30 protein-coding genes are annotated in these 40,636 nt (G+C 58.7%); 20 read left to right on the top strand and 10 right to left on the bottom strand.

The features are described 5' to 3' along the window. Window positions 1-74 precede the first annotated feature (74 nt). From HNR46_RS18675 to topB, 6 genes are all read left to right on the top strand, one after another. Window positions 75-980 carry an MBL fold metallo-hydrolase gene (locus tag HNR46_RS18675; RefSeq protein ID WP_343076066.1) on the top strand — a complete coding sequence of 302 codons (906 nt, stop codon included), beginning with the start codon at window positions 75-77 and terminating at the stop codon, window positions 978-980. A gap of 2 nt (window positions 981-982) precedes the next feature. Next, complete coding sequence (locus HNR46_RS18670; RefSeq protein WP_184021763.1) at window positions 983-2,536, top strand: TIGR03790 family protein; 1,554 nt, start codon at window positions 983-985, stop codon at window positions 2,534-2,536. A gap of 59 nt (window positions 2,537-2,595) precedes the next feature. Next, window positions 2,596-3,957 carry a DUF2851 family protein gene (locus HNR46_RS18665; protein WP_184021761.1) on the top strand — a complete coding sequence of 454 codons (1,362 nt, stop codon included), beginning with the start codon at window positions 2,596-2,598 and terminating at the stop codon, window positions 3,955-3,957. A gap of 28 nt (window positions 3,958-3,985) precedes the next feature. Further along, a complete protein-coding gene (dprA, locus tag HNR46_RS18660; RefSeq protein ID WP_184021759.1) occupies window positions 3,986-5,098 on the top strand; it encodes a DNA-processing protein DprA in 1,113 nt (370 codons plus the stop codon). A gap of 121 nt (window positions 5,099-5,219) precedes the next feature. Then, the gene (locus HNR46_RS18655) at window positions 5,220-7,949 is read left to right on the top strand and encodes a glycoside hydrolase family 127 protein (protein ID WP_221285282.1); all 2,730 of its coding nucleotides are present in this window, start codon (window positions 5,220-5,222) and stop codon (window positions 7,947-7,949) included. Between the two features lie 403 nt (window positions 7,950-8,352). Next, complete coding sequence (gene topB / locus HNR46_RS18650; RefSeq protein WP_184021753.1) at window positions 8,353-10,884, top strand: DNA topoisomerase III; 2,532 nt, start codon at window positions 8,353-8,355, stop codon at window positions 10,882-10,884. A gap of 428 nt (window positions 10,885-11,312) precedes the next feature. Here topB and lpxB read toward each other — a convergent pair whose 3' ends face one another. Further along, the gene (lpxB, locus tag HNR46_RS18645; RefSeq protein ID WP_184021750.1) at window positions 11,313-12,455 is read right to left on the bottom strand and encodes a lipid-A-disaccharide synthase; all 1,143 of its coding nucleotides are present in this window, start codon (window positions 12,453-12,455) and stop codon (window positions 11,313-11,315) included. Window positions 12,456-12,568: 113 nt separating this feature from the next. On the opposite strand from lpxB, the gene HNR46_RS18640 reads away from it, so the two are divergent. From HNR46_RS18640 to HNR46_RS18600, 9 genes are all read left to right on the top strand, one after another. Then, entirely contained in the window at window positions 12,569-13,414 is an 846-nt protein-coding gene (locus tag HNR46_RS18640; protein WP_184021747.1) for a hypothetical protein, read from the top strand. Window positions 13,415-13,451: 37 nt separating this feature from the next. Then, window positions 13,452-14,006, top strand: coding sequence for a bactofilin family protein (locus HNR46_RS18635; protein ID WP_343076065.1), 555 nt, complete (start codon window positions 13,452-13,454; stop codon window positions 14,004-14,006). A 125-nt stretch (window positions 14,007-14,131) separates the two neighbouring features. Next, on the top strand, window positions 14,132-15,070 hold the full coding sequence (gene nadA, locus HNR46_RS18630; RefSeq protein WP_184021768.1) for a quinolinate synthase NadA: 939 nt from the start codon (window positions 14,132-14,134) through the stop codon (window positions 15,068-15,070). Window positions 15,071-15,097: 27 nt separating this feature from the next. Continuing rightward, window positions 15,098-15,424 carry a low molecular weight protein tyrosine phosphatase family protein gene (locus HNR46_RS18625; protein WP_184021741.1) on the top strand — a complete coding sequence of 109 codons (327 nt, stop codon included), beginning with the start codon at window positions 15,098-15,100 and terminating at the stop codon, window positions 15,422-15,424. Between the two features lie 33 nt (window positions 15,425-15,457). Beyond that, window positions 15,458-15,748: a DUF1844 domain-containing protein gene (locus HNR46_RS18620; protein WP_184021738.1), complete on the top strand. Its 291-nt coding sequence runs from the start codon at window positions 15,458-15,460 to the stop codon at window positions 15,746-15,748. Between the two features lie 5 nt (window positions 15,749-15,753). Then, on the top strand, window positions 15,754-16,578 hold the full coding sequence (kdsA, locus tag HNR46_RS18615) for a 3-deoxy-8-phosphooctulonate synthase (protein ID WP_184021736.1): 825 nt from the start codon (window positions 15,754-15,756) through the stop codon (window positions 16,576-16,578). Between the two features lie 23 nt (window positions 16,579-16,601). After that, entirely contained in the window at window positions 16,602-17,936 is a 1,335-nt protein-coding gene (locus HNR46_RS18610; RefSeq protein WP_184021733.1) for a hypothetical protein, read from the top strand. Between the two features lie 17 nt (window positions 17,937-17,953). Beyond that, window positions 17,954-18,694 carry an LPS export ABC transporter ATP-binding protein gene (gene lptB, locus HNR46_RS18605; RefSeq protein WP_184021730.1) on the top strand — a complete coding sequence of 247 codons (741 nt, stop codon included), beginning with the start codon at window positions 17,954-17,956 and terminating at the stop codon, window positions 18,692-18,694. A 377-nt stretch (window positions 18,695-19,071) separates the two neighbouring features. Beyond that, window positions 19,072-19,845, top strand: coding sequence for a zinc-dependent peptidase (locus tag HNR46_RS18600; RefSeq protein WP_221285281.1), 774 nt, complete (start codon window positions 19,072-19,074; stop codon window positions 19,843-19,845). A gap of 69 nt (window positions 19,846-19,914) precedes the next feature. Here the strand turns inward: HNR46_RS18600 and HNR46_RS18595 are convergent, their stop codons facing one another. The 5 genes from HNR46_RS18595 to HNR46_RS18575 all read right to left on the bottom strand — a co-directional run bounded on the left by HNR46_RS18595 (window position 19,915) and on the right by HNR46_RS18575 (window position 29,757). Continuing rightward, entirely contained in the window at window positions 19,915-22,053 is a 2,139-nt protein-coding gene (locus HNR46_RS18595) for a thrombospondin type 3 repeat-containing protein (protein WP_184021725.1), read from the bottom strand. A gap of 273 nt (window positions 22,054-22,326) precedes the next feature. Next, entirely contained in the window at window positions 22,327-24,534 is a 2,208-nt protein-coding gene (locus HNR46_RS18590) for a serine/threonine protein kinase (protein ID WP_184021722.1), read from the bottom strand. 76 nt (window positions 24,535-24,610) lie between these two features. After that, window positions 24,611-25,162, bottom strand: coding sequence for an ECF-type sigma factor (locus HNR46_RS18585; protein ID WP_184021719.1), 552 nt, complete (start codon window positions 25,160-25,162; stop codon window positions 24,611-24,613). Between the two features lie 85 nt (window positions 25,163-25,247). Beyond that, entirely contained in the window at window positions 25,248-28,763 is a 3,516-nt protein-coding gene (locus HNR46_RS18580; protein WP_184021716.1) for a 3-keto-alpha-glucoside-1,2-lyase-like domain-containing protein, read from the bottom strand. Continuing rightward, entirely contained in the window at window positions 28,726-29,757 is a 1,032-nt protein-coding gene (locus HNR46_RS18575) for a hypothetical protein (RefSeq protein ID WP_184021713.1), read from the bottom strand. Before HNR46_RS18575 ends, HNR46_RS18580 begins: the two co-directional genes overlap by 38 nt. A gap of 378 nt (window positions 29,758-30,135) precedes the next feature. On the opposite strand from HNR46_RS18575, the gene HNR46_RS18570 reads away from it, so the two are divergent. Continuing rightward, on the top strand, window positions 30,136-31,452 hold the full coding sequence (locus HNR46_RS18570) for an APC family permease (protein WP_184021710.1): 1,317 nt from the start codon (window positions 30,136-30,138) through the stop codon (window positions 31,450-31,452). Window positions 31,453-31,495: 43 nt separating this feature from the next. On the opposite strand, the gene HNR46_RS18565 is transcribed toward HNR46_RS18570, so the two are convergent. The 4 genes from HNR46_RS18565 to HNR46_RS18550 form a co-directional block, all read right to left on the bottom strand. Next, complete coding sequence (locus HNR46_RS18565; RefSeq protein WP_184021707.1) at window positions 31,496-31,864, bottom strand: glutaredoxin family protein; 369 nt, start codon at window positions 31,862-31,864, stop codon at window positions 31,496-31,498. 63 nt (window positions 31,865-31,927) lie between these two features. Beyond that, window positions 31,928-33,418, bottom strand: coding sequence for a TrkH family potassium uptake protein (locus HNR46_RS18560; protein ID WP_184021704.1), 1,491 nt, complete (start codon window positions 33,416-33,418; stop codon window positions 31,928-31,930). 18 nt (window positions 33,419-33,436) lie between these two features. Further along, a complete protein-coding gene (trkA, locus tag HNR46_RS18555) occupies window positions 33,437-34,783 on the bottom strand; it encodes a Trk system potassium transporter TrkA (protein WP_184021702.1) in 1,347 nt (448 codons plus the stop codon). Between the two features lie 101 nt (window positions 34,784-34,884). Continuing rightward, window positions 34,885-35,517 carry a D-Ala-D-Ala carboxypeptidase family metallohydrolase gene (locus HNR46_RS18550; RefSeq protein WP_184021700.1) on the bottom strand — a complete coding sequence of 211 codons (633 nt, stop codon included), beginning with the start codon at window positions 35,515-35,517 and terminating at the stop codon, window positions 34,885-34,887. Between the two features lie 246 nt (window positions 35,518-35,763). Here HNR46_RS18550 and HNR46_RS18545 point away from each other — a divergent pair, with 246 nt between their 5' ends. The 4 genes from HNR46_RS18545 to HNR46_RS18530 all read left to right on the top strand — a co-directional run bounded on the left by HNR46_RS18545 (window position 35,764) and on the right by HNR46_RS18530 (window position 40,128). Next, on the top strand, window positions 35,764-36,924 hold the full coding sequence (locus HNR46_RS18545) for an LptF/LptG family permease (protein WP_184021698.1): 1,161 nt from the start codon (window positions 35,764-35,766) through the stop codon (window positions 36,922-36,924). Between the two features lie 20 nt (window positions 36,925-36,944). Beyond that, the gene (locus tag HNR46_RS18540) at window positions 36,945-38,813 is read left to right on the top strand and encodes a SulP family inorganic anion transporter (protein ID WP_184021695.1); all 1,869 of its coding nucleotides are present in this window, start codon (window positions 36,945-36,947) and stop codon (window positions 38,811-38,813) included. A gap of 478 nt (window positions 38,814-39,291) precedes the next feature. Then, a complete protein-coding gene (locus tag HNR46_RS18535; protein WP_184021693.1) occupies window positions 39,292-39,603 on the top strand; it encodes a hypothetical protein in 312 nt (103 codons plus the stop codon). Window positions 39,604-39,645: 42 nt separating this feature from the next. Further along, entirely contained in the window at window positions 39,646-40,128 is a 483-nt protein-coding gene (locus tag HNR46_RS18530) for a hypothetical protein (RefSeq protein WP_221285280.1), read from the top strand. Window positions 40,129-40,636: the final 508 nt, after the last annotated feature.

The following is a 40,636-nucleotide window of genomic DNA, read 5'->3' as shown; positions in this document are numbered from 1 at the left end:
CGGGAGTTCCCCCGCCGCTCCGCTCATCACGGACCCTGTTTCATCCACTCCATCCCAATCCCTTAGCCATTCCCATGCCGGGTGGTGGGGGTTTTTCGTGGTGCGGGCGCTCAGGGGATCCCCATGAGGAATTCAATTCCGGGGGATTCCCGCTTTGCGACGATTGGGCCGCTATGTCAGCTTCAGGCAAGCGGATGGCAGGACACTTTGAGCTACTCTTTCTGGGAACCGGAACATCGGTCGGTGTCCCGGTCATCGGTTGCAAATGCGAGGTCTGTCGGTCGAAAGACCCGCGAAATCGACGGACTCGATCCTCCATTCTGCTCCAGTCGCCCACACATCACGTGCTGGTCGATTCCGGGCCCGACCTCCGGGAACAAGCCCTCCGGGAAGGGATCGAGCGAGTCGACGCCGTTCTCTATACTCACGCGCACGTCGACCACGTGGTGGGCTTCGACGAACTTCGCGCCTTCTGTTGGCATCGCTCCGCACCACTCCCACTGCATGCCAGCCCTTTCACGCTGCGGGTGTTGCAGCAGATGTTCCCCTGGGCATTTGACGTTGAAAATACCTATCCGGGCTACATCAAGCCCCTCCCGGTTCCTTTCGAACCCACGATTCACCTTGGGGACATCACCGCGACGCCACTGCCCTTATTTCACGGTGCCGTGGAAACGCATGGATTTCTGATCGATTACCCGGGGGCCCCGTCCATCGGTTATTTGCCGGATGTGAAGGCCCTGCACGAGTCGTCCATCACAGCGTTGCAGGGAGTCGATCTGCTCATTGTCGACTCGCTGCGGCCTCGCGAGCATCCGACTCATCTTTCCAATGCCGAGGCCCTCTCCATGATCGAGCAGCTGGGAGCTGCCCAGGCTTGGCTCACTCATCTCGGCCACGAAAATGAACACGCTCTCTACGAATCCCACCTGCCTCGCCATGTGCGAGTCGCCTATGACGGCTTGAAACTCCAATTCTGATCATGCTCCGCCACCTCATCGCATTCTTTTGCTCTGCCGCTTCGGTCTTTGGGGCCCTGAACCCGGATCAAGTGGTCATTCTCTTCAACCGCAACGCTGCCGACTCGGATACCCTTGCCAAGCACTACGCTGAGCTCCGCGACATCCCCGCGACACAAATCGTCGGTCTCGATCTTCCCGACAAAGAGCAGATCGATCGGGACGAATACCGAACCCAGCTCCGCGATCCGCTCGCGAAAATCTTTGATGATCGCCGTTGGTGGCTTCGCAACGACGGCCCCGACGGAAAGAAGCAACTCAGCGGACTCAAAGTGCGCCTCATCGTCTGCATGCGAGGGGTTCCGAGCCGGATCTTCCACAACGATACCCAAGCGGATCCCGAACAAGACGCGAAGGACCCGCAGGCTTCACTTCGGCGCATGATGATGACCTCCAGTGCGGCGGTCGATTCCGAGTTGATGTTGCTGGGCTTGGAGAACCCCAAGACTGAAGGCCCTCTGGACAACCCCTACTTCAAAAGCACCACGCCCATCGAGAAAGCGGCCATCCCCATTTTGCTGGTCGGGCGGATCGACGGCCCATCTCCCGAAATCTGCACTCGCATGATGGACGATGCCGTGGCGACCGAAAAGACCGGCCTATGGGGATTCGGAGTCGTCGACATCGCCAACAAATCCGCCGCGCAGGATCCGAGTGGCGACCCCTGGTTCCGCACGGCGGCCAAAGATCTCCGGGAAAAGGGATTCCCTGTCTTGGTGGACCGTTTCCATCCCACCCTCCCGCGAAATTTTCCGCTCCCGCCCACCGCTCTCTACTATGGATGGTACGACTGGAATGTGAGTGGTCCGTTCATCAATCCCCACTTCCACTTCAAGCGAGGCGCCATCGCCATCCACCTCCACTCTTTCAGCGCAGCCCAACTCAGGGATGCAGGCAAGAACTGGTGCGCTCCATTGCTCGCACGGGGCGCAGCCGCTACCGTGGGCAATACTTTCGAACCCTTTCTCCATCTCACTCACCATCTCGATCTTCTCAATGCCCGGCTTCTCGACGGCTTCACTCTGATCGAAGCGGCCACGATGGCCATGCCGGTAGTTTCTTGGCAGGGAGTGGTGCTCGGCGATCCACTTTACCGCCCGTTTGCCCATCTTGATGGCACTGGTGCGAAGGAGGATGACGATCGCGTGTTTCGAGCTCTGCGCATCGCCCAATTGAGGTGGCCCGACGACGACTTGCGGCGCCGGGAATTGCAAAAAGCGGCCACGCGAATGAACAATGGAACGATGACGGAGGCCTTGGCTCTCGATTTCGCCGAGGGTATCGACGCCAACGTCGCCGTCACATTGCTGACCGACGCAACTCGACAGTATTCCGCCCCCACCGATCAACTGAGAACCGAACTTCTGAAGATCAAATTGGACCGAGAGCGTGGGCAACTCGCCGCCGCCAAACAGGGACTGCGTGCAGCCCTATCACGTTACTCCCAGCTCCCGGAAAAGGACGCCGCTCAAGTTTGGCTGGACACCCTTGAAGCGGACGCAACCCGCACAAAATAAGTCATCCCGAAGTTCTTCAGTTGATCATCTGAACAGTCTTAGTGCAAAGTGGGGTCACCATGCCCCCCTACTCTGACCTGTTGCAGAATGCCTTCGGAGGAATCGCGGAGCCACCGCCAACGATTCTTCCCGACGAACTCGAACTCCAAGCCATCTGGTTTGCCGGGGGCTTTGGACGAGATTTCACCACCACTGACGGCCAAACTGTCCGCATCCAACAGTTTGGGGGATGGAATCGGTCGGCTGGCCCCGATTTCCTCCACGCTGCCATCGATCTTCAGGGAAAGCTCCACCATGGAGCCATCGAATTGGATCCCGACGGAAACGACTGGGAACTCCATGGGCATGGTGCTGATCCCGCCTACTCCTCGGTCGTCCTCCACGTCAGTTTTCGAGCTCACCGTGCTGAAACATTCATCCGCGATGTCCACCATCGTGCGATCCCTCAGGTCGTCCTGAGCCCCGCCGAGATTCACCATGCTCTGCAAACTCCTCGCCGAGCGACCGCCATTGCCCGCCCCGGGCGGTGCGTCCACCCCCTCGCCCAGCTACCGCCCGATTCCCTCAAAACACTGCTTGAGCAGGCTTCCGACCATCGCAGCCAACAGAAAGCCGCCCGTTTCCTGCGCATCGCGGAAGCCCACGGTCGCGACGCCGCACTTTTCCAAGTAACCGCCGAAACTCTGGGCTACCGAGCCAATGCACTTCCCATGCGTTTGCTCGCTCAACGCGCTCCACTGGCTGCTCTTCGCGAGCTCGCCGAGCCCGACGCGGTATTGTTTGGCATCGCCGGCTTCCTCTCTCCCGAGCTCCATGAGATCGCTCCGCCAGATACCCGCCAGCACCTTCGGCGACACTGGGAAAGCTGGTGGAGGCACCGCGGCGTCTGGGAAAACTTCCGCCCCTTACCGTGGACATTCACCGGGCAACGGCCCGCGAACCATCCCCATCGACGAGTCGCCGCCCTCGCCATGTTGGTTCGAAATTGGACCTCCTATCGCCGGCGTGCTCTTGCTCGGCCATTTTGCCCCGCTGCGGTGATCCATTTTCTCGGGTCCCTGCAGGACCCCTTTTGGAGCCACCGCCATACCCTCTCCTCGAAAGCATCTCGTCAACCGATTGCGCTCTTCGGATCCACCCGAGCGAAAGAATTGCTCGCGAACCACCTGATCCCTTTGGCGAGACACGAAGACCCTGCCTTCACCTATGAGGATTACCTCAAGCTACCGGCTGGCGCGAAAAACGAGCACGTCCGCCGCTGCGCCATCCGACTCTTCGGCGGAGAGGACCTCGCCCAGCCTTATCTCCAAAAAGCGGCCCATCATCAGGCGCTGCTTCAGATCTATCGGGACTTTTGCCTCGAAGACCTCAGCGATTGCCTCCGCTGCCCCTTCCCCGAGCAACTCTCCCAATGGCGATGAACTGACCCTCCATCTCTCCCCCCTCTACATGCACGAAGCTCTTCTCGCTCTCAACGCCCTTCCGCGCATCGGGCCCGTCCGAATTCGCAGGCTGCTGGCCCATTTCGGTACCGCCCGCGCAGTCCTTGATGCCTCCATTCCTGCACTGCTCCGAGTCGAAGGCATCGGTCCTGAACTCGCCAACATGATCCGAGATCATGACTCTTTGACGGACCCTTCCACCGAACTTGCCGAACTTCATACTCGCGGACTCTCCCTCCTCACCCCGGACGATCCCGCCTTTCCTCCAGCACTCCGAGAGTCCTACGATTGTCCGATCCTTCTGTATGTTTGGGGAGAAGTTCTCCCCTGCGACCGCCATGCCATCGGCATCGTTGGAACCCGCCGAGCATCTTATTACGGGAAAAACAGTACCAAGAAGCTCGCGTATCAACTGGCACGCTCAGGATTCACCATTCTTTCCGGCTTGGCGCGAGGGATCGACACCACCGCCCACGAGGCAGCTCTCGCTGCCAGCGGGCGCACGGTTGCCATCATCGGATCAGGGCTCGCTCGAATCTACCCAGCTGAAAACCTCACTCTGGCGGAAAAAATCGCCGATGGAAACGGAGCCGTGATCAGCGAATTCCCCCTCCATACCCAACCCGACAAACAGACCTTCCCACAACGCAACCGCATCGTCGCCGCTTGGTCTCGGGCACTGGTGGTCACCGAATCGCCCCATTGGTCGGGCTCACTGATCACGGCCAATCTCGCCACCGAGTACGGTCGCCCTGTCTACGCCGTACCCGGCCCTATCGACAAACCCACTTCGGCAGGATGCCACCAACTCATCCGCGAGGGGGCGACCCTATTGACCGATGCGAGCGAATTGATGGACGACATGGGGGCGTTGGGCCTTCCCCAATCGCGCCCCAGCCATCCCCCAACGGAGTCGACCTGCGAACTTCCCCTAGGAATCCCCGATTTGCCTCCCGAAGAGCAACACCTCCTTTCCTCTCTCGGCGACGAAGAATCCGGAATCGACCGGTTGGTGGATCTCACAGGCTGGCCCGCGCAAAAGGTTTCCACCACCCTTCTCAAACTCGAAATGAAACGCCTGATCAGGGCCCTTCCCGGGATGCGTTACATCCGGCGCTGACTCAACGTTCCCCCATTCACGAATGCCTAAAAAGCAGCTACTGCTGCCCATCCGGCACACTTCCTACCTTTCCTTGCGACCGTGGAAAGAATGAGGATTCTTTTTGCTTATGCTTAGACGCATGAGAAACCTTTCCCATTGGATCTTGATCGCGGCCGGAGCTTGCGCCTCCCCCTCAACCGCGGAACCGGCCGCCAATCTCGCGCTCCTCGCCCAGCCCTCTGCCTCCTATGTTTCTGGAGATACCTCGGTAGCTGCTCTCAATGACGGAAACGAACCGACCCTTTCTCGGGAACGAGGTCCGGGTTCTTTCGGCAACTGGCCTAAAACCGGAACCCAGTGGGTCGAGCTCAGTTGGACCAAAGCCATTTCCACCGATGCGATCGAAGTCTACTGGTGGGACGACCACCAAGGGGTGCGCCTGCCTTCTCAATGTCGACTGAAATTTTGGAATGGATCGGACTACGCACTGGTCCCCTCCGCCGAGGGACTGGGAGTGGAGGGCGATACGTTCAATCGCACCACTTTCCAGCCCATCACCACCACCCGCCTACGACTCGAAATGGACGGCTCCGAGTCCTTTTCCACAGGTGTTCTTGAATGGCGCGTCTTCGACACCGGCGACTCTCCTGCTTTTCCGCCAGACACCCACGCGGGCTTGGATCGCTCCGTGATGCTCGATGGCCCCACCTATCTCCATGGACAAGTCAAAGCCCTCAAACATGCCGACCAACTGGAACTCCAGTGGCGCAAACTCAGCGGCCCCGGAGAGGTTACTTTTGCCCAACCTTCCGCCACCGAAACCACCGCTCGTTTTTCCCAATTGGGAACCTACGAGCTGGCTCTTGAGGCGAAACTTGATGGAGAGACCAGCTCCGATTCCCTTCAAGTCACCGTCATCGACCCACCCAAAGAACAACGGCTCGATGTCGTCTACACGACTCCCTATCAAATCAACAATCCACTGTGGAACGACCGAGCCAAGGCTCTCATCACCCAGTGGATCCCTCACTGCATCGACGTCATCGAAGATCGCTCCCTCAATACCGGCGGCATCGACAACTTTGAGGAAGCGGCCAAGGCACTTCGTGGCGAAGCTCATCAACGGCACAAAGGCTACGTCTTCGCCAATGCCTGGGTCCATCAAACGGTCGAGTCGATGTGCATCGCCTTGATGGTCGACGCGCAAGGGGACTCCGAAATTCTCGCCGCCCAGCAACGTTTCCGCAGCACCCTCGATTCGTGGATCCCGTCCATCCTTGCCGCCCAAGAACCGGATGGATATCTCCAAACCGCCTACACCCTTGCCGATCGTCAGCATTGGCCGGAACGCTGGAATCCCGCCAATCGTGAAAACCACGAAGGTTACGTCGCCGGATACTTCATCGAGTCCGCCATCAACCACTACACGCTGACCGGAGGAAAGGACACCCGCCTCTATGATGCGGCAAAGAAACTCGCCGACTGCTGGGTCAACCACCTAGGCCCCGGGAAAAAAGCTTGGTACGATGAGCACCAAGAGATGGAGCAAGCTCTCGTCCGCTTTGGCCGATTCGTCAACGACATGGAAGGCCACGGACGCGGAGACGCCTACATCTCCCTCGCCAAGTTCCTCCTCGACAATCGTGGCCACGGCGAGGTCTGCCAAGAATACGATCAAAGCCACCTTCCAGTGCAACAGCAGTATGAGGCAGTCGGCCACGCCGTTCGCGCCGTCTACAGCTACTCTGCCATGGCCGATGTCGCCGCAGAAACGCAGGACACCGACTACGAAAGCGCCGTGATGTCCCTTTGGGACAACATGGTGAATCGGAAATACTACATCACCGGAGGAATTGGCAGCGGCGAGACCTCTGAAGGGTTTGGTCCGGACTACTCCCTGCGCCACGATGCCTATTGCGAGTCCTGCTCCAGCTGCGGTCTCATCTTCTTCCAGTACAAGCTCAACCTCGCCTACCACGACGCGAAATACGCCGATCTCTACGAGGAAACGATGTACAATGCACTCCTCGGTTCGGTGGACCTCGACGGGAAAAACTTCTTCTATCAAAACCCGCTCGATACCTACACCGCCCGCTATCCGTGGCATGGCTGCCCCTGCTGCATCGGCAATATCCCCCGTACCCTCCTCATGGTTCCGACCTGGACCTACGTGAAGGATGAAAAAGGGATCTATACCAACCTCTTCATCGGAAGCACGATCCAGGTCGGGGAAGTCGCCGGCACCCAGATAGAAATGGTTCAAAAAACGGACTACCCATGGGACGGCAAGGTGGCCATCACCGTCAACCCCGCCGAAGATCGCGAATTCGAACTGCGCATTCGCATCCCGCACCGAGATGTCAGCGTACTTTACCAGGGTCAACCTCAAGCCAATGGGCTGACCCAACTCCAAATCAATGGCGAACCGACACCCTTCGCCGAGGAACTCGGCTACGCGGTGCTTCATCGGAAGTGGCAAAAGGGCGATACCGTCAGCTTTGAGATTCCGCTGGTCCCCCAGAAGATCACGGCCAGCGACAAGATCGAAGCCACCCGCGGAGAAATGGCGTTCCGTTATGGACCTTTGGTCTACTGCGTCGAAAGAGCCGATCAAAACATTCAGCGCCCCGTCGACCCGAATGCGCCCCTTTCTGTCGAATGGCAGCCTGAAACCCTAAACGGCATCAAAGTTCTCAAAGGCAAATGGGCCGATGGCGATGATCTGCTGGCGATCCCCTATTACGCACGGGCCAATCGGGAGAGTGCCGCAGGGATGGGCCAATTTGGCGGACCTGGTGCCACCGGAGGCGGCGACGGAACTCGCGATCAAAAGGGACCAAGTTCACGGGTCTGGCTTCCGGTCCGCTGAAACCACGAAGGAGCCCTCCACCTTCGAGGTCTCTCCACCTGCCTTTCCACATGGGCCGCTCGTCGCCACCTTTTGGCTCGGGCGGCCCATTTTTGTCTTCACCACCCCGACCTGTCGCTCTCCCCCCCCGAGAGCGCCTCGCCCCGCCCGGAATCCATCTCGTGGCCTGCCCAATTCTCCTCCTCCTGCACGCCTTCCATCCTCCTCAATGACTCCTTTTCAGGGATTTGAACAAACCCCCTCGCCCAGCTCTTCATCACCTGCCGATTCCTCGGAAATTCGGGATTTTCCGGCAGCCCATCAAGGGGGCGATCAAAAACATCCCCTTCGGGGATCTCCGGGTTGAACCTCGAATGCCCTTGCCAACTGGGGCTTGGCGCGTCTAGTGCGTCGCCACCGAGCCATGGGCAAGACTCTCATCATCGCCGAAAAACCGTCCGTCATGACCGACCTCTCGAAGGCCCTCGCAAAGGTCTTCGGAAAGTTCGATAAACAAGGACAGGGGCGCGACTCCTACTTCGAGAATGATGATGCGATCATCACCTCAGCCGTCGGCCACCTCGTCGAGTTGCGCATGCCGACGGGGCCGAATGGCAAGAAACTGCCGTGGAAATTCGACGTCCTGCCGGCCATTCCAGACAGCTTCGAACTCGATCCGATCGAACAATCCGCGAGTCGGCTCCGCCAGGTCGTCAAATTGGCCAAGCGCAAGGATGTCGACCTGATCGTCAACGCCTGCGACGCCGGCCGTGAAGGGGAACTCATTTTCCGCTACATCATGGACATCGGCAAAATCGACAAGCCGTCGAAACGGCTGTGGATGCAGTCGATGACCCAGCAATCGATCCTCACCGCATGGGAGCGGCTGCGGAGCGACTCTGAAATGCAGCCGCTGGCCGATGCCGCACGCTGCCGCTCGGAATCCGATTGGCTGGTCGGACTCAACGCCACCCGTGCCTTGACGTGCTTCCGTTCCCGCCATGGGGGCTTCAACATCACCTCTGCCGGACGAGTCCAGACGCCCACCCTGGCCATTCTCGCCAAGCGCGAGGCTGAGATTCAGGCATTCGTTCCCGAGGCCTACCACGAAGTGCACGGCACCTTTGGGGTCGCCGCAGGCGACTACCTCGGCAAATGGATCGACGAAACCTGGAAAAAAGATCCCTCCCAGCCTCATGGCCGCCCTGAACGCATCTGGGACCGCACCCTTGCCGAGGCCATTCAAGCCCGTTGCACTGGGCAACCCGGCATCGTCGAAGAGACCCGCAAACCTTCGACCCAGATCGCCCCCCAACTTTACGACCTAACAACCCTCCAACGGGAGGCTCCCTTCTCCGCGAAAGGCACTCTGGCCCTCGCCCAGGCGCTCTACGAGAAGCACAAGATGATCACCTACCCCCGGACGGACTCCCGCTACTTGCCGGAGGACTACACCGGAACGGTCCGCACTACGATGTCGGACATCGCGAACTCCGATCTTCCCGTCGCCGACTACGCTCGCAAGGTCCTCGACGAAAAGGACGGAGCGAAGCTGGTGAAGTCGAAGCGCGTCTTCGATTCTTCAAAAGTTTCCGACCACTTCGCCATCATTCCGACGGGCCGTGTGGTGAAACTCAGCGAAGCCGAAGAGCGATTGTATGACATGATCGTGAAGCGCTTCGTGGCCGTTTTCTTCCCGAATGCGGAATTCGAACAAACGACCCGCCTCACCACAATTCACACTCCGGGCTTCACCGATCGATTCAAAACGGAAGGTCGTGTTCTGGTGAAACCCGGCTGGCTTGCGGTCTATGGTCGGCGTCCCGGCGTGGCCTCCGGCAAAGACGAACTCACCGCCGTCGAGCCCGGGGAAAATGCCGAGACCCGGTCGATCGAAATCCTCGACGAGCAAACCAAGCCTCCAGCACGCTACAACGAATCCACCTTGCTCTCCGCCATGGAAGGCGCCGGGAAACTGGTCGACGATGAAGCACTTGCGGAAGCCATGTCCGAACGTGGCCTTGGCACCCCTGCCACTCGCGCCGCGATCATCGAAGCCCTCATCCGCCAAAAATACATCGCCCGTGATGGCGATGGCGGTCGTGCTCCCCTGCATGTTTCGCCCACCGGCATGAGACTCATTCAGTTGGTCACCGAAATGGACATTGCCGGGCTTGCCTCCCCGCAAATGACTGGAGATTGGGAATACAAGCTGCGCCAGATGGAACAGGGCCTTCTCGATCGCGACCAATTCATGGGCGAGATCAAGAAATACACCACCGAGATCGTTCACAAAGCCAAGGGCTTGGCCACCGAGATGAAAAATCGGACATTCTCCGATCTCGACTGCCCGTGCCCAGCCTGCGGTGCTCCTGCGCTGAAACAAACCGACGCCACCTTCGAATGCCGCGAGCCGGAGTGCAAATTCCAGGCGAAGAAGCACATCGCAGGTCGCACCCTCACCGCAGACGAAGCGAAGCAACTCTTCACCACCCGCTTCATCGGCCCTCTTCAAGGCTTCAAATCCAAGTTCAACCAACCCTTCGAAGCGGGCTTGGAACTCACCGATAAGTTCAAGGTGAGCTTCGTTTTCGACGAGAGTGACAAAGAAACCGCCGACGACCTGACGGAAGATCAAGTCATCGGTAATTTCCCCCTCGCCGATGGCCGTCAGGTGAAAGTCTACGAGACCGACAAAGCCTGGTTCCTTCCCGACTTGAAGTCGAAAAAGGACCCCGACGGCATCCGCGTGGGACGCACCATTCTCCAACACGAGATCCCGCAGGAGGAATTCCTCAAAATGATCGCTGAAGGTAAAACGGGCCTCATCAAAGGCTTCATTTCCAATCGGACCAAGCGCCCCTTTGATGCCTTCCTGACCTTCGATCTCAACACCGGAAAGGTCGGCTTCGAATTCCCCCCGCGTCCTGCCAAGAAGGCCGCAAAGAAGGCGTAAACCCCGACTCTTTGCCTCCATAAATTCTTGGAGTTGAGATGATTAAAAAACGTTTACCAATTGGAAATTTAACTCCTGTTGGTGGTTTTTCCTTGGAGGACACCTCCCCCTTCACGTAGCTTCACGGCGTCCCCCGAAAGGAAGGACTTCTTCGAAAACAAGCCCGCACCCCACACGCCGCGGGCCTCACTCCGAAGCAGTTCCTTTGGACACCGTTTTCCCCCAAACGTGTGTGTGTGAGCCGCCCGGCAGGTCGTCCCCCGATCCGCCGGGCGGCTTCTTTTTCGGCCGATCGCTTCCTTCGAATTCGCTCACCCTCGCCTCCATTTAGGCGACTCGTGAAAACGCCACAACTCCGCTCAACGCCCCCATTCCCAAGGCAGGGAGGGCTTCAACGGTCACGGAACTGGCAGTGCAGAACCTCCCATTCAGCGGCTCGTACTTGGCTCGGGAAACCAACGAGCTACCGCTTGAGCCGCCTTTTCATGAGCGCCGGTGCCGCCGAGAGTGGCGATCACTTCCGCAAGGCGGGCCTGCAACAAAACCACTTCCTCAGGATGGTCCAGCATCCGCTCCAGCTCTTGGGAAACGGAGCAGGGCTCCGCATCCGACTGGATGAATTCCTCGATGACCGTTTCCCCTGCCAAAATATTGATCAACCCGATGTGTTCGATCTTCACCACCATTTTGGCAATCAGGTAGGTCGGCCACGCCAGACGATACACCAAACAATACGGAAGTCCGAAGAACGCCGCCTCCACCGTCGCCGTCCCACTCGCCACCACGCCGCAGGCGGCTTCCTGCATCAAGCGATGGGCTCCGCCGTCTCGGACTTCCAAGGCGGCACCCAGCCCGCTTCCAGCGGCCAGCTCGCGAATCCGTGTCGCCAGCCGCGCATTCGCTGCTGGGACGGCGAATTGTAGCTCGGGGCGACTCTGCAGCATCCGCTCCGCAGTGCCCAACATCAGCGGGAAAAGTTTCTCCACCTCCGGCACACGACTTCCGGGCAAAAGCGCGACCAGAGAGGGGTTCCGCGATAGACCGAGGTGCTCCTCCGATAATTCATCAATGATCGGGTGACCGGCAAAGCTGGCCTTAAGGCCGCTACCTTCAAAAACCTTGGGTTCGAAAGGCAGCAGGCAGAGCACCTCATCCAGCACCGCCGCCATCTTGGGAATCCGGCCTTTCTTCCATGCCCAGACCTGCGGACACACATACTGCACGATCTTCACCTGCGGCAGCTCCTTGCGGACCGCGGCAGCAAATCGGAGGTTGAACCCCGGGTAGTCCACCAGCAGCAGCACATCCGGCTGCCAGGCTTTCACCTCCGAGAGCATCCGCTCGAAAGAGTCCTTGAAGAAACGATAGTGCTTCAACACCTCCACCACGCCCATCACGGCTGCTTGATCGAGCCAATCGTGCACTCCCGACCCCGCCACCTCCTGCATCACCGGTCCTCCCGCTCCCCGAACCTCAAGTCCCGGCATCAGCGTGATGAGAGCGCGCAACAACCCGGCGGCGTGCATGTCGCCACTCATTTCTCCTGCCACGACATACAGCCGGCCATTCATCGGCGGGAAGCTACGCCGGTTCCCCTCCAGGGATCAACCGTCGAGCGACCCAACCCATTTGTCATTGATTTCCCACGGGTCGGCCCCTTAATCGCCGCCCAACCTCAGTGCTCATGGCCGATTCTCCTGCCGATCCCAAACCGATTGCCGAAATCTCGCATGGCCCTTCCGCCTTCGAGCAGTTCCTCGATAAAAACCAAAAGTCATTGATGGCGCTTGGAGTCGTGATCGCGCTCGGGGCTGCTGCCTGTGTCGTCAAAGACGGTCTCGACCGCGGAGCACGTGACGGAGCAGGCAACGCATTGGTCGGCGCGGAAACCGCCGAACAACTGCAGGAAGTCATCAACCAGCACGCAGGAACGCCTTCTGTGGCCTCTGCCGCCGTCCTTCTTTCCGATCAACAATGGGAAAGTGGCCAGCAAAGTGCGGCAGTCGAAACCCTGCGCACCGAGATCGCCGCCCATCCGGACCATCCCGCCACCATCCCCGCCCGCGCACGCCTCGCAGCCCGACTGCTGGCAACCGGCGACACGGCCGGCGCAAAAGCCGAATTCGAGGCGCTCCTCGCCGATCCTACTGCCGATTGGATCGCCCCCTATGCGCTGGTTTCTCTTTCAGAAATCGCCCGTGAAGCTGGCGATCTCGACGCCGCCAAGGCCTATCTTGACCAAGCTTCCGACAAATACCCGGGGACGGCCTTTTCGAAGTCGATCCAGGACGCCCGCCGTTTTGTTGCCTTCGTCATGCCCTCCGAAGTGGAGCCGCCCGCCACTCCTGCCAGTGAGGAACCACCCCTGCCTGAGACGACCGAGCTGAATCCCACGGACACTGGCATGTCGAACAATCCCCTTCTCGATAGCCTTACCGGCCCCGGAAGCGATCCGACTCCCGCGCCTGAAGAACCCGCTCCCGATGCCTCGGAAACCCCTGCGGAAGACTCCGATCCGAGCGGGAATTGAAATTGACATCTTCGACCTCTCATCTCCTTTTTGCCACGTGAGCGATAAACTGTTTCAAAAAGTCATCGGCCGCCGTCCCGATGAGGCCCCGGAAGCCCCTGCAGCGGCTCCCGCATCTGCACCCGTCGCCCCAACGAGCCCCTCGGCTCCCGTGGCCGGAGGCGCTGCACCTTCTTATTCAGCAGGTTCCGCTCCCGCTCCGAAGCCGGTGGCATCCGTAGCTCCAGGCGGACCTTCCCGCAACGTGCTGAGCACCGACGTCGACATCAAGGGCACGGTGAAATTCACCAATGACCTCGTCGTCGACGGTAAAATCGAAGGAGAAATCTCCTCTGCCGGCAACCTCACCGTCGGAGAAAACGCTCGCCTCAAGGCCGAGATCAAGTGCGGCACCGTGGTTGTCTACGGCAAAGTCCATGGCAACATCGCCGCCAGCGACCGCGTCGACCTCAAGTCCAGCGCCGAAGTCGTCGGCGACATCAAAGCCAAGACTCTGGCCATCGAGGCAGGTGCCATTTTCGTCGGCAAATCCACCGTTGGCACACCTTCCACCCCGGCTGCTGCCGAAGGGTCCAAGAAGTCCGAGGGCTGAGTTTTCCCAACCGATTTCCTTCTCTTACCAACGGCAGCCCCCCTTGCGGAGGCCGCCGTTTTTCATTCCCACTCTGGAGGCGTTCAAAGTTGGACGACTCCGAACCCATGCATCACATTCCTCCCATGCCCACCGCCGCCCTCGATCTCAAGGAGGCCATCCTCCAGCTCAAAAAAGAGCGCAATGCCGTCATTCTGGCCCACAACTACCAGACCGGCGACATTCAGGATCTCGCCGACTACGTGGGAGATTCCCTCGGTCTCGCCTACCAAGCGAAAGCGACTGAAGCGGATGTGATCGTCTTCTGCGGCGTTCACTTCATGGCAGAAACTGCCAAGATCGTGAACCCCTCCAAAACCGTCGTCCTGCCAGACCGCGATGCCGGTTGCTCGCTTGAGCAATCCTGCCCAGGGCCCGAGCTCGAAGCCTTCCTTCAAGCCAACGCCGCCAAAAACTACTACGTCATCGCCTACATCAACTGCTCCGCCCATGTGAAGTCGCTATGCGACGTCATCTGCACGTCTGGCAATGCCGTGCGGATCGTTGAGCAAGCTCCCTCCGACCGTCCCATTCTTTTCGTGCCCGATGCCAATCTCGGAGCCTGGGTCATGGAGCAAACCGGTCGCAAGATGGACCTTTGGCAGGGCTCCTGTTACGTCCACGTCGAATTCACTCGCGACTCCATTCAACGCATCAAAGACGAATACCCCGATGCCTTGGTCGTCGCCCACCCCGAATGCACCCAGGCGGTGCGGCTTCTCGCCGACGAAGTATGCTCGACGGAAAAGATGATCTCGTGGTGCAAAAATGCCCCTTCCGACCATCTCATCGTCGTCACCGAAAGTGGCATGCTTCATCGCCTGCGCAAAGAAGTGCCCGGCAAGACCCTCATTGCCGGCCCCACTGAACGCTGCGCGTGCGCCGACTGCAAATACATGAAGTTGAACACGCTTGAGAAGCTTCACCAGTGCCTCGATCGACTCAGTCCTGAAGTCGTGCTCCCTGAGGACATCCGAGCCAAGGCAGAAGCCCCGCTCCTGCGCATGCTCGAGCAATCGAAGTAAGCCCCCCCCGCACTGGCGCCCTCCATCATGGCCCGACGCCTTTTGTTTCTCTGCTCTCAAAATAAGCTCCGCAGCCCCACCGCCGAAGCGATCTTCGCCGACCATCCGGGCCTCGAAGTCGACTCCGCCGGGCTGAACCACGATGCCGTGGTGCCCTTGTCACCTGAGCAACTCGCTTGGGCGGACCTGATCCTCGTGATGGAGAAAGAGCATCGCCAGCGACTCACCCGCCGTTTCTCCCGATCCCTCGCCGGAAAGCGCATCGCCATCCTCAACATTCCTGACGACTTCGAGTTCATGGATCCCGAGTTGATCCGCCTTCTGAGACTCCGCTGCCGACCTTACCTTCCCTGAGCGGATCGAACGACCCAGCGGAGATCGACTCACTTGAAACTTTCCGCCATTCCCTCGAAACTCCTCGCCATGCCCTCCGCAGATCCCCGGTTCAACGATTTCGTCCTTCTCCAGGCCCAGAACGCAGGGCTGTTTCTCGGCCAACTCCCCAATCCCGCCACCGGAGAACGATCCGTCAACCTGCGCGCCGCCCGCTCCGTCATCGACTCGCTCGAAATGCTCGAAGCCAAAACCGCCGGCAATCTCACCGAGATCGAACAGAAACTCCTCGGGACCGCACTTGCCAATCTCCGCCCGCTCTACGAAAAAGCATCCCACGATTGAGCTCCATGCATTTTGAACCCTTTCAAATCGGCGCCGTCCCCGTCGGTGGCTCCTTGCCCGTCTTCATTCTGGGTCCCTGCGCCCTCGAAAATGAAACCTTCGCCTGGGAAATGGCCCGCTCCCTCAAGGAGATCGCTGACCGCACCGGCATCCCGTTCATTTTCAAAGCTTCCTTCGACAAAGCCAATCGGACCTCGGTGAAATCCTTCCGCGGCCCCGGCGTCGCCGATGGCTGTCGCATCCTTGGCCAGATTGGCAAGGAATTGGGCGTGCCCGTCACCACCGATATCCACACTGCGGAACAGGCGGAGATCGCATCGGAGACCATCGACCTCCTGCAAATCCCCGCATTCCTCTGCCGCCAAACGGATCTTCTCGAGGCAGCCGCCAAAACCGGACGCGCCATCAATGTCAAGAAAGGCCAATTTCTCGCCCCGTGGGATACCATCAATATCGCTGAGAAAATGCGCGCCTTCGGTTGCCAAAGCTTCTTCATCACCGAGCGCGGCACCACCTTTGGCTACAACAACCTCGTCGCCGACATGCGATCGCTCTACTGGATCCGCAAAGAAGGCATTCCCGTGATTTTTGACGCAACCCACTCCGTGCAACGCCCCGGAGGTCTCGGCGGCGCCACCGGAGGCGATGGAGAACTGGCGCCAGTGCTCGCCCGAGCCGCCGTCGCCACCGGCATCGATGGCTTGTTCATGGAAACGCACTCGGACCCCGCGAATGCCATGTCGGATGGCCCCAATCAAATCCCCCTTGAATTCATGGAGGATCTGCTCGTTCGGTTGATTGCCGTCCACCATGCCGCGCACGGTGCCTAAGGCTCCACGTGATCGACCTGCACATGTCTCTGCCCCTCCACCGTCACCCACTTTGCGCCCTTGGATTCTCCTCCCTGGTCGCGCTGGCGATACTGGGCAACGCAGAGGCCCAGATGCAGATGCCGGGCTTCCCTTCGGGACCGAAGGATGACGATTCCATGGATCTCCCTGGAATGGAGATGCTCGTCGACGGCAGCATCCTCGAAAAAGTCCTCATCCCCCGCTACAATCCTCAGAGAGTCCTCGTCTCCACCCTAAGAGCCGAAAAGCTCCTCCTCGTCAACGACCAGCAAATTGAAGCCACCACGGCTCGGATCGAGTTCTATCACCCTGACGAAACGGTTCGCGGGCGCATCGACCTCAAAACCGCCACCCTGGAAAAGGGCAACCTGCTGCGCTCCCATGAGCCCGTCGATCTTGTCTCTGAGGACCTCAAGGCCCATGGCGTCGGGCTGATCTACCAGCTCAAACCAAGTTGTGGCCTGCTTCTCGGCCCTGCCACCGCAGTCATGCGGACCCCCGAAAAATCCAAGGAAACATCCATGAACTCTCGCACCCCTCTCCTCTCCGCAGCCGGTGCTCTCATGCTGGCCTCCACCGCTCCCGCTCAGGATGCCGAGCCGGAACGACTCGATCCCGCGGCCGTCGAAGGCCTCAATCGTCTCGCCGCTTCCTCTGCTCCGATCGTCGAAGCCCGCAATCAGGAAGATCAAAAAGCCTTGGCCAGCACCCAGGAAAAAGTCGCCCAAGCAGGAGCTTCCCTCGATGAATTCCTCGCCAAAGCCGCCGCGGATCTCCCCCCTGGCAAACCTGCAGACCTTCAAAGCGATGTCTCCCGGCCCGATCTTCATCGCCTCGACAACCTCGCCAAAGTCTCTGCCGACGACGGCATCTATTTCAACAGCGAAAAGGGCATCATGATCCTGCTCAAGAACGTCATCTACGACCATCCCGAGTTCAAACTCAGTGGCGCTGATGAGGTGAAAGTCTTCTTCTCCAACGACTCCAACGAAGGCGGAGGCCAAGACAAACCCAGTGAAGGCGATCTCTCCGTCGATTTCGGAGAACCCACCAAAGTCGTCGCGGTCGGCGCCCTCGTGCTCGAACAAAAGGCCACCGACGGTGGCAAAAAACCTGCCAAGGCCTCAGGTCGCCAAATGATTTACGACGTCGAAAACGAAGAATTCATCATTCGCGGCGGTCGCCCGTGGATCATTTCCGAAGGGGCCAATGGCTACGTCGATGATCCCGAGGGCTACATCCGCTACAACATCCGAACCGGCATCGGTTCCTCGCCCTTCAAATTCCGTGCGTTCACCGAGGGAAAGGCCCTCAACAAACGCTCCTCCGACCAGTGACTTCCCCTCGGTCCGTCATGTCCGAAGCCCAAGCTCTCCTCCGTGCCGAATCCCTGCGCAAATGCTACGGGGGCCGTGCCGTCGTCGACGGCGTCAGCATTCACGTCTGCCCCGGCGAAATCGTCGGCCTGCTCGGACCCAATGGTGCCGGGAAAACGACTTCGTTCTACATGATCGCCGGCATCGTGCCGCCCGATGATGGTCAGGTCACCTTTGCGGGGAATTCCATCACGGGACTACCCATGCATCGCCGGGCACGACTCGGCCTCGGTTACCTGCCCCAAGAGGAATCGATTTTCCGCAAACTCTCAGTGCTCGATAACCTCCTGGCGGTTCTCGAAACCCGCCGCGACCTCAACCGAGCCCAACGTCTCGAGCGCGCCGAAGAACTTCTTGAGCGTTTCAAGATCACCAAAGTTCGCAAATCCCAGGCCATCACGCTTTCCGGCGGTGAGAAACGCCGCCTCGCCATCGCCCGCACCCTGTGCACCGAGCCTCGCCTCCTCATGCTCGATGAACCGTTCGCCGGCATCGACCCGATCGCCGTCGAGGACATTCAAGGCATCGTTCGGGAACTGCGCGAACGTGACGGTCTCGCCATCCTCATCACCGACCACTCGGTGCGGGAAACCTTGTCCATCGTCGATCGCGCCTTCCTCATTCATGACGGCAAGGTGATCCTTGAGGGCGCTTCCGAAAGCTTGGTCAATGACCCGATCGCTCGGAAGCACTACCTCGGCGAGGACTTCCGCATGTAAGGGGCTGCCTTCACAGCACGGAAGACAGTGCCGTGATCAAGAGGACCGCGCCAGACGGCTCTTGGCCATGCGAGTGTACTGACGGCGCCACTTCGGACGCAGGATGCTTTGAACAGACTTTGAAAACCGATGAAGAGCGCGTTGAACGGACATAGGGATTGGGGATCGATCACCACTTCCGGATGGGGGAAGACATCCCAAGTGGCGCGAGGGGCAACGCGCTGTTAGAGAGCTTTCTTGTCCCTGACAAGCATGGTTTGTTGATCGAATCTCTCACAATTCGGTCGCCCGCCGTCTCGCAATCCGCCCCCCCCCAACTGGCATTTTGCCGCCGATCTCGACTGGAAGGATTCTCAAACTCCCCTAACCTTTTGGGCGTGATCTGGCAGGCGCTGCGCAAACGATTCGAAGCCCACAACGAGGAGCCCCCTTTTCGCGACGAATGGATCGCCATGTTGAGGACCAACCTTCCTCTCTATTCTCGGCTCCCCGAGTCCTTACGAGCCACTCTCCATCAACGCATCGCTCGCTTCGTTGCCAGTGTTCGTTTCGAGGGATGCAACGGACTGGAGCTCACCGAGGAAATGATCCTCACAGTCGCCGCCCAAGCCTGCCTTTTGGTCATCCACCGCGAGGGCAAGCCCTTCCCCAAGTTGAAGAACGTTTACCTCTATCCCAGCACCTTCAGCTCGATACAACGCCGGACCGATGCAATGGGCGTCGTCACCGAGGGCGAAGCTCATCGTCTCGGAGAATCTTGGCGAACGGGGACCATCATCCTCGCGTGGGATTCCGTTCTCCGCGGTGCACGAGAAATCCACGATGGGCAGAATGTCACCTTCCACGAGTTTGCCCACGAATTGGACCATGAAGACGGTTCCACCGATGGCGCGCCGGAACTTCCCGACCGAGCCGCCTACCGTTCTTGGGCGCGGGTCTTTACCCAAAGCTATCAGGACTTTCTCGATCGCCTCCACCACGGACAAAAAACCGTCCTCGATCCCTACGGTGCCACCGATCCTGCCGAGTTCTTTGCGGTCGCCACTGAAGCGTTCTTCGAGAAACCCCATCCTCTCTCCAAAGCCCGCCCAGAACTCTACGAGGAACTCCGGCAATACTACGGCCTCGATCCCCGCGAGTGGCTCTCCTGAGTCTTTCCCACCCGACAAAAATGGCCCGCCGATCCAATCGATCGACGGGCCCATTGAAGCTCCAAGAATTCAGGGATTCACCGTTTCCAGCCGATAGAAGGCCGAGCCCGAAGTCGAACCTGGCAGAGGATCTGAGTCGATGAAGCTCTCCGTTTCCGCCGCGGGTTGATGGGTATCGACCGTCGTCGGGAAGCTCCCGAGATCCGTTCCTCTCACCAACTGATAGGTTTGGCTGGGATCCAATCCGCTGAACACCACTTCCACCTGAGTGACTTCTCCGCCCGCATCGCGGGTCGCCACCACTTCCACGACCTGCACTTCAGCCGCTGGGGCAGGGAAATCTTCCGCATCCAGAGGGTCCGTGCCCGCAATGACCTCATCGCCATCACTGACTCCATCGCCATCACTGTCCGCGACCGTGGGATCGGTGCCCAACTGAAATTCCTCAAGATTGGTCAATCCATCTTCATCGGCATCCAAAGCAGCATCGGCATTCGACAGCGAATCCAGGCCATAGGCATCCTCCCAATCATCGGCCATGCCATCCTCATCCGTGTCGAAATGCGCCAACCTCGCCTCGAAATCGTCGAAGGCGATGTTCCGCACCGAACTGGTTCCCGTGCCGTTCTTGATCGCCATCACTTCCAGGCGGATCGTTCGGGTTCCCACAGGAGGATACGCCGACTGACGGATCGCAATCCATTGCTGGCCTGTATTCTCCGATCGACGGATCGAAGTCCTTCCCAAATCCGCTCCGGTCCCATCAAGAAACGAGATCTTCACCACGCCTTGGTCGGCGGAATCGTTGTCCACGATTGCATAATCGAGCAGCAAGGTCCGAGCACCTCCGTCAATCTCGCTCGCCATCGTGCTCACATCCAAGTCTTGCATCATCGTCATGCTGGCGTCCATGTCGCCCTCAAAGACGGCCGCATCCAGGTCTGGATTCGGAGCCCGGCGGTCCGCCGTTGCGAACTGATAGCCACCATTCGGCACCGTCGGTGATGTGGCATCATTGAAGTCGAAGTAATCGATGACGTAGAAATCATTCAAGTTGCTCGTCCAGCCGGGAACCTGACCGGCAGCCACCGACAACCCCACGCTGAACTCCGTGATCTCGGGAAGCTCGAAGTCGCCATTCACCACTTCCACCACTTCACCCGGCTCACTCGCAGAATCGTTCGGGTTGGAACCATAACGCACCTCGACGTCGTCATTGAAGCGGTCTCCGTCGCTATTCACCGAGTTGGGATTGGTCGGACCAAAGCCGGTGGAATTGCCCTCATTGTCGGTTCCATTGACCTCGGCACCGTCGGTCAACCCATCACCATCCGTATCCGGCAGTGTGGGATCAGTCTGATTTTCTGCCACTCCTTCGGCATACTCGTCCGCATCACTGCGACCGTCTCCATCGAAATCCGTGGGAACCGCGGCTCCCGGGCCAGCCACGTCGTCGTATCCATCCACATCGTCATTCGGATCAAAATCGATGATCCGATCTTCGTAGTAGTCAGGAAGACCATCACCATCGGTATCCATTTGCTCCACAACCACCGTCCCGCCGCCATCCAGGAAATTGATCCCCAAATCAAACAACGCCGCACCATCGTAGGTGCCTGAGGGAATCACCACGCCTTCTGCGACCAAGTCACCTTCGCGAAATGTCAGAGTATGATCCACGATCAGATAGGCGCTCCCGCTGAGGCTGAGGCCACCTTCAAACACGGAGTCTGAAGTGAAGTTGATCCCCATTCCGTCAATCACCGAAAGATCTCCCGTGTAGCCGGCATTGCCGCCAAAAGACACCACCCCGAAAGTCGAATTGCCTGCCAGTTCGTATTCGATGAGGAGGTCTCCATCCCCCGCAATCGGCCCGGTGATATCCAAGGTCATGGCGCGATTCGAAACATCAATGTACGCACCTTCACCCGTCACCCGAAACTCAGTCACCACGAACGTCCCATCCGAATCCGCATTCGGAGCATAGGAAAAGCGTGCTCCATCCAACGTCATCGGTCCCAATAGGGTGGCAGTCGTGCCCCCTTGGTTTTTCATCAGCGCTCGGCTGCCGGCGACAACGGTGATCGAATCACCGCCAAAAGTTCCATCGAGGCCGTCCGCACAGATTCGGAATCGGTCATTCGTCACGCCAATCGCGGAGACGTAATCATTTCCCGCCGTGGGCGGGTCGGGCACCGGGCCCCACATGGCCGCATTCCAATCAATGTTTCCAACAGTCTGAACCACAGTCTCTGCATGGGCACAGGACAGGGAGACGACGAGAAGGAGGCTCGCAGGAACGCCGAGCCCGGTAGACGATGGGGATATCTTAATCACTGGGTTGTCGTGGGTTTGAGAACAGCCAGGCGACTGCCGGAGGGGGTCTCCCTCCCGATCATGCAGAAGTGGCCTCGATTCCCTATGCGCCGCCCCACCGCTGAAACCCGACAGGCATCCTCATCTTTTTCACGCACTTCTCCCTTACATCCCCATCATGCCTTCGGCTTCCCGCACCAAGATTCTCACCACCGACCAAGCGAACCAGGTCCCAATCGGTGGAAATCCCGATTCATCGATCTGAGATTCGACCCAATGCAGATCCGAGCGGGCCTCATCCAGATGCTGATGCGCCTGATCCGGGAGCCCCATGCGGTAGTAGCTCATCGCCAACACACATCGTGCTGCGGCCACCCGACTCCCCGCACGATCCGGATAGCTCAAACAAGTCTCCGCTTCTCGAACCGCCCGAGACAGATCGCTTTTGCGGAGATAAAACAAAGACAGCGAAAGGGCATTCCAATCGGGAAACCCGTGGATTCCGGAACGGGTGGGATGACCGGCTCGGCAAGCATCCACCGTCGACTCCAAACGCCGGATGATCTCATCATCCGCCGGTAACAGCAGGCAAACCTTCAGCAAGTGCTCCGCCTGCAGAGAATTCTGAGCCGGAACAAAACGCTCCAACACATCCGCCCGAAATTCCCGATACGCATCCCGATCTCCAGCCTCTAGATAGGCAGGCGCCGCCATCAGCAGATCCACTTCTTCCGCCATCCGCACCTTGTCACCAAGCCGGTTGGCATCATTCATCAAATGAAAGCAATGGGCCGCCTGCTGCCAGCGGCTAAAAATCGCATTCCAACGCCCCAGCGCCCGAAATACCTCAGCCGCCTCCGGGGATGCATCAATCGTCTCCAGCGGGTTCGTCCGCAATAGCCGGTCCGCTTCTTCTACGCTCCCCTCACTCAAGAGAATCGCCGCACGGGAAACATTGGCCCGAGCCTGGGTCTTGCGCTTCAGCCGGGCCTGCTCCGCCATCGCTTCCCGTTCACGAAGATAGAGAACCGTCGTCGTTCCAAAACCCGCTATCAGCGAGACCAGCACTGCCCCGCTCAGGAGACAGGCAATCCGATTGCGTTGAAAAAACTTCCGCATCAGGTAGCGGCGACTCGGTTTCCTCGCGATCACCGGCTCATTGTTGAGAAAGCGCCGAAGATCCATCGTCAGGCTATTCACCGTGAGGTACCGGCGATTGCGTTCCTTCTCCATGCTCTTGAAGACGATCCAATCCAGCTCCCTGCGAATTTGGTTCGCCCACTTTTCCCGTGCCGAAGGTGTCACTCCCTGCCACCGCGGCCCTTCTCCCGCGGTCACTCGCTCGGAGGGCAACGGCGGGTTCTCCTCGATCAACACCCGCCTCATTTCCGTGATCCCCGCCTCCAACAATTCGTCAGTATCGAACGGAGGACATCCCGCCAGCAGCTCATACAAAAGCGCCCCCAGACTGTAGATATCCGCACGGGTATCGACATCCATCCCCCCCATATCGATTTGCTCCGGACTCATGTAGGCGGGAGTCCCGAGAAACTGATCAAAGACCGTGATTTCCTTCCGCACCCTCAGACCTCCCTCCATCGCCTTCGCGATCCCAAAATCGATCACCTTCGGCACCGAAGCGCCATCGACATTCTCCACCAGAATATTCGACGGCTTGATGTCGCGGTGCACGATGCCCTTCTGATGCGCATGCTGGATCGCTTGGCACACCTTCAGAAACAGCTCAATCCGATCACGAATCCCCAGCCCTTGAGCATCGCAGAAAGACGTGATCTTCGTCCCTCTCACCAGCTCCATCGCAAAGTAAGGGCGCCCACGTGGCGTCCGGCCGGCATCAATGACCCGCGCGATGTTGGGATGTTCCATCAATTCCAGGGCGTGTCTCTCTGCCTCGAATCGTGAAACCACCGACTCCGTATCCATCCCACGACGGATGATCTTGAGCGCCACCGGCCGCACCATTCCACTCTGATGAGCCTCGAAGATCTCCCCGCATCCCCCTTCACCAATTTTCCTGACCAATCGGTAGCGCCCAATCGTCTCTCCCACTTGCTCTCCCTTCGCCGCCACAGGATCCGGCTGCGACTGCCAGTCATCCGGTGCCTCGTCGATCACCTCCCGAGCCAATTCGGCCGTGCGCAACTTCCCCTCCAAAAAAAACGCCGCGGAAGAACCCGCCATTCCCAAAAGATCCTCCATCGCCTGCCGCCCAGCCGGATCGCCTCGGAACACCCGATCCAAAAACTCGGCCCGTTGCCGCCGATCACTCACCTGCAATGCCGCCTCAAAGATCGCATTCTCCACCGCCAGGGGATCGCGATCCTGGTCCGTCGCATCAGGGTGCCAATTCATGATCGAGTGAAGCGGACTGCCTCCGTTCCCTTGGCGACTTTTTCCATCGCAAGCCGACAGCCATGACACGTGTCACTCACGACACCTCAGCTTCTCGCTCAGCCGCCTGAATCTCCCGGAAGAGCCAGCTCTTGGAAAAGGCCCAGTAGCGCTCGACCGAACGCTCCGTCACCCCCATCTCCTCCGCCACTTCCTGATTCGTCAGCCCACCAAAGAACTTCAGCAGCACCACCTTGGCCCGCAGCGGGTCGATCTTCTTGAGCTTTTCCAAAGCATCACTGACTTGCAGCGCGGGCTCCTCCTCCTCTGCCACCTCATCCTCCGCATCCAAGAGAGAAACCCGGGTCAGAGAACCTGCATGCTTCTGGCGCTTTCGCCGTCGCGCCCGATCGATCAGAATCCGCCGCATCGTCTCCGACGCCGCAGTGCAAAAATGCGCCGAATTCTTCCAAACCGGCTCATCACCCGAACGCATCCTCAGCCACGCCTCATGCGCCAGCGCCGTCGGCTGCAAGGTTTGCCCCGCCCTCTCGAAGGCCATCCGCTGCCCCGCCATCGCACGCAGAATGGGATACAGCCGCCGCACATCGGCCTCGGATGAGTGGCTGAATTCGTCGTCTCCTTGCATGGGAGAAAAAATTAGTAGGACAACTTCGCCACATCAAGCTCATCGCTCTAATCGTTTTCTCCTCATGCTGAAGGAATCGCTTCCTTCAATCACTGAACGCCACCCGGACCCGGGCAAAGATCTGACGGCGGTCGGTCACCGGTCCATCCACTCTCAGCCGAACTCGCTCAAACTCGCCCCCTTCCAAGGCCTCCGGAGCCTCCGCCAGCGTCGCCGACTGCACCGTCCAGGACCCCGACATCAATGTCGCCGAAGTTTCGATGTCGAAACGCAAGCCACGGTCGATCGTGTCCGTGCGCCGAACAAAGCTGAACTCCAAATACCGTTGACCCTCCTGCTCTAGGACTTCCATTCGCGGCACCCGCGGGCTCCCCGAGCGGGCTTCTGCCACTTTCGGGTCTCCCCCGGTGGCATACTCCCATAGATTGGCGGTGCCGTCCCCGTCTGGATCGGACCACGGCTGCCGGTCATCGCCTTCCAAGCCAGCTTCATCCAACCAGGCCTCCCACTGCTCCGAAGCACTGACTTTCGGCAGAATCCACACATTCCGGTAGCGCACTGGGCCGCTAGCCGTGCTCGCATGGGCCTGCAAAAGCAGAGGATGGGGCCCCGGAGACTCGGCCACTGACGCTCCAGTCGATCCAAGGATTTCGACATCATCGTGCACCTTCATGCCATTCCATCGCAGGGTGATTCGAGCATTCTCTGTCTTCGTATCGCCTTCCCACTGGGCCGCGGTGAAATCGATGTCGTAAGTCTGCCAAACTCCCGCTCCCAAGCTCGCATTCACGTCGACAGGCTTCTGCTGATAGATCGCCCCCGCCGAATCCACCACCGGAGTTTCCGTCACCGCCGTATTCAGCACCTGGATTTCATAGCTTTGCTGAAGCTTCACCCCCGAGTTCCCCGCCTCCTGACCTGATCCACCCGGAGGCGATAGCCACTCCACATGCAGGGTGAAATCGCGGAACCCTTGAATCGTCGAAATGTCATTGGGACTGGGCTGGATCGCCACCGCCATCGCACCTGCATCCACCGGCCAACTCGGTGCAGAAGCATTCGCCTCCCGCTCCCAATTCGCCGCAAGCGAGGCCTCCGTCCCATCAAACAAGGAGATCGCTCCCGGCGGAGCAAGCTCCGGTGGCCCGCACACATAGAGATGGTCGACGTTCGGGCCCGTATTCAGCGTGCTCGTTAGGCGAATCGTGTTGCTCCCCTCCACCAGAGAAACCAGAACCCCAGGCGTGTGAATCCAACTCGTCCAGGCACCCGAGGGACCAAATTCCAATGGATTCCCGATGCTCGCGCCATTCGCACTCAATGCCAGGGGACGGGCCGCACTCGATCCGTTGGCATACCGAAATGAAACCCAGTAGTTGCCTGCAGTCGGGGCCGATACCGTCCAGGTGATCGTCTGCCCAACCGCGGATCCATAATCGGCAAACCCGGTCCCAGTGAACCCCGCATGCTCCGTCGTCACCGTCAAACCGACCAAGGCAGCCGACTCCGCCTCATACTGGGCAGCACCCGCAGGAGGCACTGGAGCATCCGGCTCGGCAGGGGGATCCATCGGCACGAAATCAGGCCCCGCCTCTTCTGGGATCTGATTGAGCGTGTACCACGCTTCCGTCGCCCACGGCGCCACCCGCCCGTCATTCATGAAATCCTTCAGGCGAAATGCCACCACGCGATCCTCCAACATCCCCACCAGGGGCACGAACACGTGCCGCCGGTCCTCGGAAACTTTCACCTCACCAACAGCAAGGGTCGCCAAATCATACTTGGGCCCCCCATAGGTCGATTCCGGGACATACCGATACTGCTGCACCGCGTAATGCTCCGGCCTTACGGCCACCGAATAGGGCACTGGCTGAGTAAACTCGATGAGGAACCCATCCGCACGCGCCCGCACGCTCTTCATTTCGAAGGTCGTCTTTCCATTCGGACGCAGTCGCTGCAATCCGTATGTTGTGTTCTTCCAGTTCCAGTTGCCCCCAGCACCCAAACCTCCCGCATACAAAGATCCGTCCGGGCCCCAAGCGAGGCGATTCATCCCCGATTCCAAACCCTGCGTGAACTGGAACACCACCCCTTGATATTCCCCCTTCACCTTTTCCATGAAAACCCGATTCACGCCACCATGGGTCAACTCCGCAAACAACATCTGCCCCGCGTAGGTTCCCGTCGGAATTCTCAGCAATTCCGCCGGAGAATTGGAAATCTCACCATGGGGAAGCCACAAAGCGGGACGCGTGTAGGGACGGTCGTCATCAGGACTTTCCCGATGCCCATAGTATTTCCCTTCCTGGAGATGGTTGATTCTCGATGAGGGCAGCCAATCGCCCTGATTGTCGCATCCAAAGAGCTCTCCATCCACACCCAGGCCCATGCCATTGGGGGTTCGCAATCCGTTCGCCACCGCTTCCCAAGTGCGTGCCACCGGGTCAATCTTCAGGAGTGATCCCGGACCATGTGGAACAGGAAAGGCAGGCTCTGTCCCAGGCAAATACGCCGTGCTGCCACTGCGCAAGGGCACCGAAGTCGTCACCCAGAGAAACCCATCTTTCTCCACCAAGTTGAAACTAAATTCATGGTAGTTGAACGACGCCGGCCACCCTGATGCCACGGCAAGATACTCGTCCGCCACATCGTCGCCATCAGTATCCACAAGCCGCGTTACCTCCTGCTTTTGCGTCACGTGGATCACCCCATCAACCACCCGGATTCCCAATGGTTCTCCGAGCCCTTCGGCGAATCGTTTCACCGTCACACCCGCCCCATCGTCCAGATGGTCCAGAAGATACACCGATCCGGTCGAGTCCCAGGTCGACACGGCAAGGCGACCATCAGGAAGAAAGGCCAGCCCTCCGACCGCCGGACGAAAATCCGATGGTCGAAAATTGACCAAATCATAGCTGGGATGCACCCCAACCAGTGGGCGACCATCACCCGGTCCACCCGCGCTTCCTCCCTCACCCTCTTCGTAGTAGAAGCTCTTCAGTCCGGGCGAGGTCACATGCGTCAGCCCGTCTTCCGTTTGCAGGACACCCGCAGGCATCACCTCAAAATCTGCCGCCCCTGGCGGCTTCCATTCGAGCACCAACCGCGAGTCGCCGTCGTTCTGATAGAAGTCGATGTAATACCTCAAGCTCCCGGGAAGAAGATTCAGCGTGGCGGTTCCGGATGTTTCTCCAACCTCGTCATTGTCGATGACCAAAGCCGCTTCATCTCCGAGAAACCAGCGCGCGCCATCATCACTGGTCAGGCGGAACTCATACGTTCCTCCCGTCTCGATCACCATCTGCCCCCAGGCATGGCCCACATAAAATTCATCCAGCACCTCTCCATAGGTGGTGTCCCATGCGCCTTCAAAATCGATGGTCTGAAAATCCGCAGACACCGTCGGAGTTTGCCCATCCACAAGGATTGGCAATTCACGCATCTCTTCCCCCGTCTCATAGAGCCACACCGTAACCCCTGGCTTCATCGCCGGATTTTGGCCCATCACGAGCGTCGGCAGCGCGCCGACCATCACCATCAAAATCAGATTCTTCAACATACCTTCAGGGGGTCCAATGCGTTTCCAGGCGGGCTTCGCCATCGTTGGAGAAATCGAGATAAGTCTCGTCCAATTCACTTCTCAGCGCCGCGTCACCGCTGACTTCATGCGTGACAGGAACGCCCACTCCATCGAGCTCAAGCGACAAACGGGCCTCCGTCGGCAACCCGGTCACTGTGAAGCGACGCTCAAGCGATGCGCCTTCTAGGGCTTCAGGGCTTTCTTCAACCGCCACTCTCGCTCCACTCTCCAGCACAAGATCATACAGAATCACGATGCCCTCAGTGGAATCGATCAGCCGATACCCTCTCCAATCGACCCTAGGATGCTCAAGCTGCCCCGCAACTTCGAGGCTCCAAGCCTGATAATCACCGAACAAGGTCACGTCAGCCAAAGTCGCCGTTGATCCCGTGGCATTCCGGCGAAATCGAAATTTCACCTGATCACCCGTCACCGCCACGCGCTTCTGATGACCGTCCGCCACCGCACCATCGATCGACATCCAACTTTGCGCCGTCCAGCTGCTGCCACCATCGGTCGAAACATCCACCCAAAGCCGATTGTTCGCCCCAGGGGTTTGGTAAGCCAAAGTCACCTGATCATGCCGCCGCAAATCGACGGTGGGAGAAATCATCGTCGTGCCCGGGCTTGATGAAAAACTCCAGGCCGACCCCGTGATGATCCCTGATGCGGTCCAGCCTACAGGAATGACCGATTCATCCCGCGCGGTCAGAAGAAAGGCATCCTCCAGCAAATAATAGGTCACGCCTTGAGTGGAGGAATTCTGCTGCCCGAAATCATAGACCTTTCCATGAAACTGGATGCCTCCGCTCCAGACTTTGTGCAGAGTCCCATTGGCAGGATTGTAGGCGGCCCATAAATCCGGTCGCAGTGCCAGGACCAGCATCCGGGTTTTGTTTTCGAGGATCATTCGAAACGCCCACGGGTCTCGCCCGCGCTCGGGAGCTTCAGCCTGAGCGGCACTTGTCGATACCGCGAGCCAGCCCGCGAGCATCCAATGGATGGAAGAATTCATGGTTTGATGGATCATGGATGGAGGGAAATCGAGGAGCTCCGTCCCGCCGGACGAAGCTCCTCATCCCCCTTCGGCAGGATGGGCCTCAACCCAGGTTCCCCACCCTGCTGCGACGAAGACTGGACTTCCCCATAAGCCGGCCCTTTCGCCACTCCCCACTCGACATCCGATGGTCGGAACAATCGGACATGGAGATGAGGGCGTCGGCATTCATGGGACCTGGGTTTTTTGCGGGGGATGGCAGAGACATTCTCGCCATAGGCGGCTGCCATCCTTTCTCGCGCCTTTCTGGGTCAGAAACCCGACAGCAATTTTGCACGCACCTCTTCTGCGCTTCCCCCTCGACTCGGCCGCATCGCCTTTTAACCTGGAAAACGCATGAAATCCTCCCCCTCGTCTCAGGACCGCGGCATCGGCCCCGTGGCCGCCGCCTTGATCGGCATCGGTGGCATGGTCGGCGGCGGCATCTTTGCGGTTCTTGGAACGGCGGTGTCCCTCGCCGGTGGTGGCACGCCCTTCGCCTTCCTCCTGGCCGGAGTCGTCGCCATGCTCACCTGCTATGCCTACGTCAAACTCTCCTGCCATTTTCCGGAAGCCGGAGGTACCGCAGTCTTTCTCTCCGAAGCTTTCGGGGCCAACGTCTTTTCCGGCGGGCTCAACCTGACCCTTTGGTTGAGCTATTTGGTCACCATCGCCCTCTATGCCTCCGCATTCGCATCCTATGGAGAAACCTTTTTCTCCTCCAAGCCGAGCTGGCTCCACCATGCATTGATCAGCGGCGGGATTCTTCTGCCGATGGGAATCAACCTGCTCAACGCCTCCTTCGTGAGTCGCTCCGAATCCTTCATCGTCGTCGGCAAACTGCTCCTCCTCGGTGTCGTCATCGGAGGCGGCCTCTTTCACCTCGATCCCTCCCGCCTGCAAACCTCGGAATGGAAGCCGATGGGATCTCTCATCGTGGGGGGGATGGTCATTTTCGTCGCCTACGAAGGTTTCGAACTCATCGCCAATGCCGCCAACGACGTCCGCGAACCTCAAAAGAACCTCCCCCGCGCCTACTATGGCTGTGTCGCCTTCGTCATTGCTCTCTATGTCCTCGTCGCGATCGTCACCGTCGGCGCTGTTCCTGCCTCAGTCATTGCCGATCAGCAGGACTACGCCCTCGCAGCCGCCGCACGCCCCTCCCTCGGTCAGGCTGGCTTCATTCTCGTCTCCGTTTCGGCCCTTCTCGCCACGTTTTCCGCCATCAATGCCACGATCTATGGCAATGCCCGACTCGGCTACAGCTTGGCGATCGACGGCGAATTGCCCGAGGAACTCGACCACAAAGCCTGGAACAATCCCGTCATGGGCGTCCTGGTCACTGCAGCCCTCTCGCTCCTTTTGGCCAACACCATCGACCTCCAGGCCATCTCCATCCTTGGCAGTGCCGGTTTCCTCCTGATCTTTGCGATGGTTTGCGGTTCCGCTTGGAAACTCGCATCAAAAATCGGCGCCCGCCGCTGGATCGCCGCTCTGGGCTTCCTCGCTTGCATAGGGGCACTCGGTGCTCTGCTTTTCCGCACCGCTCACGTCGACCCCAAGGCACTGGCAATCTTCGCTGGAATGCTCGTCATCGCATTTGGGTTCGAATGGCTCTATCCCCAATGCAGCGGGCGTCCCCTGCAAAATCCTCGGCAGGACGACGCCAGCTAACCCGACCCACGCTCCCGGGCCGGGCTGAATTCAGCACTTCGCTTCAGTCCACAAACCGGATTTTGGCACCGGGCACCTCACCCCGTGCCATCGCTTCGTGCTGCTCGTCCGTGCACGCGGAGTTCGTGGGCGCATCGGCCTCCGAGTTGCTCCGCTCCAAGTAGCCGTTTTCAATCATCCAAGACTCCAATTCCTCGCCCGAAATATCGGCCAGCATCTTCCCGTCCACCTCAACACAAGGAGAAAGAGGCTGCCCGCTTTTCTGTTCCATCTCCCAGCGAAAGGCCGGATTCTTGATGATATCCTTCTCTTCGTATGGCAGCTCATACTTCCGCATGATGGCACGCACGCCTTCGCTCCATCCGCAGAATGTTTTCAAATAGGCTGTGATTTTCGGTGAGGTCTCGCTCATGGCCGGCAAGCATACCCTCCGCAGCTCGACCCGCAAGTCCCGGACCGACTCCTCTGCCAAGCTTCAAAACCGACGCCAGACCCCCGGCACAAAAAGCACAAGGATCGCAAACAACTCCAACCGGCCCAAAATCATCAGACCCGCCAGAAACAGCTGCGTCACATCCCGCATCTCCCCAAAGTGCTCGGTCGGGCCCAAATCTCCAAAGCCAGGGCCGATATTCGACAAGGTCGCCAACACCGCCCCCAGGCACGTCTCCAGATCGATCCCTTGACCGGCTTCCAACATCCCCACGACCACCGCGGAACCCGCGACGATGAACAAATACAAGGCCACGAAAGAAACCGTCCTCGCCCGCCCGCTATCGTCCACCGGATTGCCATTCACCACCAACCGAAAGATCTGATTCGGCCGGTAAGCACGAATGATCTCGTGCGCTGACGACTTTAGGAAAACGATCAATCGGCCCACCTTCAGTCCCCCGGCCGTCGAGCCGGAGCAACCACCGATCAACATCAAAATCGCCAGCAGTGCCTTGCACCACGCAGGCCACAACTCGTAGTCCGCGGTGCCAAAACCCGTAGTCGATGCGATCGAAACCACGATGAACCAGGCATCTCGAAATGCGGACCAAAAATCCGTTGAATAGCGCGGATCCACGCGCAGCCCAATCGCGATCGCCAGGGCAATTCCCAGGCACAAACCGACAAACCATCGCGCATCATCCTCCTCGCGCAATCGCTTCCACTTTTTGTGCAGGATCACCACATAGACGATGAAATTCAGGCTACACAGCAGCATGAAAAGGCTCAGCCAAAGCTCGATCAACCAGTCGTTCCCCCAATCACCATAGTAGGCAACACTCGCCGCGTGCGGACTGAACCCCCCCGTCGAAACGGCGGTAAAGGCATGGGACAAGGCATGGTACCAGGTCAGCCCCATCAACTTCAGCCCGAGGATACAGATCACTGTGATCCCCCCATAGACCCGCAACAAAATCAGCGAAGTGTCGTGGATCCGCGCCGTCGTCGCCTCTCCACTCTGAAACGAGGACTCATTGCGAAACAGAGACTTTGCTCCGAGACCCAGATAGGAAAGCACGGCCACGAACAACACGAGAATCCCAATCCCCCCCAGCCATTGCGTCACCGAGCGCCAGAGCAAGAGGCCTCGCGGCCAGCTCTCAATATCACTCATCACCGTCGACCCCGTCGTCGTGAAACCCGAGGCCGCCTCGAAAACCCCAGCACAAAAATCCATGTGAGGCGGACACAGCACGAAGGGAAGAGCCCCAAAAATCGCCGAGAGGATCCACGCCACTCCCACGATCACCACCCCTTCCCGTCGCGGGATTCGGTCGATCTTGCCAATCCCCACCACAATCAGGATCAACGCCGCCAGCGCAGTCACTCCCGCCGAAGTGAACAGCGCCAACATCGCCTGATGGTCCCCGCTCACCACATCCAGCTTCGCGAAAACGCCACAAGCGGCCATCGCCATGGCCAGCAACATCAGCAGATAGCCGAGGACTTTGGCGAGGATTCGAAAATTCATGATCGACGGGGGAGCACCTCAAGACAGCAACTTCACCAGCGCCTTGCGAGCTTTCGGAGCCACCACCACATACACATGGTCGTCCGCCTGCAAATAATCATCCGGGCCCGGAACCTCGGCATGGGTGCCACGCAGGTGACCGACAATCACCACGCCTTCCGGCCAATCGATCTCCTTCAACATGTGCCCCGCGGCAATCGAGCCCTTGCGCACCCGCAATTCCAGCACCTCCGCCCCCTCAAGTTTCTTCACCAGATGGAAACGCTCTGAAGTGATGAAACGCTCCACCTCCCGCCGAGTCGCCTCCCGTGGGCTGACCGCAGCAGCAATGCCGAAATGCCGCCCCGCTGAACTGATCGCCGCCGCATAATCGGCCCGGTGGATCAAAGTCAGGCAGGTCTTCGCCCCCAAGGTGTGAGCCTGCAAACAGGTCATCACATTGTCTTCGTCACTATTGCTCGTAGCCACAAAGAAGTCGACACCATCGATTTGTTCCTCCTGAAGCTCAGCCACCACCGTCGCGTCAGCATGAATCACCGTGGTATTCGATAGGCGGTCCACAAGGCTCTTACAGACCGCCTCATCCTGCTCGAAAATCCGCACCCTGCAGTCCCAGCTCTCCAGCATCTGGGCCAGCGTAAATCCATACTCCCCTCCACCGAAAATCACCACCCGCAAGGCATCGCCATCCCCCCGTTGGTGCCGCAAGCGGTCCACCAAAATCCGCAGCTTCCTCGGCTCCCCGAAAATCGTTACCACATCCCCTGCCTCAAAGACCGTCTCCGCCTGCGGCACGAAGTGATCCGATCCACGGGAAATCATCGCCACCCGCGTGTGCTCGGGCATCTTCGCATCGCGCAAAGTCCGCCGCACCAGATCCGACTTCGCGTCCACCATCACCTGCTGCAACTCAATCCGCCCACGGGCGATTTCCTCCACCGCCAGCGAGTCGGGATTGCGGATGAACTTCGCCAACTCGATCGCTGCCAACCGTTCCGATGAAAACAGGTGATCGACCCCAAAGGTGCCCTTAAAATCAAATAGCCACTCCTCCCGCTGCAAGCTCGGATGCACCCGGCACACCACCTGGGGAACATCCATCTTCTTCGCAATCGATGAAGAGACCAAATTCGCCGTATTCGAGCTGGTCAGTGCCAGGAACAACTCGCAATCCCCCACATTCGCGTCCACCAATGCATGCACGCTCGTGCCATCGGAACACACCACCTTGGCATCGATGGTTTGCTCAAGATCCGCCGCCAGCCCCGGATCATTCTCGATCACGGAAATGCTGTGGGATTCCTTGGACAGAGACGTCGCTAGGTGACGTCCAATTTCTCCGGCTCCGACGATGATGATATTCATCCGCAAACGTCCCGTTTCCTCGTGGCCGGGCAAACAGAGCAAACCGGATCCACACCGCCCGAACCAGCGGAAAATCAGAAGGCCCTCGCCTCCACCGCCGATTACCAATCCACGCTCTGCCCCCGTGTGTCGATGTGGGTGAACGTCGGGTAGCGCCCGATGCCCCCTTGAAACAAGCCCTGCCCCCTCAATCGACGAGCCGTGGATGCCACCACCGATGCCCGCGTCTTGAATCGCACATCCACCGCGAAATTTTGCTGATGCCAGGAGCCACTACTGGCTCCGGGACAACGCGCATTGTAAGCCGGAGATCGGTAAGCCGAAATGATCTCCTGCACCGGCTGCCCCAGCTCCACCGAAACTCGGTCAATCACTCGCAAGGTCGGCACCAAATTGTCCCACAAGTCACGCGGCGGTAGCGAATTCCACACACCTCCATGGCTCTTGGCATGGGCCTCAATCACCTGCAGAGGAGTCAAATGGCGGAAACCCGCACGCGAAAGATAATCGGCATACACCCCCAATTCCGATCCCTGCCGCCTCACCCACTCGTCCGATAAGCCCGAGACATCCAACCGGGTCGACTCAACACTCGCCTTGCTGCGCCCGAACAACGACCAAGCCGAAGCCGGCACACTCCCCCCAAACGTGGTCGCCGCAGCCACCGCAAGGGTGGACAATGCACGACGTCGGGAAAGCGAAATGGGGCGGGTCGGTTCGGCGGCTTGGCTCATGCTCCAGAATTTCGGGATCGATCCTGAGAGCAGGCCGCATGCCTTCGTGCACCGCGGTCTCCTTTCAGGAATTGACCCGCGGAGCCAATCGGACCGGCACCCCCTCCGACAAGGCAAAAGTCCCTAACATCCATACCATCCCGCCCTTTGGAGGGGCATTTGCGAGAATCCACGCAGCTCCCCTCAACTGCTTCCGATCCCTTCTGGACAGCCACGCCACATGGCGTCAACATTCGCCACGCAGCTATGCGGATCTCTGACCGTTACATCGGACGCCATGTCCTTACCGGCACCCTGTTCGCCATCGTCCTCCTCAGCCTGCTGCTGGTGTTGGGAAATGTTTTCAAACAAATCCGCCCGCTGCTGGTTGAGTTTGGGGCTCCCATTTGGGTGCTCGGTGAATTCACCCTCAGTGTTCTGCCGGTTTCGCTCATCTTCACCATCCCGTGGGCCTTCCTCTCTGCGGTTCTGCTCGTCTTCGGCCGACTTTCTTCCGACAACGAACTGAATGCCTTCCGCGCAGCAGGAGTCAGCCTTGCGCGACTCTCCGCGCCCGTCATCGCGATTGGCACCGCCCTGTCTCTTTTCTGCTTGTGGCTGAACCTCGGAGTTGCCCCGAAAGCCAGCAAGGAAGTCGAAGACATCGTCCGCAGCACCCTGATCCGCGACCCCCGAACCCTGCTCCGAGCGGGCGTCGACCAAAGCCGCTTCAAAAATATTCGGGTCTATTCCGAAAATGACAACGGCGAAGTGTTCGAGAACTTCCACATCTTCAAAATGGGCTCTCAGGACGGGGGCGAAGACACCGCCTACATCCACGCCCACACGGCCACCACCGTGAACGATTCCGAAAAGCAGGAAATTCGCCTGAAATTCACCGAGGCTTACGTCGAAGGAACCCCAGCTCGAAAAAGCGACGAAGAATCCCAAAGCACCCCTCAGGAATTCGTCCTCCTCTCCGACGAACTCGAATGGATGCTTCTCAACTACAGCCGAGATTTCTCCAAGGATAAGGTGAAGCCCAAGACTCTCACCAACCCCGAACTCGACGCCATCGCCGACAACTTCAAGCCCTTGCCTCTGGGGCCCAAAGCCACCAAGGCCGAATTGAAACTTCAAAAGGCGCGCAAAAAAATTCGCGAACGTTACCTCGCTGAAAAAACGCGGCGATATACTTCATCCTTTGCCTGCCTCGCCTTCGCCTTCATCGGCATCCCCCTCGGAATGAAGGCGCGTCGCCGTGATACTTCCACCGGCCTCATCATCAGCCTGGGGATTGGAGCCCTTTACTTCCTTGCCAGCTCCATGATCGAGCCCAGCGAAGGCATGGCCTACCTGCTCTGGATTCCCAATATCCTCTGCGTCGCCCTCGGATTCTTCTTTTTCCGACGCGCCCGTTTCCGCTGAACCCCTCCCCACTTCCCCCCATGCCGAAGTCGAAATCCATGACGCGACTGCAGCGCCAGGTCCGGGACTTCTTCCGGGAAGGCAATGTCGATTTCGCCGCCGTTGTTGGCCCCATACGCCGCTACAATCTTCAAAAATTCAAAGCCGATCTGGGCGCCTCTCCCAACGTCGCCCTGCTCGCCGTGCCGCAAGGCATGGCCTATGCTGCCATCGCAGAACTTCCCATCTCTTACGGCATCGTTTGCTCCGCCATCGCCTCTCTCGTGGCTCCCCTCTTCGCGGGCTCTCGCCACACCATTCTCGGCCCGACCAATGCCACCGCATTCATGGTGTTCAGTTTCTTCGCAGCCGAGAAAGCACTCGCCGCTCGCGAAGAGATGCTCGTTCCCCTGCTGGTCATGCTCATCGGTATCTTCTGCATGGTCGGCGCCGTACTAAAGCTCGCCGACCTGCTCCAATACATTTCCCGCTCCGTGCTGGTGGGCTACCTCACCGGAGCCGCCGTCCTCATCATCGCCAATCAGCTCAAACACCTTCTCGGCATCGATGCTGCCGTTGAAATCCTTTCCCCCGGCAACTTCGCCGCCCTTTGCATCGCTCTCGTCAAATCCCTCGTCCATGCCCAATGGCAACCCCTCACCATCGGGGTCGGTACCGTTCTCATCTTTCACGGGCTTCGGCGTTGGAAACCTTCGTGGCCCTGCTTCTCCCTCGCCCTGATTTTAGCTTCGGCCGTCTTCGGGGCCCTCATCCACCACAACACCCCCTTCGCCGGACAGCCAACTTTCCGCAACTTCGTCTTGGGCGACCTCAAACCACGCCTCCCCGATTTCACCGACGCCCGAATCTTCGACGACCTCAGCTCGCTCATTGGAGTCTCCTTTGCCGTCGCCTTCCTCGCCTGCCTTGAAAACACCATGATGGCCAAAGCCATCGCCTCACGTTCGGGAGATCGGGCCGAAGTCAATCAGGACATGTTCGCTGTCGGATTCGCCAACCTTGCCTGCGCCTTTACCGGCGGCATGCCTGCCTCCGGGTCCCTGACCCGCTCAGTTCTCAACTACGAGTCCGGCGCCATCACCCGCTTTGCCTCGGTCTACGCCGGCCTCATCACCCTTGCCAGCGCGATCCTGATCGCCCTCTCACCAAGCTGGGGCTTTCCCGTGATCGACTACGTACCTAAGGCGGCACTCGCAGCCCTCGTCGTCGTCATCGCCGTCGGACTCATCAATCCCAAAAACATCCGCGTCTGTTTGCGGTCCACCCACGATGACGCCTGGGTTCTTATCACCACCTTTGCGGCTACGCTTCTCGCCCCCCTTCACGTTGCCATATTCATCGGCGTCGGGGTTTCCATCTCTCTCTTCCTGCGGCGTGCCAGTCGCCCCCACTTGGTCGAATACGAATTTGGTGAGTCCGGCGAACTCCGTGAAATGGGCGAAAAGCGCAAACGCCCCAATCCCGCCATTTCCATTGTTCACGTCGAGGGCGACCTCTTCTTCGGCGCTGCGGAATTGTTCCGCAATCAAGTCCAGCGCACCGCATCTGACCCTTCCCTCCGGGTCCTCATCCTGCGCCTGAAAAACGCGCGCCACCTCGACGCCACCTCCGTTCTTGCTCTCGAGGAGCTGATCAAATTCATGCGATCCGATGGACGCCACGTCCTGATTTCAGGGGCTCCGCGCGAAGTTTACAAAGTCCTGAAGAATTCCGGAACCCTCGAACTCATTCAGGACGGCACCGACCGCGAAGCTGGAGAAAGCAATCTCTTCCTTCACCGTCCAAGCAACCCCAACCTTTCGACCCGCGACGCTCTGAAGCGGGCGCAAAGCCTCCTTGGAGGAGAGAAAGCGGATATCCGAATCTTCTACGATCCCACCAAATCCTAAACCTTGTTCTGGAAGCAACCATCGGTCCTGCCGATGCGATCGCAACAAACAAGGGCTCCACGACTCCGATCGAGCATGGCGGCACAGCCATTTCCGTTCGCTCGATACCCTCGCGATCCTTTTCGATGCTTCGAGGAGAGCTCCCCATCGGAACGAAAACCGTGACCGCGAGGTTTTGAAGAAATCTTCTTCATTTCAATGGGTTACGACAGCTTTCCAGGTTGACCGGATTTTTGATTCGGGGTAAGCGTCTGATAACCAGACAAATCCATGCTTCCCGCGAATCTCCCCCCTACGTTCGCGAGAGGATCCCGCTCTTCTTCCCTTCGGCGTCCGAGCTTCCTCTCGCTTTCTCTTCGGCTTCTCCTCCCTCTTTCCCTTCTGCTTGCTGTCCCCGCCTCCGCGGAATGGGGTGGGGTCGGTGGGTGGACTCAAACTCTGTCTCAGCAACAGGAAGATTTGAAATACCAGAAGAGCCATGAACGTATCAAAATTCGTATTTACAGTCCTTCTGGCTCTCGCGGGAATGGGGATTTGTCCATCGTTGGGAGAGCCATTGGATGGCGAAGCCTTCATTGAATCGCTTCGAGAGCACAACCGGAACAGCACACAGCTAGAGTTCAACGAGCAGTTGAGGAAGGCAATAAGCCAGGACGAGAGTGGTGATTTGATAATAACAATATCCTTAGACCCCGAAATAAATAGCGCGTTATTTTACAACCTTGATGTCATTCCAGTAAAATTTTTATTGATTGTTATCGCGCGCTGGCTGGAAGAGGATAACCAGTGAGGATCGCGGGGAGGGATGTATTATTCACCCGCATCTGGAATCGTGCAAGCGTTTCGCAGGTACATCCGGCCATCTGATGCTGATGATCCTGAGTCGATAAAGCATCTGATTTATGTTCTCGAAGACAAAGACACGAGACTGAAAATGGCAAAAGTTTTGCGGGATGCCAACCTTGTCGAGCCGCTTGAACCGAAACAGAATGGTGAGATGCGAGCCGCAGCGTGGGCAGGAATGGTGAAAATCGTGGAGCAGTCATTCCCCCAACTGATGGAAGAAGATAAGAAGCGCAGGGCCGAGGCAGCGAAAGAGCCGAAGCCTGAGCCAGCACAGTTGCTCAAGAAACCAAAACAGGAAATTCCCAAGGGCGAAGCGACCGTAATCCCAAGTAGACAGGCAAAAACTGAATCAAATCGGTGGATGTGGCTGCTTCTCGTTTCCGTGACCATACTTTGCGCATTGGGGCTTAGCCTGCGTGACCGAATAACTAAAGTCATGGCTTCAAATCTGAGACGCGACGGAAGATAGGAAATGATGCCAAGTATCATGTAGCTTGACGGCGGTTATCAAAGAGTTCTAAATGGCACTGGATTAAGCCCCTTTCCGGTATCAAAGGGGGCAGTCCTCGCGCTTTCACATTGCGGCTGTGCGTGTTTTTCTTCGCGCTCTCCGTGATTATGGCCTGTCCGTTCCGTATAGAAGCATCTGATGCGGTTTGCTCCGTGATGGCGTGCTGTGACGGCGGGCAGGAGGTGTTTGAGGGCGATCCAGAGCAGTTGAATTTCCGATTCGACGAGTGTTGCTTTCGATCCGGGACCCACGAATTGTCAGCCGCTGGCTGGAAACATCTACGCACCGCGACAGTTCGGGCCACGGAACTCCGCCGGAACCGACTTCTTCGAGCTAGACCCTTTGCCAAAGGTCTTTTCTGAAAAGGGTGCGGAAAGACTTGTACGACTGTTTGAAATGGACGACCCTGCGGGATCGGCCGTTCCCGACAGCTTCCGAATGCTGAAACCTGCTCGCTCGAAGAGCT

This window comes from Haloferula luteola (assembly GCF_014201715.1).
Taxonomy (GTDB): domain Bacteria; phylum Verrucomicrobiota; class Verrucomicrobiia; order Verrucomicrobiales; family Akkermansiaceae; genus Haloferula; species Haloferula luteola.
The sequence above is the reverse complement of the archived record's forward strand: the minus strand, read 5'-3'. Positions and strand labels throughout refer to the sequence as shown.

Excerpts from the sequence above, each read along its gene's own strand:
- HNR46_RS18585 (WP_184021719.1), bottom strand. The coding sequence starts at position 25,162 with ATGCAAGGAGACGACGAATTCAGCCACTCATCCGAGGCCGATGTGCGG.
- HNR46_RS18580 (WP_184021716.1), bottom strand. The coding sequence starts at position 28,763 with ATGGCGAAGCCCGCCTGGAAACGCATTGGACCCCCTGAAGGTATGTTG.
- HNR46_RS18545 (WP_184021698.1), top strand. The coding sequence starts at position 35,764 with ATGCGGATCTCTGACCGTTACATCGGACGCCATGTCCTTACCGGCACC.
- trkA (WP_184021702.1), bottom strand. The coding sequence starts at position 34,783 with ATGAATATCATCATCGTCGGAGCCGGAGAAATTGGACGTCACCTAGCG.
- HNR46_RS18655 (WP_221285282.1), top strand. The coding sequence starts at position 5,220 with ATGAGAAACCTTTCCCATTGGATCTTGATCGCGGCCGGAGCTTGCGCC.
- HNR46_RS18625 (WP_184021741.1), top strand. The coding sequence starts at position 15,098 with ATGGCCCGACGCCTTTTGTTTCTCTGCTCTCAAAATAAGCTCCGCAGC.
- dprA (WP_184021759.1), top strand. The coding sequence starts at position 3,986 with ATGCACGAAGCTCTTCTCGCTCTCAACGCCCTTCCGCGCATCGGGCCC.
- HNR46_RS18675 (WP_343076066.1), top strand. The coding sequence starts at position 75 with ATGCCGGGTGGTGGGGGTTTTTCGTGGTGCGGGCGCTCAGGGGATCCC.
- topB (WP_184021753.1), top strand. The coding sequence starts at position 8,353 with ATGGGCAAGACTCTCATCATCGCCGAAAAACCGTCCGTCATGACCGAC.
- HNR46_RS18640 (WP_184021747.1), top strand. The coding sequence starts at position 12,569 with ATGGCCGATTCTCCTGCCGATCCCAAACCGATTGCCGAAATCTCGCAT.
- HNR46_RS18575 (WP_184021713.1), bottom strand. The coding sequence starts at position 29,757 with ATGAATTCTTCCATCCATTGGATGCTCGCGGGCTGGCTCGCGGTATCG.
- HNR46_RS18670 (WP_184021763.1), top strand. The coding sequence starts at position 983 with ATGCTCCGCCACCTCATCGCATTCTTTTGCTCTGCCGCTTCGGTCTTT.
- HNR46_RS18550 (WP_184021700.1), bottom strand. The coding sequence starts at position 35,517 with ATGAGCCAAGCCGCCGAACCGACCCGCCCCATTTCGCTTTCCCGACGT.
- kdsA (WP_184021736.1), top strand. The coding sequence starts at position 15,754 with ATGCATTTTGAACCCTTTCAAATCGGCGCCGTCCCCGTCGGTGGCTCC.
- lptB (WP_184021730.1), top strand. The coding sequence starts at position 17,954 with ATGTCCGAAGCCCAAGCTCTCCTCCGTGCCGAATCCCTGCGCAAATGC.
- HNR46_RS18665 (WP_184021761.1), top strand. The coding sequence starts at position 2,596 with ATGCCCCCCTACTCTGACCTGTTGCAGAATGCCTTCGGAGGAATCGCG.
- HNR46_RS18610 (WP_184021733.1), top strand. The coding sequence starts at position 16,602 with ATGTCTCTGCCCCTCCACCGTCACCCACTTTGCGCCCTTGGATTCTCC.
- HNR46_RS18595 (WP_184021725.1), bottom strand. The coding sequence starts at position 22,053 with ATGTGGGGCCCGGTGCCCGACCCGCCCACGGCGGGAAATGATTACGTC.
- HNR46_RS18565 (WP_184021707.1), bottom strand. The coding sequence starts at position 31,864 with ATGAGCGAGACCTCACCGAAAATCACAGCCTATTTGAAAACATTCTGC.
- HNR46_RS18540 (WP_184021695.1), top strand. The coding sequence starts at position 36,945 with ATGCCGAAGTCGAAATCCATGACGCGACTGCAGCGCCAGGTCCGGGAC.
- HNR46_RS18590 (WP_184021722.1), bottom strand. The coding sequence starts at position 24,534 with ATGAATTGGCACCCTGATGCGACGGACCAGGATCGCGATCCCCTGGCG.
- lpxB (WP_184021750.1), bottom strand. The coding sequence starts at position 12,455 with ATGAATGGCCGGCTGTATGTCGTGGCAGGAGAAATGAGTGGCGACATG.
- HNR46_RS18535 (WP_184021693.1), top strand. The coding sequence starts at position 39,292 with ATGAACGTATCAAAATTCGTATTTACAGTCCTTCTGGCTCTCGCGGGA.
- HNR46_RS18560 (WP_184021704.1), bottom strand. The coding sequence starts at position 33,418 with ATGAATTTTCGAATCCTCGCCAAAGTCCTCGGCTATCTGCTGATGTTG.
- nadA (WP_184021768.1), top strand. The coding sequence starts at position 14,132 with ATGCCCACCGCCGCCCTCGATCTCAAGGAGGCCATCCTCCAGCTCAAA.
- HNR46_RS18570 (WP_184021710.1), top strand. The coding sequence starts at position 30,136 with ATGAAATCCTCCCCCTCGTCTCAGGACCGCGGCATCGGCCCCGTGGCC.